18 protein-coding genes and 2 pseudogenes (1 of these 20 running past the window's edge) are annotated in these 57671 nt (G+C 72.3%); 3 read left to right on the top strand and 17 right to left on the bottom strand.

Features of this window, described 5'->3' with window-relative positions:
• From AC07DO_RS37210 to AC07DO_RS37140, 15 genes and pseudogenes are all read right to left on the bottom strand, one after another.
• A protein-coding gene (locus AC07DO_RS37210) for an amino acid adenylation domain-containing protein (RefSeq protein ID WP_479066470.1) crosses the window boundary here: on the bottom strand, nucleotides 1-7821 show its 5' portion. Its footprint begins 3525 nt before the window's first position; only the first 7821 of its 11346 coding nucleotides appear in the window; it begins with the start codon at nucleotides 7819-7821; the stop codon falls past the left edge of the window.
• A gap of 52 nt (nucleotides 7822-7873) precedes the next feature.
• Nucleotides 7874-21898, bottom strand: a complete 14025-nt coding sequence (locus AC07DO_RS37205) for an amino acid adenylation domain-containing protein (protein ID WP_479066468.1) — start codon at nucleotides 21896-21898, stop codon at nucleotides 7874-7876.
• Between the two features lie 82 nt (nucleotides 21899-21980).
• Nucleotides 21981-26639 carry an amino acid adenylation domain-containing protein gene (locus AC07DO_RS37200; protein WP_479066466.1) on the bottom strand — a complete coding sequence of 1553 codons (4659 nt, stop codon included), beginning with the start codon at nucleotides 26637-26639 and terminating at the stop codon, nucleotides 21981-21983.
• The gene (locus tag AC07DO_RS37195; RefSeq protein WP_479066464.1) at nucleotides 26636-37636 is read right to left on the bottom strand and encodes a non-ribosomal peptide synthetase; all 11001 of its coding nucleotides are present in this window, start codon (nucleotides 37634-37636) and stop codon (nucleotides 26636-26638) included. The genes AC07DO_RS37200 and AC07DO_RS37195 overlap by 4 nt, the downstream gene beginning before the upstream one ends.
• Nucleotides 37637-38185: 549 nt before the next feature.
• Entirely contained in the window at nucleotides 38186-39439 is a 1254-nt protein-coding gene (locus AC07DO_RS37190; protein WP_479066462.1) for a sensor histidine kinase, read from the bottom strand.
• Between the two features lie 253 nt (nucleotides 39440-39692).
• Complete coding sequence (locus AC07DO_RS37185) at nucleotides 39693-40346, bottom strand: response regulator transcription factor (RefSeq protein WP_479066460.1); 654 nt, start codon at nucleotides 40344-40346, stop codon at nucleotides 39693-39695.
• A 193-nt stretch (nucleotides 40347-40539) separates the two neighbouring features.
• Complete coding sequence (locus AC07DO_RS37180; RefSeq protein ID WP_479066667.1) at nucleotides 40540-42699, bottom strand: ABC transporter ATP-binding protein; 2160 nt, start codon at nucleotides 42697-42699, stop codon at nucleotides 40540-40542.
• A 47-nt stretch (nucleotides 42700-42746) separates the two neighbouring features.
• Nucleotides 42747-42971: an MbtH family protein gene (locus tag AC07DO_RS37175; RefSeq protein ID WP_479066458.1), complete on the bottom strand. Its 225-nt coding sequence runs from the start codon at nucleotides 42969-42971 to the stop codon at nucleotides 42747-42749.
• 89 nt (nucleotides 42972-43060) lie between these two features.
• A complete protein-coding gene (locus AC07DO_RS37170) occupies nucleotides 43061-43885 on the bottom strand; it encodes an alpha/beta fold hydrolase (protein ID WP_479066456.1) in 825 nt (274 codons plus the stop codon).
• Between the two features lie 13 nt (nucleotides 43886-43898).
• Nucleotides 43899-45308, bottom strand: a complete 1410-nt coding sequence (dpgC, locus tag AC07DO_RS37165) for a (3,5-dihydroxyphenyl)acetyl-CoA 1,2-dioxygenase DpgC (protein WP_479066454.1) — start codon at nucleotides 45306-45308, stop codon at nucleotides 43899-43901.
• Nucleotides 45305-45985: an enoyl-CoA-hydratase DpgB gene (gene dpgB, locus AC07DO_RS37160; protein WP_479066452.1), complete on the bottom strand. Its 681-nt coding sequence runs from the start codon at nucleotides 45983-45985 to the stop codon at nucleotides 45305-45307. Before dpgB ends, dpgC begins: the two co-directional genes overlap by 4 nt.
• A 14-nt stretch (nucleotides 45986-45999) precedes the next feature.
• Nucleotides 46000-47085: a 3,5-dihydroxyphenylacetyl-CoA synthase DpgA gene (gene dpgA / locus AC07DO_RS37155; RefSeq protein WP_479066450.1), complete on the bottom strand. Its 1086-nt coding sequence runs from the start codon at nucleotides 47083-47085 to the stop codon at nucleotides 46000-46002.
• 55 nt (nucleotides 47086-47140) lie between these two features.
• A complete protein-coding gene (locus tag AC07DO_RS37150) occupies nucleotides 47141-49018 on the bottom strand; it encodes an aminotransferase class I/II-fold pyridoxal phosphate-dependent enzyme (protein WP_479066665.1) in 1878 nt (625 codons plus the stop codon).
• 3 nt (nucleotides 49019-49021) lie between these two features.
• Nucleotides 49022-49447, bottom strand: a pseudogene (locus AC07DO_RS37145) (alpha-hydroxy-acid oxidizing protein); the annotation flags it as partial.
• A 167-nt stretch (nucleotides 49448-49614) separates the two neighbouring features.
• A complete protein-coding gene (locus AC07DO_RS37140; RefSeq protein WP_479066448.1) occupies nucleotides 49615-50820 on the bottom strand; it encodes a prephenate dehydrogenase in 1206 nt (401 codons plus the stop codon).
• Nucleotides 50821-51029: 209 nt separating this feature from the next.
• Between AC07DO_RS37140 and hppD the strand changes: the two genes are divergently transcribed.
• The 3 genes from hppD to AC07DO_RS37125 all read left to right on the top strand — a co-directional run bounded on the left by hppD (nucleotide 51030) and on the right by AC07DO_RS37125 (nucleotide 55942).
• Nucleotides 51030-52166: a 4-hydroxyphenylpyruvate dioxygenase gene (gene hppD, locus AC07DO_RS37135; protein ID WP_479066446.1), complete on the top strand. Its 1137-nt coding sequence runs from the start codon at nucleotides 51030-51032 to the stop codon at nucleotides 52164-52166.
• An 85-nt stretch (nucleotides 52167-52251) separates the two neighbouring features.
• On the top strand, nucleotides 52252-53409 hold the full coding sequence (locus AC07DO_RS37130) for an alpha-hydroxy acid oxidase (protein WP_479066663.1): 1158 nt from the start codon (nucleotides 52252-52254) through the stop codon (nucleotides 53407-53409).
• Nucleotides 53410-53593: 184 nt separating this feature from the next.
• Nucleotides 53594-55942, top strand: a complete 2349-nt coding sequence (locus AC07DO_RS37125; protein ID WP_479066444.1) for an ATP-binding cassette domain-containing protein — start codon at nucleotides 53594-53596, stop codon at nucleotides 55940-55942.
• 23 nt (nucleotides 55943-55965) lie between these two features.
• Here AC07DO_RS37125 and AC07DO_RS37120 read toward each other — a convergent pair whose 3' ends face one another.
• Nucleotides 55966-57480 (bottom strand): acyl-CoA synthetase, encoded by a 1515-nt coding sequence (locus AC07DO_RS37120; protein WP_479066442.1) that lies wholly within the window; start codon nucleotides 57478-57480, stop codon nucleotides 55966-55968.
• An 88-nt stretch (nucleotides 57481-57568) separates the two neighbouring features.
• A pseudogene (locus AC07DO_RS37115) lies at nucleotides 57569-57671 on the bottom strand (succinate dehydrogenase/fumarate reductase iron-sulfur subunit); the annotation flags it as partial.

The raw sequence follows: 57671 nt of genomic DNA, 5'->3' as shown, positions 1-57671 counted from the left end.
CTGCCCTGCGGTCAGGGGTATTTCCTCCGGACGGTCGACGGATCGCAGCTCCGGAAGCTCCTTGGACGTGAGCATCCGCGCCACACCGAGCGGGGTGGACTCGCCGAAGAACCGCCGCATGCTCAGCTCGCTGCCGAGCTCCTCACGGATCCGCGCGGCGAGGCGCATGGCCAGGCCCGAGTCGCCACCCAGGTCGAAGAAGTTGTTGTCGACGCCCACCCGTTCCAGGCCGAGGACCTCGGCGAACAGCGCGCACAGGGTCGCTTCGAGCTCGGTCTCCGGCTCGCGGCCCGAGATGCGCCCGGCGAAGTCGGGTCGGGGCAGAGCCGCGCGGTCGACCTTGCCGTTGCTCGTCAGTGGCAGTGTCTCCAGGACCACGACGGAGGCGGGCCGCATGTGGTCGGGCAGCGCCTGCGCCAGGTGGTCGTGCACGGACTGGATCTCCAGGTCCTTGGTCCCGGGCACGATGTAGCCGACGAGGCGTTTGTCGCCGGGCCGGTCCTCGCGGGCGATGACGGCGGCCTGCCGCACCTCGGGGTGTGCCGCAAGGACCGCCTCGACCTCGCCGGGCTCCACCCGGAACCCGCGCACCTTCACCTGCTCGTCCGCACGCCCGACGAACGACAACTGCCCGTCGGCCGCCCAACGCGCCAGGTCACCAGTGCGGTACATGCGTCCGCCGCCGCTGCCCACGGCGAACGGGCACGCCACGAACCGCTCGGCCGTCAGATCCGGCCGCCCCTCATACCCCCGGGCCACACCGGGCCCCGCGATGTACAGCTCCCCCGTCGCCCCGACCGGAACCGGGTGCAGGAAGCCGTCCAGGACGTACGTCCGTACGTTGTCCAGTGGGCGGCCGATCGCCGGGGGCCTGTCCTGCGACCTGATGTTCTCGTCGACGGGCCCCGCGGTGGCCATCACGGTGGCTTCGGTGGGGCCGTAGGTGTTCCAGACGCGCGCCTGAGTCGTCCACCGGCTCGCCAGGGCGGCGGTCATGAGTTCCGCGCCGAGGACCCAGTTGCCGACTCCGGGCACGGAGGCGGGGTCGAGCATGGTGAGCAGGGAGGGCACGACGCTGGCCGTGGTGACACCGGCCGACTCGATCATCGCCGCCAGCGTCGAGGGCTCGGCCCGCTCCTCCGAAGTGGCGATCGCGAGCGTGCCGCCACCGGACAGCGTCACCGCCACATCCAGCACCGCCGCGTCGAAACTGAACGACGCGAACTGCAACACCGTGACACCCGCATCCACACCCAGCACCGGACGCATCGCCACCGCCAGATTCGCCACGCCCCCGTGCGCAACCGCCACACCCTTCGGACGACCCGTCGAACCCGACGTATAGATCACATACGCCAGTTGACCGGGCGACAACCGCACATCAACGGGGCCCTCAAGGCACTCGGCGTCCTCCTCGTCCAGCAGCACCACCCGCGCACCGCCGACCGCCACCCCCGCCAGACTCTCCCCCGCACCCACCACCACACCGGCACCACTGTCGGCCACCACGAACGACAACCGATCGACCGGATACTCCGGATCCAACGGAACGAACGCACCACCCGCCTTCCACACCGCCAATTCCGCCACGACCATGTCCACCCCACGCGGCAGACACAGCCCCACACGGGATTCGGGACCAACCCCAAGCCCCACCAGACGCCGGGCCAGCCGACCCGCCCGCACCTCCAACTCCCCGTACGACAGCGCCTCAACCCCACACCGCACCGCCACCACATCGGGCGAGTTCTGCGCGTGTGCCGCGAACAGCTCGGGGACGAGGGTGTCCGGGTGGGACACGGCGGTGTCGTTCCACTCCTCCAGGACGCGTGTCCGGTCGGAGTCGTCGGAGAGCCGCAGCCTGGCGACGGGCGCCCCGGGGTCCGCGGCGATCTGCCGCAGCGCCCGCAGGAGCCGGTCCAGCAGTGCGTGGGCCGTCGGTTCGTCGAAGGCGTCCGGACGGTAGGTCAGGCGCATCCGCAGACCGTTGAGCGGGTCCACCACCAGACCGAGCGGGTAGTTGATCGACTCGCGCATGCCCGCCTCGGTGAGTTCCACGCCGACGGGTCCCGGTTCGCGGGTGCTCCCGTCGTCCTGTGCGGATGGGTCGGCCCCGGTGGGGAAGCTCTCGAACGCCATGAGCGTGTCGAACGTCGCTCCGCGGCCCGCCACGCGCTGGATGTCGCCGAGGCTCAGGTACTGGTGGTCCATCAGGGCGGACTGCCGGCTCTGGACGTCCGCGAGGACCTCGGCGACGGACCGCGCCGGGTCGAACCTCACCCGCACCGGGACGGTGTTGATGAACAGGCCGAGCATGTTCTCCATGCCGGGCAGGTCGGCCGGGCGGCCGGCCACGGAGGCGCCGAACACGACGTCCTGGCGGCCCGCGAGCTGCCCGACGACCAGGGCCCAGGCGGTCTGGACGACGGTGTTCAGCGTGACGCCCCGGGCGCGGGCCAGTTCGCCGAGCCTGCGGTCGAGTGCAGGCCCCGCCACGGCGAAGACCTCGCCGGACGCGGCGTCCGGGTCCGGCGCGGCGACCGCGCCCGGCGCCATCGGCACGACCTGCGTCGGCTCGTCCGCACCGGCCAGCTCCGCGCGCCACGCCTCCTGCGCCGCTTCCTTGTCCTGCTGCCCCAGCCAGGTCAGGTAGTCGCGGTACGGCGTCACCGGGGGCAGTCCCGCCGCGGTGCCACCGGCTTCGTAGCACGCCCACAGTTCGCGGCGCAGCACCGGCAACGACCAGCCGTCCAGCACGATGTGATGGAGCGTCACCATCATGCGGTAGCGGTCCGCGCCCGTCCTGGCCAGGAGCACCTTCACGAGCGGCGGCTTCGCCAGGTCGAAGCCCTTGGCGCGGTCCTCCCTGCCGAGCCGTTCGGACTCCTCCCACGCCGCGTCCTCGTCGAGCTCCGCGAGGTCCTCCTCGCGCCACGGCAGCGTCGCCCGGTCCGCGACGACCTGCACGGACTGCCCGGAGCCGGCCACCTGGCGGAATCCCACCCGCAGGCTGGCGTGCCGGTCGAGGAGTGCCTGCCAGGACGCGCGCAGGCGTGCCGCGTCGAGCGGTCCTTCCAGGCCCACGATCATCTGCTCGACGTACACGTCGGTGCTCTGCCGGTCGAACAGGGCGTGGAAGAGGAGGCCTTCCTGCAGCGGTGAGAGCGGCCAGATGTCGACCAGGTCCGGTGCGGCCGTCTCCAGCTTGTCGATCTGCGGCTGGTCGAGCGTGACGAGCGGGAAGTCGGAGGGGGTGTGGCCGCCCGCGGTGGGCTCGTCGACGTGTGCGGCCAGGCCGGTCAGCATGGCGGCCCAGGCCTCGACCAGGGTCCGGGCGGCCGTCTCGTCGAGCAGGCGGTGCGGCGCGTCGAGGCTGAGGGTGAGGCGGGGTCCGTCGGGGCCGTCGTGGACGACGCCCGCGAGCTCCAGCGGGTGCGCCACGGGGAACCGGCCGTCCGCGGGGCCTTCGTCGGCGCTCACCGGTATGTCGGCGGTGCCGTTCGCCGGTCCCGACGGGATGCGGCCGAGGTAGGTGAAGCCGATCCGGGCGGTGGGCAGGGCCGCGAGTGCGGCGGCGGTCTCCGGGTTGAGGTGGCGCAGCAGGCCGTGGCCGAGGCCGTCGCCTGGCACCGCGCGCACCTGTTCCTTGACGCGCTTCACGGCGATGCCCGCGTCGGGGCCGCCTTCCCGCAGGTCCTCGAAGTCGGGCTTTCCCACGTCGAGCCGCACAGGATGGGTGCCGGTGAACCAGCCGACCGTGCGCGAGAGGTCCATGTTCTCGGAGAGGTCGATCCGCCCGTGTCCTTCCACGTCCACGAGGAAGCCGCCCTCGGGCACGCCGCCGTCGACCCACTCCGCGACGGCCGCGGCGAGCCCGGTCAGGAGCACGTCGTCGACGCCCGCGTGAAACGCTTCCGGTACGCCGGTCAGGAGCGCGGACGTGACGGGGGCGGGGACGGTGACCGACACGCGCCGTACGGTGTCGGCGAGGTCGAGCGCCGGGTCCGGGGGAAGGGCGGTGAACTGCGGGTCGGGGCCCTGGAGCAGCCCCGTCCACGCGTCGAGCTCCGCCGTGCGTGCCGCGCTGGTCGCCTGGTCGGCGAGGGCGCGGGCCCAGTGCCTGAACGACGTGGGCACGGGTTCCGGTTCGGGTGTGCGGCCCGCCGCGGTCGCGGCGCACGCCTGCTCCAGGTCAGGCAGCAGGATCCGCCACGAGACGGCGTCCATGACGAGGTGGTCGACGACCAGGACGAGCCGCCCGGGACTGTCCGCACCCAGGTCGAGCCAGACCACCTGGAGCATCACACCGGTCCGCGGGTCGAGCCGCGCCACCGCGGCGCGGGTCTCCTCGGCGATGATCCGGGGCAGCTCGTCGGGGGCCGTGCCGGTCGCGTCGTAGCGGCGTACGAACGTCCCGGCGGGTACGGTGCCCGGCCCCGTCACCACGAGGCGCCGTTCCGGTTCCGTCTCGAGTCGCGCGCGCAGCACGTCGTGGTGGTCGACGACCGCCCGCACCGCGTCGGCCAGGCTCTCGGTGCCCAGGCCCGTCGGTGCCTCGACGACGGCGGTCTGGACGACCCGGCCCGCCGCCTCCGCGCCGACGCGGTCGAGCAGTTCGTGCATGACGGGGGTGAGCGGGACCTCTCCGGTGCCGGAGTCGCCGCCGTCCGTGGGCGTGGCCCGCGTGGGGACGGCGACCAGGGCGAGGGCTGCCGGGGTGCGGTGCTCGAAGACCTGGCGGGCGGTGACGGTGAGGCCCGCGCGGCGGGCGCCGGACACCAGCATCATCGACGAGATGGAGTCACCGCCGAGCGCGAAGAACGAGTCGTCGGCACAGGCCCGTTCGATGCCGAGCACTTCGGCGAACAGGTCGCACAGGGCGGTCTCGACAGGTGTGCGCGGGGCACGGCCGCCGCGCACGGCCAGCTCGGGGGCGGGCAGCGCGGAACGGTCGAGCTTCCCGTTGACGGTGAGGGGCAGGGCGTCGAGGACGACCGTCGTCGCCGGGACCATGTAGGAGGGGAGGCGGCCGGCGGCGAAGGCGCGCAGAGCCTCGGTGTCGAGGTCGCGCGGGGTTTCGGAGCCGGGTTCCGCGTCCCTGCTCGGCACCACGTACGCGACGAGGCGCTTGTCGCCGGGCAGGTCCTCGCGGGCGATCACCGCCGCCTCGCGCACGGACGCGTGCGCGGCGAGGACGGCCTCGACCTCGCCGGGTTCGACGCGGAAGCCACGCAGTTTCACCTGCTCGTCCGCGCGGCCCGCGAACGTCAGCCGGCCCTCCGCGGTCCAGCGGGCCAGGTCACCGGTGCGATACATGCGTCCGCCCGCGCCGAACGGGCACGCCACGAACCGTTCCGCCGTCAGATCGGACCGCCCCACGTAGCCGCGCGCCACGCCGGGCCCCGCGACGTACAGTTCGCCGCTGACGCCCGGCGGCACCGGGCGCAGGAAGCCGTCGAGGACGTAGGTCCGCATGTTGCCGAGCGGCCGCCCGATGGGCGGCGGGGCGTCCACGGGCTTGATGCCCTCGTCGACGAGGCCCACGGTCGCCATCACGGTGGCCTCGGTGGGTCCGTAGGTGTTCCACAGGCGGGCCCGGCCGGCCCAGCGGCTCGCGAGGTCGGCGGTCAGCCACTCGCCGCCGAGGACCCAGTTGCGTACGCCCGCGACCGTCTCCGGGTCCAGGGTGCGCAGCACGGACGGCACGACGCTGGCCGCTTCGACGCCGGTCGCGCGGATCATGCCCGCGAGCGCGTCGGGGTCCGTGCGCTCCTCGGCGGACGCGATGGCCAGGGTGCCGCCCGCCGCCAGGGTGACGGCCACGTCCAGGACCGCTCCGTCGAAGCTGAAGGAGGCGAACTGCAGCATCACGACGCCGTCGCGCAGGGCGAGCGCGGGCCGCATCGCCTCGGCCAGGTTCATGACGCCCCGGTGGGCGAGGGCGACGCCTTTGGGGCGACCCGTGGAGCCCGATGTGTAGATGACGTACGCGAGTTGCTCGGTGCCGACGGACAGACCCAGCGGCTCGCCGGGCTCCGCGGCGATCGTCCGCGCGGTCCGCGCCTCGTCAAGGACCACCACGCGGGCGGTGCTTCCGGGTACTTCGGCGCGGGTGGTCCCGGTGGCCAGGACGATGTCGGCGCCGCTGTCGGTGATCATGTAGTGCAGCCGGTCGGCCGGGTGGTCGGGGTCCAGCGGGACGAAGGCGCCGCCCGCCTTCCACACCGCGAGCTCCGCCACGATCATGTCGGTGCCGCGCGGCAGGCAGAGGCCCACGCGGCGTTCCGGGCCGACACCGAGTGCGGCCAGGTGGCGGGCGACCCGGTTCGCGCGCTCCTCCAGTTCGCCGTACGTCAGGGTGTCGTCGCCGCAGCGCACGGCGGGTGCGTCCGGTGCCCTGCGGGCCTGCGCCTCGAACGCCTCGACCACCGACCCGGTCGTCGGTGGACGCCGGGTCGCGTTCCACAGCTCGGTCACCGCGGACCGCTCCGCCGGTTCCAGTACGTCGATGTCGCCCACGCGCGCCGACGGGTCGGCCGTGACCTGTTCGATGACCCGCACGAACCGCTGGACGACGGCCACCGCGGCGGCACGGTCGAACAGGTCGGGCCGGTGGTCCAGTTTGAAGCGCATGCGGTCGCCGCCCGGGACGGCCACCAGGGTGAGCGGATAGTGCGAGGCGTCGCGGGACGCCTCCGCGGGCCTGATCGTCACGGCGTCGGGGCCGGGGGCGGGGCCGGCGGGCGGCAGCGGGTAGTTCTCGTACAGGACGAGGGTGTCGAAGACCGCGGCGGGCCCGGCGAGCTTCTGGACCTCGGCGAGCCCGACGTGCTGGTGGGCGATCAGGCCGGACTGGGCTTCCTGCAGCCGCGCGAGGAGCCCGGCGACGGGCTGCGCGCCGTCGAGGCGCACGCGCACCGGCAGCGTGTTGATGAACAGACCGATCATCGACTCGACGCCCGGCAGTTCGGCGGGACGGCCCGCGACGGTCGCGCCGAAGACGACGTCCGTGCGTCCGGCGAGGCGGGCGAGCACGAGAGCCCACGCGCCCTGCACCACGGTGTTGACCGTCAGCCCGTTGGAACGCGCCAACTCGCTCACGGAGCGTGTGAGTTCGGCCGGGAGCTCCATGTGCACCTGGTCGGGCAGCACCGGGGCACGGCCCGGGTCCTGCGGCGCGACGAGCGTCGGCCCGTCGGCCCCGGCCAGCTCGGCCCGCCAGGCGTCGCGCGCGGCTTCCTTGTCCTGGCGGCCGAGCCACGCCACGTACTCGCCGTACGGCGCCGCGCGTCCCAGCACGGAGGCGTCGCCGCCCGCCGCGTACACCTGGGACAGCTCGTTCAGGAGGACCGGCATCGACCAGCCGTCCATGAGGATGTGATGGAACGTCACGACGAGCCGGTGCCGCCGCTCGCCGAGACGCACGAGCAGGAGCCGCAGCAGCGGCGGCACGGCGAGGTCGAAGCGTTGCGCGCGTTCCCGCGCGGCGAGCCGGCCGATCTCGGCGAGCGCCTCGGGCTCCACGAGCGTGCTGACGTCCGCCTCGTGCCAGGGGAGCGTGATCTCGCGCGGGATCACCTGGACCATCCGGGCGCCGGTCACCGGGCGGAAGCAGGCGCGGAGCGCCGCGTGCCGGGCAAGCAGCGCCTCCCACGAGGTCCGCAGCCGAGCCGTGTGCACGGGCCCTTCGACGTCGAGGGTCGACTGCACGGTGTAGACGTCCGGGCCCTGGTCGTCGTAGGAGGCGTGGAAGAGCATCCCCTCCTGCAGCGGCGAGAGGGGCCACACGTCCTCGACGAGGGATCGGGGTCGGGTCGTCATCGCTCTGTCTCCTCACAGCGCCTGGGCCTGTCGGCCACGGCTTCTATGGCATCTATGGCTTCTCGCCTGCGAATCCGGCTTCAAGCTCCTCGATCTGCTGCTGTGCGAGGTCGAGGAGGCGGAAGTCGGACGGGGTGTGTCCGCCTGCCGTGGGGTCGGCGGTGTGGTCCGCGAGTCCGGCCATCATGTCCAGCCAGGCCCTGCCGAGCCGTTCCGCTTCGGCTTCCTCCAGTAGCCGGCTCGCCCAGCTCAGAGTGATCGTCAGTACGGGTCCTTCGGCGGTGTCCCGGACCACGGCGCCGGCGTCCAGTGCGTGGGTGGCGGGCATGTCCGGGTCGACCGAGCCGCCGATCGCCGTGTCGCCGGCCATCTCCCACGGGCCGGGCGGGCCCGCGGCGCGGCCTCCGCCTGCGGCGAACCGGCCCAGGTAGTTGAAGCCGATCTGTGCCGTCGGCGCGGCCTCGAACTCTGCGCGTGTCGCGGAGTTGAGGTGGCGCAGCAGTTCGTGGCCGAGTCCGTCGCCGGGCACCGCCCGCGCCTGCTCCTTGACGGCCTTCACCAACGTACCGGCAGCCCTGCCACCGGCCCTAGCGCCGTCCAGGTCGACGCCGGTCACGTCGAGGCGGACCGGCCGCACGCTGGTGAACCATCCCACCGTCCGCAACAGGTCGACGCCGTCGAGCGGTTGGCGTCCGTGGCCCTCGATGTCGACCAGGAGTCCGGACGCGGTGCCGGGCAGTGAGCGCGCGACCGCCCCGGCGAGGGCGGCGAGCAGCACGTCGTCGACACCGCAGTGGAAGGCGGCGGGCGTGCGGCCCACGAGCGTGGCGGCATGCTCGGGCGGCACGGTCCAGGAGCGGTGGCGCAGGGTGCGTACGGTGTCGGTGCCGGGGTCCACCTCGCGCGCGGCCAGCCGCTGTTGCTGCTTGCCGAGGAGAGCCAGCCACTCCTCGGCCTCGGCGACGCGTTGCGCGTCGACGGCTTGTGCGGCCAGCAGCTCCGCCCAGCGCCGGAACGAGGTTCCGACGGCTTCGAGGTGGGGCGTCCGTCCCACGGCAGCGGCTTCGCACGCCGCCCGCAGGTCGGGTACGAGGACGCGCCACGACACGCCGTCGACGACGAGGTGGTGCACCACGAGGACGAGGCGTCCGGTGCGCTCGGGCCCTGCGTCGACCCATACGGCGCGGGCCAGGATCCCGGCGGCGGGGTCGAGTTGCCGTGCCGCCTCCTGGGCCGCTTGGGCGGCGGTGTCGTCGAGTGAGGAGGGGGCGGGGGTCGTGGGGTCGCCGTGCGAGGTGGAGTCCGTCGCGTCGACGCGTGGGACGAGGGTCGTCGCGTCGACGCGTGAGACGAGGGCCGTCGCGTCGACCGAGCCCCGCTCGCCGACGATGAGCCTGGGCTGACCGGGCACCGTGCGTGCGCGCAGCATGTCGTGGGTGTCGAGGACGGCGGCGAGGCCCGTGGCCAGGGTGTCGAGGCCCAGGTCGGCCGGGGCGCCGACGACCACCCATTGCGCGAAGCCGGGGCTCGTGGCCCGTTCGCCCAGCGCGTGCATCACGGGGGTCCAGGGCACCTCGCCGACGCCGATGTCGTCGGGTGCCGTCTCCGGTTCGGCGGTCTCCGCGACCTGCGCGAGACGTTCCGGGGTCTTCTCCTCGAACACCTGCCGCGAGGTCAGCAGCAGCCCGGCCGTGCGCGCCCGCGAGGCGAGCTGCATCGACATGATCGAGTCGCCGCCCAGCTCGAAGAAGCTGTCGCCTACACCGACCCGGTCCAGACCGAGCACCTCGGCGAACAGGTCGCACAGGGCCCGCTCGGTCGCCGTGCGCGGGGCGCGTTCCGTGACCCGTTCGGCGAAGTCGGGCGCCGGCAGGGCGGCCCGGTCCACCTTCCCGTTGGGGGTCAGCGGCAGCCGCTCCAGCGGGACGAACGCCGCCGGGACCATGTACTCCGGCAGCCGGTCGCGTACGTACGCGGTGAGACCCGGGGGTTCCGGGGCGCCGGGTGACGCGTCGCCGGCGGCGGCTTCGGTGACGCCCGTTGAGCTGGTGGTGCCGACGGCGCTAGTGCTGCCGGTGGCGCTAGTGACGACGACGTAGGCAATCAGACGGTGCGCGTCCTCCGCACGGTCGCGGCGCGCCACGACCACCGCCTGCGCCACGTCCGGGTGCGCGGCGAGCACGGTCTCGATCTCACCCGGCTCGATGCGATGTCCCCGGATCTTGATCTGGTCGTCGGCGCGTCCGGCGAAGACCAGTTCGCCGTCGTCGGTCCACCGGGCCACGTCGCCGGTGCGGTACATGCGCTCCCCCGCCCCGAACGGGCAGGCCACGAAGCGGTGGGCGGACAGTCCTGGGCGTGCCAGGTACCCGCGGGCGAGCCCCGCCCCGGCCACGTACAGCTCACCGGTGACACCGGGTGGCACGGGCAGCAGGAAGTCGTCCAGGACAAAGACCTGCGTGTTCGCCATCGGACGACCCAGCGGGACGATGTCGCGTCCCGGGGTGAGCGGCTCGCTCATCGCGGCGCAGACCGTCGTCTCGGTCGGCCCGTACGCGTTGATCATGCGCCGCCCGGCCGACCACCGGTCGGCCAGGCCCGGCGGGCAGGCCTCGCCGGCCACCACGAGGGTTTCGAGGGTGTCCGGCAGCGTGTCCTCGGCCGCCAGGACGCTCGGCGGCACGGTCACGTGGGTCGTGCGCGACGCGCGCAGGGCGGCGTCCAGCGACACCCTGGGCGGGAGTTCGTCCTCCGGGGCGAGGGCCAGCGTGCCGCCCGAGAGCAGCGCCATGCACAGCTCGGAGACGGCCGCGTCGAAGCTGAGGGACGCGAACTGCAGGACGCGCGAGTCGGCCCGCACGCCGAAGCGGTCGATCTGGGCCCGCGCGAGGTTCTGCAGCCCCGCGTGGGTGACGACGACGCCCTTCGGGGTGCCGGTGGAACCGGAGGTGTAGATGACGTACGCCGCATGCGCAGCCGACAACACACCACGCCGCTCCCCCGCCCCCAAAGGCCCCGGCGCACACCTGCCGATCTCCCCCGCCACCACCGGGTCATCCACCACCACAACCCGACCCGCAAACCCCTCAGGCACCACACCCCGCGACCCCACCGAGCACACCACCACCGACGCACCCACATCACCCAGCACAAACCCCACCCGCTCCGCCGGATAACCCGCATCCACCGGAACGAACACACCCCCCGCCAACGACACCCCCAACAACGCCACCACCCACGACACGGACCGCTCACCCACCACAGCCACCCGCACCTCAGGCCCCACACCCAACCCCACCAAAAACCGAGCCAAACAACCCGCCTCAGCCCCCAACACCCCATACGTCACCCGCCGCTCACCGGACACCAACGCCACCGCACCCGGCGACACCCCCACCTGCCGACCGAACAACTCGGGAAGCGGTGCCCCAGCGGCCGTGGCCCCCGTGGCGTTCCACTCGCGCACGACCGTCTCGCGCACGGCGGCGTCGGCCACGTCCACCTGCCCGACGGGAGCCTGCGGGTCGGCGACCAGTTGCTCGAGGATCCGTATGAGTGACGCGATCATCCGCTCGGCGCGGGCGCGGTCGCATACGTCCGGGCGGTGGACGAAGTCACCCTGCATGGGCGTGCCCGGCGACACGACGAAGGTGAGCGGGTAGTGGCCCATGTCCTGTGGCGCACCCGCGGGACGGATGGTGAGGGAGGTGGGCGCGGCGTCTCCGGCGGGCGGGTGAGGGTAGTTCTCGTAGACCACGAGCGTGTCGAACTCCGCTCCGGGCCCGGCGAGTCGGCGGATCTCCGACAGCCCCATGTGCTGATGGGCCATCAGTGCCACCTGTCGCTCCTGGAGTTCCGCCAGCATCTCGGCCACGGGCTGTCGCGCGTCGAGTCGTACGCGCACCGGCAACGTGTTGATGAAGAGGCCTATCGCCGACTCCGCGCCCGGCAGATCGGTGGGCCGCCCCGCCACGGTCGCGCCGAACACCACGTCGGCGCGGTCGGCTAGGCGGGCGAGCAGCAGGGCCCAGGCGCCCTGCACCAGCGTGTTCACCGTCAGGCCGCGGTCGCGGGCCAGCTCTGCGACATCCCGCGACAGGTCCTCGGGGAACGCGAACCGGACCCGCTCGGGTACGACCGGCACGCGCACCGAGTCCGCCGGGACGACGAGCGTCGGCTCGTCCAGCCCGTCGAGCTCCGCGCGCCATGCCTGCCGTGCCAGGTCGCCGTCCTGCCGGCCGAGCCAGGCGAGGTACTCGCGGTAGGACGTCGCTGCCGGGAGGTCCCGTTCGTCGCCGCCCGTGGCCAGCGCCTCGTACACGGCGGTCAGGTCACCGATGAGGACGGGCAGGGACCAGCCGTCCATGATGAGGTGGTGGCTGGTGATGATCAGGTGGTGCCGGTCCTCGGCGAGCCCGATCAGGAGCAGCCGCATCAGCGGCGGCTTGGTGACGTCGATCCGCCGCTCCCGCTCGCGTTCGGCGAGACGCTCGGTCTCGGTGCGCGCGTCGGCGGGATCCAGGTGGGACAAGTCCACGTGGCACCACGGGAGTTCGACGTCGCTGCCCACGATCTGTACCGCCTCGCCCGAGGTGAGGCGGTGGAAGCTCGCGCGGAGGGTCGGGTGCCGGCGCAGCAGCGCCTGCCAGGCCGCGCGCAGCCGGGTGGCGTCCAGCGGGCCTTCCAACTCCAGGGCACGCTGGCCTTCGTAGACGTCGGGGCCGCTCTCGTCGTACGTGGCGTGGAAGAGCATTCCTTCCTGGAGCGGTGACAGGGGCCATACGTCGGCCGGGGCCGGCACCGCGATCTCCAGTTCCTCCACCGCGGCCTGCGTCAGGGCGGTGCCGAGGAGAGGGAAGTCGGCCGGGGTGTGGCCGCCCGCGGTGGCGTCGGCGACGGTGTGCCCGGCGAGGCCGCCCAGCATGGCCGCCCAGGTGCTGCCGAGCCGCTCGGCGTCGGCTGCCCGCACCAGTTCGCCCGCCCAGCTCAGGGTGAGGGTCAGCTCCGGTCCGTGGGGGGTGTCGTGGACGGTGGCGTTCGCTTCGAGGGTGTGGTGGAGGGGCATGTCCGGGGGGACGGTGCCGCCGATGGCGGTGTCGCCCGTCGGCTGCCAGGCGAGGGCGGGATCGGAGCTGCGCGCGGCTGTCGCGAACCGGCCCATGTAGTTGAAGCCGATCTCGGGCACGGGCCGGGCACGCAGGACGTGCGCGGATTGCGGGTTGAGGTGGCGCAGCAGCTCGTAGCCGAGCCCGTCACCGCCCGGGACCGCGCGCAGCTGCTCCTTGACCGCCTTCAGGAGTGTGCCCGCCGCCCGGCCGCCTTCCAGGACTTGCGCGAGGTCGACCCCGGACGTATTCGTCCGCACCGGGTGCGCGCTGGTGAACCAGCCCACCGTGCGCGACAGATCCACACCGCCGTCACCGAGCGGCTCACGCCCATGCCCCTCCACATCGAGCAGGAGCCCCGAGGCCGCCTCCGGCCGCCAGTGCGCAACCGCCCCGGTCAGAGCGGCCAGTAGGACGTCGTCGACACCGCAGTGGAAAGCAGCAGGCGTCTTACCGAGCAGCACCTCAGCCCGCTCCGGTGGAACCACCCAGGAACTGCGGCGCAGGGTACGGGCGGTGTCGACGGCCGGGTCCAACGCTCGTTGCGTCAACGGCTGTACGTCGTCGCCGAGCAGGGCAAGCCAGTCCTTGAGCTCCGCGACCCGGTGCTCGCCGGTGGCCTCCGCGGTCAGCAGGTCGGCCCAGCGGCGGAACGACGTGCCCACCGGATCCAGCTCCGGTACACGCCCCTCGGCCGCCGCCTCGCAAGCGGCCCGCAGATCCGGGACCAGGACACGCCACGACACCCCGTCGACCACCAAGTGGTGGACGACGAGGACGAGTTGGCCGGGGCTTTCGGGTCCGGCGTCCGCCCACACGGCCCGCACCATCTCACCGCGCGCCGGATCGAGCCGACCGGCGGCCTCGCGAGCCACCTCACCCACATCGACGGAACCCCCCGACACGTCCACGCGCTCGATCAGACTCCCGGCGTCCACCGACCCCGGCTCCTCGACCATCAGCGTCCGCTCGCCCGGAACGGTACGGGCCCGCAGCATGTCGTGCCCGTCGAGCACCGCGCCCAGGCCGGCCGCCAGAACGTCCTGCCGCAGCCCCGTCGGCGTACCCAGCACCACCCACTGCGCGAATTGCGCGCTCGTGACGCGTTCGCCCAACGTCCGCATGACCGGTGTCCACGGCACCCGTCCGGTACCGACATCGGCGACCGGCGCGGCCTCGGGCCCTGCCGTCTCCGCGACCAGCGCCAGCCGTTCCGCGGTCTTCTCCTCGAACACCTGGCGCGGTGTGAGGATCACGCCCGCCTGACGTGCACGGGAAGCCAGCTGCATGGAGCTGATGGAGTCTCCGCCCAGCGTAAAGAACCCGTCGTCGACGCCGACCCGCTCCAGCCCCAGCACCTCGGCAAACAGCGCGCACAGAACACGCTCCGTCTCCGTACGCGGCTCACGGCCCCCGGCACGCGCGGCGAAGTCCGGAGCCGGCAGCGCAGCCCGGTCCACCTTCCCGTTCACCGTCAACGGAAGCTCATCCAGGACGACGATGGCTGTCGGCACCATGTAGTCCGGCAGCGCTCCGGCCGCATACGCCCGCAGCGATTCGGCGTCCATCTCGCGCCCGTCGCCGTCCGGCACGACATAGCCGATGAGGCGCTTCTCGCCGCCCGGCACGTCCTGCCGGGCCACCACCACCGCCTGACCGACCCCCTCGCGCCCGGCAAGCACCGACTCCACCTCGCCCAGCTCCACCCGGAACCCACGGACCTTCACCTGCTCGTCCGCCCGCCCCACGAACAGCAACTCACCGCCGGACGTCCACCGCACCAGGTCACCCGTGCGATACATCCGCCGCCCGACACCACCACCGAACGGACACGCCACAAATCGCCCGGCCGACAACCCCGGCCGCCGCAGGTACCCGCGCGCCAGACCGGGCCCCATGACGTACAGCTCGCCCACGGTTTCCGGCCCGACCGGTTTCAGGAAGTCGTCGAGCACGTACGTGCGGGTGTTGATCAGCGGGCGGCCGACCGGCACGGGGCCGTCCTCCTGCGCCTGCTCCTGCCCTTGGCCCACTCCCTGTCCCTGTCGCTGTCCGGGGCGCAGCGGCTCGCTCATGGCCGCGCAGACGGTCACCTCCGTGGGGCCGTAGGCGTTGACGAGGCGACGGTCCGACCATCGCCGCGCCAGGCTCGGCGGGCACTCCTCGCCCGCAACCACCAGCGTCTTCACGGTGTCCGGCAGTGCGTCCACGGTTCCCAGGACGGACGGCGGCACCGTCATGTGCGTGATGCCGAACTCGGCGGTGAGCTCTGTCAGCGAGCCGTGCGGCGGCAGCCGGTCCTCGTCGGCCACGACGAGGGCCGCGCCGGAGAGCAGGGCCATGCACATTTCGGAGATGGCGGCGTCGAAGCTCCAGGAGGCCAGTTGCAGGACGCGTGAGTCCGGGCGTACGGCGAAGCGTTCGATCTGGCCGGTGGCGAGGTTGCCGATGCCGCCGTGCGTGACGACGACACCCTTGGGCGTGCCCGTCGATCCTGACGTATAGATGACGTAGGCGGGGTCCGACACGTGGCAGACGGCGGGCGTGGAGCCGAGCCCGGCCGACCGGGGCGGACGCACGTGGAGCGAGGAAACCCCGGTGGGGGCCGGCTCGGGGGCGTCGTAGACCCAGCGCCCCGCCCCCGCGGGAGTCTCCGGGACCACCGGCTCCGTCGCGGTCGTGCACACCACGAGCGCGGGGTCCGCGTCGGCGAGAACGTGCGCGATCCGCTCGGCCGGGTAGGCCGGGTCGACCGGCACGAACGCCGCTCCGGCCCGCACCACGCCCAGCAGCACCGCGACCACGTCCACGGATCGTTCCATGACCACGCCGACCAGGTCGCCCCTGCCCACCCCGCGTGCCGACAGGCCGTGTGCCACGCGGTCGGCGGCCCGGCCGAGTTCCGCGTACGTCCACCGCCGGTCCGCCCCGATCACGGCCGGCGCGTCGGGGGTGCGGCGCGCCTGCGCGTCGAACAGGTCCCCCAGCGTCCCGGCCGCGACGGGCCGGTCCGTGTCGTTCCACCGCTCCACGACCGCGGTGCGCTCCGCCGTTCCCAGTACGTCGATGTCGCCGACCGGCAGCATCGGCTCGGCCGCGATCTGTTCGAGGACGCGCGTCAGCTGCCGTCCCACCTGGAGGGCGCGCTGTCCGTCGAAGGCGTCGGGCCGGTACGTCACGCGGACCTCGATGCGGTCGTCGGGGACGACACCGATGGCCAGGGGGTAGTGGGTGCCCGCCCGGCTGCTGAGCTGGGTGAGCGTGACCGGGGCGACGGCACCGGAGAGGCGGGCGGTGTTCCGCGGGTAGTTCTCGACCATCAGCATCGTGTCGAAGACGGCGCCGGGTCCGCCGAGCGCCTGGATCTCGGCGAGTCCCGTGTGCTGATGGGTCATCAAGGCCGTCTGGCGGGCTTGTAGTTGCGTGAGGAGGGTCAGGACGGTTTCTCGCGCGTCGAGCCGTACGCGCACCGGCAAGGTGTTGATGAACAGCCCGATCATCGACTCGACGCCGGGAATCTCGGGGGGCCGCCCCGCCACGGTCGTGCCGAACACGACGTCCGTGCGCCGGGCGAGCCGGGCGAGGACCAGCGCCCAGGCTCCCTGGACGAAGGTGTTGACGGTCAGCCCGTGCGAGCGGGCCAGCGCGGTGAGGGCGCGCGTGGCCCTGCCGGACAGGCGCACGGAGCGTTCCTCGGACAGGACGAGGCCACCGGGCAGGTCGGCCGGCGCCACGAGGGTCGGCTCGTCGGTCCCGGCCAGCTCCGCCCGCCAGGCGTCCCGCGCGGCCTCCTTGCCCTGCCGGTGCAGCCATGCGAGGTAGTCCCCGTACGAGGCAGGCCCGGCCGGTGCGGGGGCGGCGCCGTCCGCCGCGTAGATCGCCGAGACCTCGTTGAGCATGAGGGGCGTCGACCAGCCGTCGGCCACGATGTGGTGGCTTGTGACGACGAGCCGGTGCTGTTCCGTGCCGATGCGGATGAGAACGAGCCGCAGGAGCGGGGCGGTCGTCAGGTCGAGGCGTTCCGCCGCCTCGTTCTCGGCGAGGCGGTCGGCCGCGGTGAGCGCCTCGTCCCCATCGAGGTGCGTCAAGTCGACCTCGGTCCACGGCAGTTGTACTCCCCTGGCCACGACCTGCACGGCTTCACCGGAGATCAGGCGGTGGAACCCGGCACGCAGCGCGTCGTGCCTCGCGACCAGCGTCTCCCAGGCCGCCCGTAGCCGCCGGGCGTCCAGCGGGCCGTCCACGGCGAGCACGCGTTGGCTCTGATAGGCGTCCGGCCCCTGCGCGTCGTAGGTGGCGTGGAAGAGCATTCCTTCCTGGAGCGGTGACAGCGGCCATATGTCGGCCGGCTCCCGCACCGCCGCCTCCACCCTGTCGACGTCGCCCTGCGTGAGTGCGGCGGCGCCGAGCAGCGGGAAGTCGGAGGGGGTGTGCCCGCCCGCGTCGGGGTCGTCCGTCGTATGGGCGGCCAGACCGCCCAGCATGGCGGACCAGATGCCGCCTAGCCGCTCGGCCTCGTCCTGCGCCACTACGCCGTCGGGCCAGCTCAACCGCAGCTCCAGCTCCGGTCCGTGGGGGGTGTCGTGGACGGTGGCGTTCGCTTCGAGGGCATGGTGGAGGGGCATGTCCGGGGGGACGGTGCCGCCGATGGCGGTGCCGCCGGTCAGCTGCCAGGCGAGGGCGGGGCCGGAGCTGCGTGCGGCTGTCGCGAACCGGCCCATGTAGTTGAAGCCGATCTCGGGCGCGGGCCGGGCACGCAGGACGTGCGCGGATTGCGGGTTGAGGTGGCGCAGCAGCTCGTAGCCGAGCCCGTCACCGCCCGGGATCGCACGCAGCTGCTCCTTGACCGCCTTCAGGAGTGTGCCCGCCGCCCGGCCGCCTTCCAGGACTTGCGCGAGGTCGACCCCGGACGTACTCGTCCGCACCGGATGCGCGCTGGTGAACCAGCCCACCGTGCGCGACAGATCCACACCACCGTCACCGACCGGCTCACGCCCATGCCCCTCCACATCGAGCAGGAGCCCCGAGGCCGCCTCCGGCCGCCAGTGCGCAACCGCCCCGGTCAGAGCGGCCAGAAGGACGTCGTCGACACCGCAGTGGAAAGCAGCAGGCGTCTTGCCGAGCAGCACCTCAGCCCGCTCCGGCGGAACCACCCAGGACTGCTGCCGCAAGGTGGCCACTGTGTCGATGTTCGGGTCCAACTTGCGCTCAGCGAGGGGATGTTGTGCTGTTCCGAGCAGGCCAAGCCAGCCGTCGAGTTCCGCGACCCGCTCCTCCCCGACGGCCTCCGTGGCCAGCAACTCGGCCCAGCGGCGGAACGACGTATCCACCGGATCCAGCTCCGGTACACGCCCCTCGGCCACCGCCTCGCACGCCGCCCGCAGATCCGGCACCAGCACCCGCCACGACACCCCGTCGACCACCAAGTGATGCACGATGAGCGCGAGTTGTCCGGTCCGGTCCGGCCCGGCGTCCGCCCACACTGCCCGCACCATCTCACCGCGCGCCGGATCGAGCCGACCGGCGGCCTCGCGGGCCACCTCACCCACATCGACGGAACCCCCCGACACGTCCACGCGCTCGATCAGACTCCCGGCGTCCACCGACCCCGGCTCCTCGACGATCAGCTGCGACTCGCCCGGCACCGCCCGCGCCCGCAACATGTCGTGCCGGTCCAGCAGCGCACCCAAACCGGCCGCCAGGACCTCCGGACGCAGCCCCGTCGGCGTACCCAGCACCACCCACTGCGCGAACCCCGGCCGCGCGGCCCGCTCCCCCGACGCCCGCATGACCGGCGTCCACGGCACCACTCCGGTACCGACATCGGCGACCGGCGCGACCTCACTCCCCACCGCCTCCGCGACCAGCGCCAGCCGCTCCACGGTCTTCTCCTCGAACACCTGCCGGGGCGTGACCACGAGCCCGGCGCGGCGCGCACGGGAAGCCAGCTGCATGGAGCTGATGGAGTCACCGCCCAGTGCGAAGAACCCGTCCTCGACACCGACCCGCTCCAGCCCCAGCACCTCGGCGAACACCGCGCACAGCACCCGCTCGACGTCGGTACGCGGTTCACGGCCGGTAACCCGCCCGGCGAAGTCCGGAGCCGGCAGCGCAGCCCGGTCCACCTTCCCGTTCACCGTCAACGGCAACGCGTCCACCACCACGATCGCCGCCGGGACCATGTACTCCGGCAACCGTCCCGCCACGTACGCCCGCAGCGCCTCGGCTTCCACCTCACACTCGTCGCTGTCCGGCACGACGTAACCGATCAGCCGCTTCTCGCCGCCCGGCACGTCCTGCCGGGCCACCACCACCGCCTGACCGACCCCCTCGCGCCCGGCAAGCACCGACTCCACCTCGCCCAGCTCCACCCGGTAACCGCGCACCTTCACCTGCTCGTCCGCCCGCCCCACGAACACCAGCTCACCGCCGGACGTCCACCGCACCAGGTCACCCGTGCGATACATCCGCCGCCCCACCCCGCCACCGAACGGACACGCCACAAATCGCCCGGCCGACAACCCCGGCCGCCCCGAATAGCCGCGTGCCAGACCGGATCCGGCGAGGTAAAGCTCGCCCGTCGTTCCGGGCGGGACGGGGCGGAGGAAGGCGTCCAGGACGTAGGCGTGGCGGTTGGGCAGCGGACGGCCTATCGGCAGGGTGTCGCCCATCGGCGCACCCGGTGCCAGGAGGTGTGTGGTCGCGCAGAGGGTGACCTCCGTCGGCCCGTACAAATGCCGCACCGCCACCCCAGGACAGGCCGCACGCACCCGCGCCACCGCACCCGCCGGCACCACATCCCCACCCGTCAACACCTCACACAAACCCGCAAAACACTCCGGCGCCTCCTCCGCCAGCACCCGGAACATCCCCGCCGTCACATGCACCACCGACACACCACCACCAACAGCCGCCCGGACACCCCCCGCATCCACCACACCCCGGCCCGCGACCACCACCCGGCCACCCACCACCAACGGCACCCACACCTCGAACAACGACACATCAAACGCATGCGGCGCATGCATCAGCACCGCATCGCCCACACCCACCGACCAACCCGAACCCCCCACCAACCCCGCCACCGCACCGTGCGGCACCACCACACCCTTCGGCACCCCCGACGAACCCGACGTATACATCACATACGCCACGTCCTCCCCACCCACCCACACCCCAGACCCATCGGCACGACACGCGGCGATGACCGAGGCGGTCTCCGGGACGTCGATCACCACGCGTCGGCCACCCCCCGCCCGCTCCGGGACGAACCCGCTCGTGCGCCGAGTGCACACCACCGCCGTGGGCGCCGAGTCGGCCAGCAGGAAAGCCACCCGCTCCACCGGATACTCCACATCCACCGGAACGAACGCCGCCCCCGCCCGCCACACCCCGAGCAACGCCACAACCAGATCGGCCGAACGTTCCATCGCCACCGCGACGCGGTCTCCGCGCTTCACTCCGACACGCGTCAGGTGCTGGGCCAGACGGGCGGATGCGGCACTCACCTCTGCGTAGGTCAGGGTCTGTTCGCCGTCCGTCACGGCCACCGCGTCAGGTGTGCGCCGCTCCTGTCGGGATATCAGCTCGGGCACCGTTGCGGCCGTCACCGGCCGCCGGGTCGCGTTCCACTCCTCGACGACCAGTGACCGTTCTGCCTCTCCGGCCACGTCGACACGGCCCACCGGCACCGACGGATCCGCCACGACCTGTTCGAGGACCCGCGTCAGCCGGTCGACGACCGACCGGGCGTCCGCGCGGTCGTAGAGGTCGGGGCGGTGGTCGAGCTTGAAGCCCATGCGGTCGCCCTCGGGGGCGACGACCAGCGTCAGCGGATAGTGCGCCGCTTCCTCGCCGCCCAGGAAGCGGATGGCGAAGGTGTCGGGCGCGGGCTCCCGCTCCGGGGGCCGCGGGTAGTTCTCGTACACGATGATCGTGTCGAAGACCGATCCGGGACCGGCGAGCCGCTGGATGTCGGGCAGTCCGAGGTGCTGGTGGGCCATGAGTCCGGCCTGGCGCCGCTGAAGGGCGGTGAGCATCTCCGACACGGGTTGCGCGCCGTCGAGACGTACACGGACCGGGAGCGTGTTGATGAACAGGCCGATCATCGACTCCACGCCCGGAAGTTCGGCCGGGCGACCCGCCGCCGTCGCGCCGAACACGACGTCCGTGCGTCCGGCGAGGCGGGCCAGGACCAGCGCCCACGCGCCCTGGATCACGGTGTTGACCGTGACCCCGAGTTTGCGGGCCACCTGCGCGAGGCCGGCGGTCAGCTCCTCGGAGACGTAGGTGATCAGACTCTCCGGGGTCACGGGGGTCCGGCCCGGGTCGGCCGGTGCCACGAGCGTCGGCTCGTCGGCCCCGGCGAGCTCCGCCCGCCAGGCTGCCCGCGCGGCCTCCTTGTCCTGGCGGTTCAGCCAGGCCAGGTACTCCCGGTAGGACGTCACGCGGGGCAGGCCGCGAGTACGGCCGCCCTCCGCGTACACGGGCGGCAGTTCGTTGAAGAGCACCGCCATGGACCAGCCGTCCATGACGACGTGGTGACTGGTGACGACGAGGCGGTGCCGTTCGTCGCCGAGCCGGACGAGGAGCAGCCGCAGCAGGGGGGCGACCGCCGGGTCGAAACGCCGGGAACGTTCACCCGCGGCCAGCCGGTCGGTCTCGGCGAGAGCGTCGTGCTCCGCGAGACCGGAGAGGTCCACCAGCCGCCAGGGCAGTTCCGCCTCGCGCGCGATGACCTGCACGGCCTCGCCGGACTTGCGGCCACGGAAGCTCGCCCGCAGCGCGCCGTGCCTGGCCAGCAGCGCTTCCCATGTCCTGCGCAGCCGGTCCACGTCCACGGGGCCGACCAGCTCCAGCGTCCGCTGCCCCTGGTAGACGTCCGGTCCCCGGTCGTCGAAGGCGGCGTGGAACAGGAGCCCTTCCTGCAACGGCGACAGCGGCCAGACGTCCTCGACTACGGAGCGGGTCATCGTCTCTGTCTCCTCACAGCGGCAACGGCGAGATGTGCGCGAGCGGGATGGGAAGGAAGGGTGACGGGCGGGTCAGGAAGGGTCAGGGGCCCTCGGCGGGGCCCGGCGTCCCTTCGAATTCGTCGACTTCGTCCTGCGCCAGATCGAGGAGAGGGAAATCGGAGGGCGTGTGACCGCCTGCGGCGGGTGCGTCGGTGTGGGCGGCCAGGCCGCCCAGCAGCTCCACCCAGGTTCGGCCGAGCTCTGCGGCCTCGGCGTCCGCCACGAGGTGCCCGGGCCTGCCGAGGGTGAGCGTGAGTTGCGGCCGTCCTCCTCCCGGGGCGTCCTGGACCATCGCGCCCGCGTCCAGAAGGTGCCGCAGGGGCGTGTCGGGGTCGGACGAGCCGCCGATGGCGGTCTCGCCCCGCATCTGCCACGCGCCGCCTGCGGAGGCTTCACGTACGTCGGCCGCGGACATGCCCCTGTCGTTGACGAACCGGCCCATGTAGTTGAAGCCGATCTCGGGGGCGGGCCGGGTACGGAGGACGGGTGCGGTCTTCGGGTTCAGGTGGCGCAGCAGCTCGTAACCGAGCCCGTCACCGCCGGGGAGCGCGCGCAGCTGTTCCTTGACCGATTTCAGGAGCGCGCCCGCCGCGGGGCCGCCCGCACGGGCCTCGGCGAGGTCGATCCCTGATGTGTCCAGGCGGACCGGGTGGGTGGCGGCGAACCAGCCGACCGTGCGGGACAGATCCACGTCGTGGCCGCCGAGCGGCTCACGGCCGTGCCCCTCCACGTCGACCAGGAGTCCCGCGGCCGCCGCCGGTTTCCAGTGTGCGACCGCGCCGGCCAGAGCGGCCAGCAGGATGGCGTCGACACCGCAGTGGAACGCGGTCGGCGTCCTGCTCAGCAGCGCCTCCGTCTGCTCCGGCGGCACCACCCAGGACTCTCGCCGCAGGGTGCCCACCGTGTCGACGGACGAGTCCAACTCCCGCCGTGCGAGCGGTAACCGGGCCTCCGGCTCACCGAGCAGGTCCAGCCAGCCGTCGAGTTCCGCGATCCGCTTCTCCCCCACGGCCTCCGCGGCCAGCAGCCCGGCCCAGCGGCGGAACGACGTACCCACCGGATCCAGCTCCGGCACACGCCCCTCGGCCACCGCCTCGCACGCCGCCCGCAGATCCGGGACCAGCACCCGCCACGACACACCGTCCACCACCAAGTGGTGGACGACGAGGACGAGTTGACCGAGCCTTTCGGGCCCCGCGTCCACCCACACCGCCCGCACCATCACCCCGGACTCCGGATCCAGCCGCCCCGCCGCGTCCCGTGCGGCACCGGCCGCCAGCTCCCGCACCGCTTCGCACCCGGCCCCCGGCGCAGCCACGCGCGACACCAGCGAAGCCGTGTCGACCGATCCCCGCTCCCCCACCACGAACCGCGCCTCGCCGGGAACGGTGCGGGCCCGCAACATGTCGTGCGCGTCCAGCACGGCCGACAGACCCGCCACCAGAACATCAAGCCCGAGTCCGCCCGGAACCTCCAGGACCACCCACTGCGCGAACCCCGGCCGCGCCGCCCGCTCCCCCGACGCCCGCATGACCGGCGTCCACGGCACCTCTCCCACGCCGACGTCGACCGCCGTGTGCGACGCGTCGGGCACCTGCGCCACGGCCGCCAGACCTTCCGGTGTCTTCTCCTCGAACACCTGCCGGGGCGTGACCACGAGCCCGGCGCGGCGCGCCCGCGAAGCCAGCTGCATGGAGCTGATGGAGTCACCGCCCAGCTCGAAGAACCCGTCCTCGACACCGACCCGCTCCAGCCCCAGCACCTCGGCGAACACCGCGCACAGAACACGCTCCGTCTCCGTACGCGGCTCACGGCCCCCGGCACGCGCGGCGAAGTCCGGCGCGGGGAGCGCAGCCCGGTCCACCTTCCCGTTCACCGTCAACGGCAACGCGTCCAGCACCACGACCGCCGCCGGCACCATGTACTCCGGCAACCGCCCCGCCACGTATGCCCGTAACGCCGCGGCATCCACCTCACGCCCGCCAACGTCCGGCACGACGTATCCGATCAGCCGCTTCTCGCCGGGCCGGTCCTCGCGGGCGATGACGACGCTCTGCCGCACCTCGGGGTGCGCCGCAAGCACCGCCTCGACCTCGCCGGGCTCCACCCGGAATCCGCGCACCTTCACCTGCTCGTCGGCACGCCCGACGAACGACAACTGCCCATCGGCCGTCCAACGCGCCAGGTCACCAGTGCGGTACATGCGTCCGCCCGCGCCGAACGGGCACGCCACGAACCGCTCGGCCGTCAGATCCGGCCGCCCCACATACCCCCGGGCCACACCGGGCCCAGCCACGTACAACTCCCCCGTCGCCCCCACCGGAACCGGGTGCAGGAAGCCGTCCAGGACGTACGTCCGTACGTTGTCCAGTGGGCGGCCGATGGGCGGCGGATCGTCGGTCGGTCCGGTCGTGGCGTCCACCGGTCCCGCCGTGGCCATCACAGTGGCTTCCGTCGGCCCGTAGGTGTTCCACACCCGCGCCTGGGGCGTCCACCGGCTCGCCAGCTCTGCCGTCAACAGCTCGGCGCCGAGCACCCAGTTGCGTACGCCCGGCACCGAGGCCGGGTCCAGGACGCTGAGCAGGGAGGGCACCACGCTGGCCGTCGTCACCTGCGCCGACTCGATCATCGCCCCCAGCGCCGACGGCTCGGCCCGCTCGTCGGCGGTGGCGATCGCGAGCGTGCCGCCACCGGACAGCGTCACCGCCACATCCAGCACCGCCGCGTCGAAACTGAACGACGCGAACTGCAACACCGTGACACCCGCGCCCACACCCAGCACCGGACGCATCGCCGCCACCAGATTCGCCACGCCCCCGTGCGCAACCGCCACACCCTTGGGACGACCCGTCGAACCCGACGTATAGATCACATACGCCAGTTGACCGGGCGACAACCGCACATCAACGGGGCCCTCAGGGCACTCGGCGTCCTCCTCGTCCAGCAGCACCACCCGCGCACCGCCGACCACCACCCCCGCCAGACTCTCCCCCACACCCACCACAACACCGGCACCACTGTCGGCCACCATGAACGACAACCGGTCGACCGGATACTCCGGATCCAACGGAACGAACGCACCGCCCGCCTTCCACACCGCCAGTTCCGCCACGACCATGTCCACCCCACGCGGCAGACACAGCCCCACACGGGATTCGGGACCAACCCCAAGCCCCACCAGACGCCGGGCCAGCCGACCCGCCCGCGCCTCCAACTCCCCGTACGACAGCACCTCAACCCCACACCGCACCGCCACCGCATCCGGTGAAAGGGATGCCCAGCGCTCGAAGTCGTGCAGGGCGGTCCCGGTCGGCATCGGGTGTTCCGTGTCGTTCCGTTCCCGGACGACGTGTTCGCGTTCCGCTGCGTCCAGGATGTCGATGCGGGCCGTCGGGGTCGTCGGGTCGGTCGCGATCTGCTGGAGGACGCGGATGAGCCGTCGGCCCAGCTCGGCGGCCTTCTCCTGGGGGATGAGGTCCGGCCGGGACGTGACGTGGACGTGCAGGTGGCGGTCGGTGGCGAGGACGCCGAGGGTCACCGGGTAGTTGGTCGCCTGGTGGCCCGCCGAGGCGGTGAAGGCGGGCAGGTCCGCGTGGGCCGGGCGGGCGGGAGGCGTGGGGTAGTTCTCGTAGACCACGAGGGTGTCGAAGACCGCTCCGGGACCCGCGAGCTTCTGGATCTCTGCCAGGCCCAGGTGCTGGTGGGCGATGAGGGCGGACTGGCGTTCCTGGAGGCCGGTCAGCAGCTCGGTCACGGGCTGCGCGCCGTCCAGGCGTACGCGGACCGGGAGCGTGTTGATCAGCAGGCCGATCATCGACTCCGCGCCCGGCAGTTCGGCGGGGCGGCCCGCGACGGTGGCGCCGAAGACGACGTCCGTGCGTCCGGTGAGGCGGGCGAGCACCAGGGCCCACGCGCCCTGCACCAGCGTGTTCAGGGTGAGTCCGTGGGCGCGGCCCGTCTCCGTCAGGGCCCGCGTGTCCTCCTCGGACAGGCGCAGGGGCGTCTCGTCCGGCAGGACGTGCGCGCCGCTCGGGTCCGCCGGTGCCAGGAGCGTCGGCTCGTCCGCTCCGGCCAGTTCCGCGCGCCATGCCGCGCGCGCGGCCTCCTTGTCCTGGCGTCCCAGCCACGCCAGGTATGCGCCGTAGGAGGCCGCGCGCTTCAGTACGGACGGGCCGCCGCCCGCCTCGTACACCTGTGAGAGCTCGTTCAGGAGGACCGGCATCGACCAGCCGTCCATCAGGAGGTGGTGGGACGTCACGACGAGCCGGTGCCGGTTCGTGCCGAGTCGGAGCAGGAGGAGGCGGAGCAGTGGGGGGACGGTCAGGTCCAGGCGTTGGGCGCGTTCCTGTGCGGCCAGTTTGTCGGCCCGGTCGGTCATGTCCTGCGGCTCGGTGAGGTCCGTGAGGTCGGCCTCGCGCCAGGGCAGTGTCACGTTGCGGGTGATGAGCTGCACCGCCTCGCCGGACTTCCTGCGGTGGAAGCTGGCCCGCAGCGCCGCGTGCCGGTCGAGCAGCGTCTCCCAGGAGGCGCGGAGCCGGGCCGGGTCCAGGGGCCCTGTGATGTCCAGGAGGAACTGGACGGCGTAGACGTCGGGGCCCCGGTCGTCGAAGTCCGCGTGGAACAGCAGCCCTTCCTGCAGTGGCGAAAGGGGCCACACCTCGGCCAGGGCCGAGCCGTGGGCGGCGGTTGAAGACTTCACCGGGACAGGCCTCCCTCGAGCTTCGCTGCTATCGCTTGGAACTGGTCGACCTCGTCCTGCTCCAGGTCGAGGAGGTGGAAGTCGGACGGGGTGTGACCGCCCGCTGCCGGGTCGTCGGTGTGGGCGGCGAGACCGGCGAGCAGCCGCAGCCAGGTCCGGCCGATCCGTTCCACGTCGGTCTCGGTCAGGAGCCGTCGCGGCCAGCCGAGCGTCACGGTGAGTTCGGGGCCTTCCGGGGTGTCCCGGACGACCGCGATCCCCTCCAGTACGTGGGGAGCCGGTGTGTCCGAGCCGTCCGTGCCGCCGGTCCCGGAGGGTCCCGCCAGCTGCCAGGCCCCGACCGTTCCGTCGGCCGCCCCGGGCTCCACGACCGCTGTTCCCGCCTCGGCCGCCGCCGGTCGCGCCGCCGCGGTGAACCGGCCGAGGTAGTTGAAGCCGATCTCCGCCGCCGGGGCGGCCCGCAGGGCCGGGGCCGTCCGGGGGTTCAGACGGCGCAACATGCCGTAGCCGAGTCCGTCGCCGGGGGCCGCCCTCACCTGCTCCTTGACGCCCTTCACCAACGTACCGGCAGCCCTGCCGCCGGCCATAGCGTCGTCCAGGTCCGCACCTGTCACCTCGAGGCGCACCGGGTGGGCGCTCGTGAACCAGCCCACGGTCCGCAGCAGATCGGTCCCGTCCATCGGCACGCGTCCGTGCCCCTCGATGTCGAGCAGCAGCCCGGAGGCGGTGTCGGGGCGCCAGTGCGTCACCGCGCCCGCGAGGGCGGCGAGGAGCACCTCGTGCACACCGCAGTGGAAGGCGGCCGGTGTCCTGCCGACCAGCGTCTCGACCTGTTCCGGTGGAACGGTCCAGGAGCGGCGGCGCAGGGTGCGGGACGTGTCGACGGCCGGGTCCAACGGCTGCCCTGCCAGGGGCGGTTGGTGTTCGCCCAGCAAGGCGAGCCAGTCCGGCAGTTCGGCGAGCCGGGACTCGTCGGACGCTTGCGCGGTCAGCAGTTCGGACCAGCGGCGGAAAGACGTTGCGACCGGGTCGAGCCGCGGTGTCCGGCCCGCGGCCGCCGCCTCGCACGCGGCCCGCAGGTCCGGGACGAGGACCCGCCAGGACACGCCGTCCACCACCAGGTGGTGGGCGATCAGGACCACCCGGCCGACGCGGTCCGGGCCCGCGTCGACCCATACCGCCCGCAGCATCGTTCCTGCCGCCGGGTCGAGCCCGCGGGCCGCTTCCCCTGCCGCCCGGCCCGCGATCTCGTCCAGGACCCCGGTGTCGGCGACGGTCGCGTCGACGCGGGACACGGCCGCCGCCGCTTCGACCGATCCGGGTTCGCCGACGATCAGCTTCGGTTCGCCGGGCACCGTGCGGGCGCGCAGCATGTCGTGGGTGTCGAGGAGGGCGGCGAGGCCCGCCGTGAGGACGTCGAGGCCCAGCCCGGCCGGTACGCCCAGCGTCATCCACTGGGTGAAGTCCGGTCCCGTGACCTTCTCCCCGAAGGCCCGCATCACCGGCGTCCACGGCACCTCGCCGACCCCGACGTCGTCCGCCGCGGTCTCGTGCCCGGCGTGCTCCGCCACTTCCGCGAGACGTTCCGGGGTCTTCTCCTCGAAGACCTGCCGGGGCGTCACGACCAGGCCCGCGCGGCGGGCCCGGGACACCAGCTGCATCGAGCTGATCGAGTCGCCGCCGAGCTCGAAGAAGCTGTCCTCGGCGCCGACCCGGTCGAGCCCCAGCATGTCGGCGTACAGGGAGCAGAGGATTTCCTCGGTGGCGGTCCGCGGCTCCCGGCCCGTGACGCGTCCCGCGAAGTCGGGGGCGGGCAGCGCGGCCCGGTCGACCTTGCCGTTGGCGGTGCGGGGCAGGGCGTCGAGGACCAGCACGGCCGTCGGCACCATGTACTCCGGGAGTACGCCGGTGACGTACTCCCGGACCGTCCGGCTGTCGACCGTCCCGCCGTCCGCGGCGACGTAGCCGATGATGCGCGGCTCGCCGGGCCGGTCCTCCCTGGTCGTCACGGCGGCGTGGCGTACGCCGGGGCAGCTCGCGAGGGCGGCCTCGATCTCGCCGGGTTCGATGCGGTGACCCCGGATCTTGATCTGGTCGTCGGCGCGGCCCGCGAAGACGAGCTCGCCGTCGTTGGTCCAGCGGACGACGTCGCCGGTGCGGTACATCCGGCGGCCGGGGCCGAACGGGTTCGCCACGAACCGCTGGGCGGAGAGACCAGCGCGGCCCACGTAGCCGCGCGCGAGCCCGGCACCGGCGACGTAGAGCTCCCCCGCCACGCCCGCGGGCACGGGGCGCAGGGACGCGTCCAGTACGTACGCCTGGGTGTTGGACACCGGCCGCCCGATCGGGGGCGGCCCTTCGCTGTCGTGGATCAGGGCGGTCGTCGAGATGATCGTCGACTCGGTGACCCCGTACTGGTTGTACATGGCGCGCCCGGCCGACCAGCGCCTGCGCACCTCCGCCGGCATGGCCTCGCCTCCCGTGATGAGCAGGCGCAGGTCGGGCAGCTCTTCCGGGGGCATCTGCGCGAGGAAGGTCGGCGGGATCGCCGCGTGGGTGACGCGGCGGGCGCGCAGGAGGCGGGACAGTTCGTCGCCGGAGATGTCCAGGCGGGTGGGGGCGAGCACGAGGCGGCCGCCCGCGCACAGGGTGGGCCAGATGTCCGCGAGGGAGACGTCGAAGCTCGGCGAGACGAGTTGCAGGACCCGGCTGTCGGGGTCGATGGCGTAGCGCCGCACGTTCTCGGCGACGAGGTTGCGCAGGCCTTCGTGCGAGACGGTGACGCCTTTGGGGGTGCCGGTGGAACCGGAGGTGTAGATGACGTACGCCGCATGCCCAGCCGACAACACACCACCCCGCTCCCCCACCCCCAAAGCCCCCGGCGCACACCTGCCGATCTCCCCCGCCACCACCGGGTCATCCACCACCACAACCCGACCCGCGAACCCCTCAGGCACCACACCCCGCGACCCCACCGAGCACACCACCACCGACGCACCCACATCACCCAGCACAAACCCCACCCGCTCCGCCGGATAACCCGCATCCACCGGAACGAACACACCCCCCGCCAACGACACCCCCAACAACGCCACCACCCACGACACGGACCGCTCACCCACCACAGCCACCCGCACCTCAGGCCCCACACCCAACCCCACCAAAAACCGCGCCAAACGACCCGCCTCAGCCCCCAACACCCCATACGTCACCCGCCGCTCACCGGACACCAACGCCACCGCACCCGGCGACACCCCCACCCGCCGACCGAACAACTCGGGGGCCAGGGCGTCCGGGACGGGTGCCGTCGTGTCGTTCCAGCGCCGCACGATCTGTGTGTGTTCGGCGGGTGCGAGGAGGTCGATCTCGCTGAGGCGTAGGTGCGGGTCGGCGGCGACCTGTTCGAGGACGCGGGCGAACCGGTCCGCCAGGGACAGGGCCGTGTCGGGGTCGAAGAGGTCGGTGGCGTAGAGGATCTCGCCGTCGAGACCCGCCGGTGCGCCGCGCTCGTCGCGGCGCTCGACGACGGACACGGCCAGGTCGAAGCGGGCGGCGAGCTCGGGCGGCAGGAGCGCGGGGCGTACGTCGACGCCCGGCAGGTCCCAGGTGATCTCGGGGATGTTCTGGAGGGCAAGCATCACCTGGAACAAGGGGTTGCGCGCGAGGGAGCGGGTCGGGTTCAGCTCTTCGACGAGGCGTTCGAAGGGGACGTCCTGGTGCGCGTACGCGGCCAGGTCCGCGGCCCGCACCCGCTCCAGGAGCTCGGCGAAGGTCGGATCCCCACCCACGTCCGCGCGCAGCACCAGCGTGTTCACGAAAAAGCCGGCGAGTTCCTCCAGTGCTGCGTCCTCGCGGCCCGCGGTCGGCGTACCGACCGTGATGTCATCACCCGCCCCGAGGCGGGACAACAGCAGGGCAAGGGCGGCGTGCACGACCATGAACATCGTCGCCCGACCCTGCCCGGCGACACCCACCAGCCGGGCATGGGTTCGCGCGTCCGCCGCCACCGGCACCAGCCGCCCCCGGAACGACGGCACCGCAGGACGCACCCGATCCACCGGCAGCACCAACTCCTGAGGCAGCGCCTCCAACGCATCGCGCCAGTACGCGAGTTGGCCGCTCAGGACGCTCGCCGGGTCGTCCAGCTCCCCCAGCACCTCCCGCTGCCACAACGCGTAATCCGCGTACTGCACCCGCAACCCGGCCCAGCCAGGCGCCCGCCCCTCACACCGCGCCGCATACGCCACCTCCAGATCCCTGGCCAACACCCCCATGGACCAGCCGTCCACCGCCACGTGATGCGCCACCACCGACAACACCCACTCACCCGCGCCGGCACCCACCAGGCAGACCCGCCACGGCAAATCGGTGCGCAAGTCGAAACCGGTCGCCAGCTGCGCGGCGAGCGTGCGGTCGATGTCGATCTCGTCCGCCTCGTCCGTGCCGTCGGCCCGCAGCACGATCAGGGGCGGGCGTCCCGCGTCGCCGTGCCTCACCTGCTGGTAGGGGACGCCGTCGATGTCGGGGAACACGGTCCGCAGGCTTTCGTGGCGGTCCGCCACGTCCCCCAACGCCGCCTCCAACGCGGCCACATCCAGCACGCCCGACATCCGCAACACCAACGGCAAGTTGTACGCGGACGCCGCCCCCGGAACCGTCTCCTCCAACCGGTTCAAGAACCACATCCGCTGCTGAGCGAACGACAACGGCACCACATCCGGCCGCACCCGCGCCCCCAACACCGGCCGACCAGCCACCGACCCCGCACGCTCACCCACCCAACGCGCCAACCCCACCACCGTCGGCGCCCCGAACAACTCCCCGACCCCCACCTCCACATCAAGAACCGCACGCACCCTCGCCACCAACCGCATCCCCGACAGCGAATCCCCACCCAGATCGAAGAACCCGTCCTCGATCCCCACCCACTCGAGGCCGAGGACCTCCGCGAAGAGGCCGCACAGGATCCCCTCGGTCTGCGTCCGTGGTTCGCGCCGGGAGACGCGGGCGGCGAAGTCGGGTGCCGGGAGGGACGCCCGGTCGAGCTTGCCGTTGACGGTGAGCGGCAGGGCGTCCAGGACCAGCACGGCCGCCGGGACCATGTACTCGGGCAGGATCCCGGCCGCGTACGCGCGGAGCTCCTGGGGGTCGATGTCGTCGCGCCGCGACTGCTGGTGCTGAGGATGTCGTTCGTCGGGGACCACGTAGGCGACCAGGCGTTTGTCGCTGCCCGGTCCGCCGTCCTGGCGGGCGACGACGACCGCCTGGCCGACCGCGTCGTGTCGGGTCAGCACCGCCTCGACCTCGCCCGGCTCCACGCGGAACCCGCGCACCTTCACCTGCTCGTCCGCGCGGCCGGCGAACGACAGCTGTCCGTCGGGCGTCCAGCGGACCAGGTCCCCGGTGCGGTACATGCGCTCCCCGCCGCCGTTTTCGGCGAACGGGCAGGCCACGAAGCGTTCAGCCGTCAGGTCCGGCCGTCCCACGTATCCCCGGGCGAGGCCAGGGCCCGCGATGTACAGCTCACCCACGACTTTCGGCGGGACGGGGTGCAGGAACTCGTCCAGTACGTAGAGCCGTACGTTCCCGAGCGGGCGCCCGATGGGCGGCGCCTCGTCGCCGGGCTCGATGCCGGCGCGCACGGGTCCTGCGGTGGCCATCACCGTGGCTTCGGTGGGGCCGTAGGTGTTCCAGACGCGCGCCTGGGGCGTCCACCGGCTCGCGAGGTCGGCGGTGAGCAGCTCGGCGCCGAGGACCCAGTTGCGTACGCCTGGGACCGTGGCCGGGTCGAGGACGCTCAGCAGGGAGGGCACGACGCTGGCCGTCGTCACGTGCGCCGACTCGATCATCGCCGCCAGCGCCGACGGCTCCGCCCGTTCCTCCGACGTGGCGATCGCGAGCGTGCCGCCACCGGACAGCGTCACCGCCACATCCAGCACCGCCGCGTCGAAACTGAACGACGCGAACTGCAACACCGTGACACCCGCGCCCACACCCAGCACCGGACGCATCGCCGCCGCCAGATTCGCCACGCCACCGTGCGCGACGGCCACACCCTTGGGACGGCCCGTCGAACCCGACGTATAGATCACATACGCCAGCTGGTTCGGGGTCGGCCGGCCTCCGAGGGAGGCAGAGGACTCCGCCTCCAGCGCCCGCCCGACGTCCGCGTCGTCCAGGAGAAGCACTCGCGCCGCGCCCACCGGCACCGCTCCGAGGGTGTCCGCGACGCCCAGCACGACGGCCGCTCCGCTGTCGGCGAGCACGTGGCCGAGGCGGTCCGGCGGGTACTCCGGGTCCAGCGGGACGAACGCGCCGCCCGCCTTCCACACCGCCAGTTCCGCGACGACCATGTCGACGCCACGCGGCAGGCACAGTCCCACCCGCGCCTCGAGGCCGATCCCGAGCCCCGCCAGGTGCCGGGCCAGCCGGTTCGCCCGCGACTCCAGCTCCCCGTAGGGCAGGGCTCGGCCGCTGCACTTCACCGCGACCGTCCCCGGGGAACGGGACGCGCACCGCTCGAAGAGCTCGGGTATCGACGCATCCGAAACGTCGGCCGCCGTGTCGTTCCAGCGCCGCACGATCTGTGTGCGTTCGGCGGGTGCGAGGAGGTCGATCTCGCTGAGGCGGAGATGCGGGTCGGCGGCGACCTGTTCGAGGGCGCGGGCGAGCCGGTCCGCCAGGGACAGGGCCGTGTCGTGGTCGAAGAGGTCGGCCGCGTAGAGGATCTCGCCGTCGAGGCCCGCCGGTGCTCCGCGTTCGTCGCGCCGCTCCGTCAGGGTCACCGCGAGGTCGAACCGGGCGGCCGGCGCCTTCATCGACGCGGATCGCACCTCAACGCCCCTGAGACGCCAACGCGGTTCGGGCACGTGGTCCAGAGCCAGCATCACCTGGAAGAGAGGGTTGCGGGACACCGACCGCGTCGGGTTGACCTCCTCGACGAGGCGTTCGAAAGGGACGTCCTGGTGCGCGTACGCGGCCAGGTCCGCGGCCCGCACCCGCTCCAAGAGCTCGGCGAAGGTCGGATCCCCACCCACGTCCGCGCGCAGCACCAGCGTGTTCACGAAAAAGCCCGCCAGCTCCTCCAACGCCGCGTCCTCACGGCCCGCGGTCGGCGTACCGACCGTGATGTCATCACCCGCCCCAAGGCGGGACAACAGCAGGGCAAGGGCGGCGTGCACGACCATGAACATCGTCGCCCGACCCTGCCCGGCGACACCCACCAGCCGGGCATGGGTTCGCGCGTCCGCCGCCACCGGCACCAACCGCCCCCGGAACGACGGCACCGCAGGACGCACCCGATCCACCGGCAGCACCAACTCCTGAGGCAACGCCTCCAACGCATAACGCCAGTACGCCAGTTGGCCGCTCAACACGCTCGCCGGGTCGTCCAGCTCCCCCAGCACCTCCCGCTGCCACAACGCGTAATCCGCGTACTGCACCCGCAACCCGGCCCAGCCAGGCGCCCGCCCCTCACACCGCGCCGCATACGCCACCTCCAAGTCCCTGGCCAACACCCCCATGGACCAGCCGTCCACCGCCACGTGATGCGCCACCACCGACAACACCCACTCACCCGCACCGGCACCCACCAGGCAGACCCGCCACGGCAAATCGGTGCGCAGGTCGAAGCCGTATCCCGCTTCTTCCGCCAGCGCTTCTTCGATCCGGGACGCGGCGCACTCGACGGTCATCAGGGGCGGTCGTCCCGCTTCACCGTTCAGAACCTGCTGCCGGGGAACGCCGTTGGCTTCGGGGAACACGGTCCGCAGGCTTTCGTGGCGGTCCGCCACGTCCCCCAACGCCGCCTCTAACGCGGCCACATCCAGCGCGCCCGAAATCCGCAGTACCAACGGCAAGTTATACGCGGACGCCGCTCCCGGAACCGTGTCCTCCAACCGGTTCAAGAACCACATCCGCTGCTGAGCGAACGACAACGGCACCACATCCGGCCGCGCCTGCGCCTGCAACACAGGCCGCCCAGCCGATGACCCCGCACGGTCATCCACCCGACGCGCCAACCCCGCCACCGTCGGCGCCCCGAACAACTCCCCTATCCCCACCTCCACATCAAGAACCGCACGCACCCTCGCCACCAACCGCATCCCCGACAGCGAATCCCCACCCAGATCGAAGAACGACACGTCGGTGCCGACCCGCCCCAGGCCGAGGATCTCGCCGAAGAGTCCGCTGAGGACGTCCTCCACGGGTGTCGCAGGGCCGCGTACCGTCCCCGTGCCCTCGAAGTCGGGAGACGGCAGGGCGGCGCGGTCCAACTTGCCGTTGGCGGTGAGCGGCAAGGCGTCCAGGACCAGCACAGCAGCCGGGACCATGTACTCCGGCAACCGCCCCGCCACATAAGCCCGCAGCGACTCGGCGTCCATCTCGCACTCGTCGCTGTCCGGCACGACGTAACCGATCAGCCGCTTCTCGCCGCCCGGCACGTCCTGCCGGGCCACCACCACCGCCTGACCGACCCCCTCGCGCCCGGCCAGCACCGACTCCACCTCGCCCAGCTCCACCCGGAAACCGCGCACCTTCACCTGCTCGTCCGCCCGACCCACGAACAGCAACTCACCGCCGGACGTCCACCGCACCAGGTCACCCGTGCGATACATCCGCCGCCCGACACCGCCACCGAACGGACACGCCACAAATCGCCCGGCCGACAACCCCGGCCGCCCCAAATAGCCGCGGGCGAGGCCCGTCCCCGCGACGTACAGCTCCCCGACCACTCCGGCAGGGACCGGTTGCAGCGCCGCGTCCAAGACGTACACCTGCCGGTTGGCGAGCGGACGGCCGATGGGCAGCGTCCGCCCCGCCCTCGTGTCCGGGCCCAGGAGGTGTGTGGTCGCGCAGAGGGTGATCTCCGTCGGCCCGTACAAATGCCGCACCGCCACCCCAGGACAGGCCGCACGCACCCGCGCCACCGCACCCGCGGGCACCACATCCCCACCGGTCAACACCTCACACAAACCCGCAAAGCACTCCGGCGCCTCCTCCGCCAGCACCCGGAACATCCCCGCCGTCACATGCACCGCCGACACACCACCACCAACAGCCGCCCGGACACCCCCCGCATCCACCACACCCCGGCCCGCGACCACCACCCGGCCACCCACCACCAACGGCACCCACACCTCGAACAACGACACATCAAACGCATGCGGCGCATGCATCAGCACCGCATCCCCCACACCCACCGACCAACCCGAACCCCCCACCAACCCCGCCACCGCACCGTGCGGCACCACCACACCCTTCGGCACCCCCGACGAACCCGACGTATACATCACATACGCCACGTCCTCCCCACCCACCCACACCCCAGGCCCATCGGCACGACACCCGGCGACGGCCGCCCGGACGCGTGGGTCGTCCAGCACCACCCGCCGCGCCTCGTGGTCCGCGGGGATCACGTCGCGGTACGCCTCGGTGCACACCACCGCCGTGGGCGCCGAGTCGGCCAGCAGGAAAGCCACCCGCTCCACCGGATACTCCACATCCACCGGAACGAACGCCGCCCCCGCCCGCCACACCGCAAGCAACGCCACAACCAGATCGGCCGAACGTTCCATCACGACCGCGACCCGGTCGCCCCGCGCCACTCCTTCGTGCGCGAGATGCGACGCCAGGCGACCGGACTCCCTGTCCAACTCGGCGTAAGAGAGGCGCTGTTCGCCGTCGTCCACCGCCACCGCGTCCGACGACCAGGCGAGGTGCCGGGCCAGCAGCTTCGGCACGGTGTCCGCGACGGGGGCAGCCGGATCTTCGGTGGCGTTCCAGTGATCCAGTACCTGGGTGCGCTCAGCCGCGTCCAGCAGAGGCACTGCCCCGACCGGCAGCGACGGGTCGGCCGTCGACCGTTCCAGGAAGTGCAGGAAGGAACGGAGGGCCGCCTGGACCCAAGCTCGGTCGTACAGCGCGGAGTTGGCCTCGAGAGTGATCTCCATGTCCTGGCCCTCCGACGCCCCGCTCACCAGCACGCCGAACTCCTCGACGCGGCGGCTCGACAGGTCGCGCACGACGGACCGGTGGCCGCCGAACGACAGGGTTTCGCCGGCCCTGGGCATGACGTTCACGTACGGCCCGAAGTGCCAGCGGTCGCCCGACGGCCAGTTGAGTTCGCGGCGCAGCCGTTCTCCTCGCAGGCCCTGGTGGTCGAGGAGGGCGTCGATCTCGGTGTCCGTCGCCCGGGCGAGGTCCAGGAGGCTCGTGGACGCGGTCACGGGGACGCGGAGCGGCAGGATGTTGGCCATCGTGCAGGGCGTGCGTCGGGCCCGGTCGCCGGTGCGGCCCGCGACGGGGAGGCTCAGGATCGCCTCGTCCGTTCCGCCGAGACGGCCGACGAAGGCGGCGACCGCCGCCACGACGAGGCGTGGCCAGCTCGCCTCGGCGCGGGCGGCCGCCGCGCGCAGCGCCGCGACGGCGTGGGACGGCAGGTGGCCGGTCTCGCGCAGGACGTCGCCGGAGTCGGCCTCAGGCCCGGAGTGGCCCGGGATGCCGGTCAGGTCGGGGCGGTCCGCGAAGTGCTCCTGCCAGTACCGCAGGTCGGCCTCGTGGCGTTCCGAGGCGCGGTGGACCGACTCCTCGTCCATCAGTGCGCGGAGCGGCGCGTGTTCCGCCGGGGCGTAGGGCTGCCCGGTGAGGAGTGCCGTGTAGACGTCCGCGGCGCGGCGGACGAGCAGGGAGCAGCCGTGGGCGTCCATCAGAAGGTGGTCGTAGCGCTGGTACCAGATGTGGTGATCGGGGGCGAGGCGGAAGAGGGCGTGGGCGAAAAGCTGGTCGGCGTGAGAGGTGATCTCCTGGTCGAGTTCCGCCCGCATCCACGCCTCGGCGGTCTTCCTCGGTTCTTCCCGCTCGGTGAGGTCGTGAAATTCGAGGAGGCGGCGTGGAGGGGTCCGGTCCTGGGATTCCGAGGGATCTGGGGATTCCGAGGGATCTGGGGATTCCGTGCGATCCGAGGGTTCCGGGGATTCCGAGGGTGGGAATGTCATGCGCGCTCCGCCCGCGCCGTCGTCCTCGAATCGTGCGTGGAAGATTTCCGTCTCGTCCGTCAACTGCCGTAGCGCGCGCTCGAACAGGTGTGGCTCGACGGGTCCGTGTATGTCGACGTACTGCCCGACGCTGTAGAGCCGGCGCGAGCCCGAGACGCGTTGCGCCAGCCAGATTCCCTCCTGGGCGTCGAGGAGGGGCAGAGCACGAGCAGCCTTGCCGTTCATCATTCCCCCTGGCCGAGCAATTTCCCTCGGCTGTTCCGTATGTCCGGGCCGTTCGTGCGGGCCGTTCGTGCGGGCCGTCTTTCCGGGTCGCTCCTGCCGATTGATTTGGCCGTACGAGGGCGAGAACCGTCCAACCGCTCAGCTTCCGCACTTGGACGGAGAGTCGGCCACGCGCTCGGGCATGTCGGAAGACATACGCAGGATTAAGCGCGCGGCCTCGCACGGAGAATTAGATGCTATGGCCGCGGAAGGAATGGGCGCGACCGTCCGGGGTTGGCATTCCCCGGGCACCTAGGGCACCTCGGGCGCCGCGGGATCCCCTGGCTATTCCTGTTCCGAGGCGGCGCTCAACGAGCGGGGCCCGGCGTCATACGGCTCGCCGGCCGGTGCCGGCGGCTGGTTCTGCGCCTGCGGCGGGTTCGGCGACGGCGGTGCCGTCGTCCGCAGCGGGAAGCCCACCTCCACGACGAGGCCGCCCTGCGGGCGTGCGTGCGCGTTCAGGGTCGCGTCGTGGGCCGCGGCGATGGAGCGCACGATCGACAGGCCGAGCCCGTGATGTCCGTTGTCGGCTTTCCTGCCGATGCGCTGGAAGGGCTCGAAGAGGCGGCTCACGCCGGCGGGCGGGATCCGCGGGCCGGTGTTGGAGACACGGACGAAGGCGCAGCCGCCGCGCACGCCGGTCACGACCGTCACCCAGCCGTCGGGCACGTTGTATCCCATGGCGTTGTCCACGAGGTTGGCGACGAGGCGTTCGACGAGGGCGTCGTCGCCCCAGAGTCCGGCGGTGTGGACGTGCGCCTCGACGCGCAGGTTCCGGTGTTCGGCCTCCTTGCGGGCGCCGACCAGCACATTGCCGGTCAGCTCGGCCAGGTCCAGCGGCTCCCTGCGGTCGAGGCCGCGTTCGCTGCCGGAGAGGGTCAGGAGCGACTCCAGGAGGCGGGCCTGCTGTTCGCTGAGGGTGAGGAGGCGCTCGAAGTTCGAACGGAACGAATCCACCGTGGCGTCACGGTCGATGAGGGACTCCTCCAGGAGCGCGTGTTCCACGGTCAGGGGGGTGCGCAGTTCGTGTGCCGCGTTGGCGACGAACCGCTTGTGGGAGTCCAGGGCCGCTTCGAGGCGGCCGAGGAGGCCGTCGACGGTGTCGGCCAGGTCCTTCAGTTCGTCGCCGGGCCCCTCGACGGCGAGGCGTTCGTGCACGTTGTGCGCGGAGATGCGCTGGACGGTGGTGGTGATGGTGCGCAGGGGGCGCAGGACCCGGCCCGCCACGACCCAGCCGAGGCCGATGGCGATCACCGACATGATCGCCAGCGCGATGCCGGACTGGGTCAGCAGGTGCTGCATCTCGGCGGCGTGCTGGCGCATCGCCTGCTGTTGCTGGGCGTGCGCGAAGCTGTCGACCGCTCCGGGGACCTCGTCGCGCGTGTACATGTGGACGCCCGCGTCACCGGGTGGGCCGGCTCCTCCGCGGCGGCTGACGAGGACCGTGCTGGTGGGGCGGTTGACCAGCAGGTAGGTGATCGTGAGCAGAACGGCGCCGGAGATGACGAAGAGCAGGCCGTACAGGAGGGTGAGGCGCATGCGGACCCGCCGGGGCACGAGGCGCGAGACGAGCCCGGCGCGGAACGGTACGTCTCGGGGCGGGGCGCCGTGCAACCGGGCCGCACGGGACGGGCCTGTGCCTGACCCGCCCGTACCTGCCCCGCCCGCACCTGACCGGGCCGTACCTGCCCGGCTCGTACCTGACCGAGCCATACCTGACCGAGCCATACCTGACAGGGCTGCCCGGGCCGCGCTTCGCAGACGCTTCGTCATCTCGTCTCGCTTCACATCGTCAGATCCGGTATCCGCCGCGGGGCACGGTTTCGATCACCGGCGGGGAACCGAGCTTCGGCCGCAGCCTGTTGATGGTCGCCTTGACCGTCGTGGTGAACGGATCGGTCGCCTCGTCCCACACCCGCTCCAGGAGCTCCTCCGCCGATACGACGCGGCCGCGGGCGGCCAGCAGGTATTCGAGGACGCCGAACTCCTTGGGCGTGAGGGCCAGTCGGTGCCCGGCCCGGGTCGCGAGCCGCTGGGCGGGGTCGAGCCGCAGGTCGCCGTGGACGAGGATCGGTGGGACGGCCGGCTGGGCGCGGCGGGCCACCGCCCGGATGCGGGCGACGAGTTCGGCGTACGCGAAGGGCTTGGGGAGGTAGTCGTCGGCGCCGAGGCTGAGCCCTTCGACGCGGTCCGCGATCGTGCCGGACGCGGTGAGCATGAGGACCCGTGTGCGGGCGGGCTCCGCCATCAGGACACCGCACACCTCGTCGCCGTGCACGGTGGGGAGGTCGCGGTCGAGCACCACCACGTCGTAGTCGACGACCGAGGCGCGTTCCAGCGCGTCCTCTCCGTCGTAGACGACGTCGACGGCCATGCCTTCTCTGCGCAGCACTCTGGCCACGGAGTCCGCCAGTTCGGTCTGGTCCTCGGCCACCAGCACCCGCACAGCCCCACCCCCCCCCCGATGGATCATGGCTGACCAGGGTCTCCGAGCGGGGGTCACACACTGGTCACAGGCCGTCGCCCCCGCACAGAGCCCCAGCCTACCGGCGGGGCGCCCGCGCGGGACCGGGACGACGGAACGGCATCCGCGACGCGGGGTGCCGCGCCACGGATGCCGTGGGAGGGGAGGGCTGGTCTCATCCGTGGCCGGGGGGCGGAGGGCCGCCGGGGCCGGGGCCGTGGTGGTGCGGGCCCGGCCCTCCAGGCCCACCGGGGCCGCCCGGTCCGCCCGGTCCACCGGGGCCGGCCAGGAAGACGCCCGGTCCGCCGGGGAAGGCGCCGTGCGGGCCGCCCGGCATCGGTCCGCCGGGGCCACCGGGCCCGCCGGTGAGCACCGGTCCAGGGCCGGGCGGGCCGCCGACCGGCTCCGGCACGGGGGCGTCGCCGTTGTCGGAGGGCTGGCGGGAGAACTGCGTGCGGTACAACTCCGCGTACAGGCCTTCCTGTTGCATGAGCTCCTCGTGCGTGCCGCGCTCCTGGACCCGGCCCTTGTGGACGACCAGGATCTGGTCGGCGTCCCTGATGGTGGAGAGGCGGTGCGCGATCACCAGGGAGGTGCGGCCCTTCAGCGCGGTCTCCAGGGCGCGTTGGAGTGCCGCCTCGGACTCCGAGTCGAGGTGCGCGGTGGCTTCGTCGAGTACGACGATGGGCGGGGCCTTGAGCAGGAGTCGCGCCATCGCGACGCGCTGCTTCTCACCGCCGGAGAAGCGGTAGCCGCGGTCGCCGACGACGGTGTCGAAGCCGTCGGGCAGCGAGGAGATCAGATCCCAGATCTGCGCCGCCCTGCACGCGTCGATCAGTTCCTGCTCGGTGGCGTCGGGCCGTGCGTAGGTGAGGTTGTCGCGGATGGTCGCGTGGAAGAGGTGCGCGTCCTGCGTGACCATGCCGACGGTGTCGTTCAGCGACTTCAGGGTGACGTCACGGATGTCGTGGCCGCCGATCCGGATGACGCCCTCGACGGGGTCGTAGAGCCGCGGCACCAGGTGGGTGATGGTGGTCTTGCCCGCGCCCGACGGGCCGACCAGGGCGGTGAGTTTGCCCGCGGGGACGGTGAAGGTCAGGTCGCGCAGCGTCCAGGTGTTCTGCGTGCGCTCCTGCGTGGGCAGGGCGATGGACTCCAGTGAGGCGAGCGAGACGTCCGCCGCCTTCGGGTAACGGAACGAGACGTTCTCGAAGGTGACCTCCGGCGCCGTGCGGCTGCCGTCTGCGGCTGCCGTGGCCGAGGCGGTCGGCAGCGGCACCGCGTTCTCCTTCTCGGAGATGAGCGGCTTGAGGTCGAGGATCTCGAAGAGCCGGTCGAAGCTGACGAGGGCCGTCAGGACGCTCGTCTGGGCGCTGGACAGCTGGTTGATGGGACCCATCAACCGGGTGAGCAGCGTCGCGAGGGCCACCAGGGTGCCGATCTGGAACGTGCCCTCGATGACGAGGGCGCCGCCGATGCCGTACACGAGGGCGGTGGCTATCGCGCCGACGAGCGTCATCGTCAGGAAGAGCATCTTGCCGTAGACGGAGGTCAGGACCCCCAGGTCGCGTCCCTTGCGGGCGAGCTTGGAGAACATGCCCGTCTCACTCGCGGGGCGGCCGTAGAGCTTGGCGAGCAGCGCGCCGGTGACGTTGAAGCGCTCGTTCATGAACGAGCCGACCTCGGCGTTGACCTGCATGTGCTCGCGCATGATCCGCTGCAGCCTGCGGCCGACGACCCGGCCCGGCAGGATGAAGAGCGGGATCACCACGAGGGAGACCAGGGTGACCACCCAGGAGAGGTAGAACATCGCGCCGAGGACGAGGATCAGGGTCAGCCCGGCGGAGACCACCGTGGACAGCAGGGCGGTGACCGCCTGTTGGGCGCCGACGACGTCGGTGTTGAGGCGGCTGACGAGGGACCCGGTCTGGGCGCGGGTGAAGAACGCCAGCGGCTGGCGCTGCACGTGGTCGAAGATCTTGGTGCGCAGGTCGTAGATGAGCCCTTCGCTGACGCGGCCCGAGTACCAGGCCTCTGCGAAGCCGAATGCGGTGCTGAACAGGGCGAGTACGGCGACCGCCACGGCGATCCACACGACCACCGAGGTGTCCCTGCCGACGATGCCGTCGTCGATGAGGTACTTGAAGAGAATGGGAGTGGCCACCACATTGCATGCGTTGAGCACGGTGACGACCAGGAGAACGCCTATGTTGAAGCGATACGGTTTCGTATAGGGGAGGATTCGCTTGGCCGTGCCACGCTTGATTTTCTGCTTGGTCACCGCCTCGTCGGGTCCCATCCCCCGCATCAGTACCGGCCCCGGGCCGCCGATCATGGCCACGAAAACCTCCTGTTTTCGTTGTCGTTCCGGTCGGGGAGCGCCTAGCCGGCGGCTTCGAACTTATCCATCTCGTCGATGAGACTCTGCGGACGCATGTCCGTCCAGTTCTCCTCGATGTAGTCCAGGCAGGCCTTCCGCGTGTCTTCTCCGAACACGGTCCGCCAGCCGGCCGGGACTTCGGCGAAGGCGGGCCAGAGCGAATGCTGGTTCTCGTCGTTGACGAGAACCAGGAACGTTCCGTTTTCGTCGTCGAACGGGTTCGGCATGACCACTCCGATCAATTTCCGTCGGCAGGACGTGTTTCACGCTAGCCGGGCGGTTCTGGGCCGACAAGGCCGTCCAGAATGCGCGCCGTTCACTGAGGAATTCGCGGGTGCCGACCGGCGAAGAAGCCGGTGATCACAGAATTCACTTCGGCGGGTCGCTCCAGATATCCGTAGTGGCCGCAGCCTGGGATCTCCGTATAGACGCTGCCGGGAATGGACCGCGCGACCTCGCGGGAGAGGTGCGGGCGGATGACGAGGTCGTCCTGGAACCCGATGACCAGACAGCGACTGGTGATGTTCCGGTACGCGCTCAGTCGGTCGGGGACGAGTTGCAGGCCGAACTGCCCGCGCAGGCCCGTCACGTCCACGGCGGACATCTCGAAGACGGCCAGCCAGTCCCGCAGGCGCTCCTCGTCGTTGAGCGTGCGCGGGGAGAGGTTCTGCAGGGCCTGTACGTAGGCGGCGAAGCGGGGCGGGAGTTTGCCGCCGGCGTCGCTGAGTTCCGTGTCGGCCGCGGTCATCGCGGCGGTCAGGGCGTCCGTGCGGCCGCTCGTCGCCATCAGGACGGCCTGGTGGACCAGGTCGGGGCGGGCGAGCAGGAGTTCCTGGACCGCCGTCGCGCCGAGCGAGTAGCCCACGACCCTGCACGCCCCCTCCTCCCCCAGGTGCTCGATGAGGCCCGCGACGTCCGCCGCCATGTCGGCGAGCGTGAACCCCTCGGGGCACGGGTCGCTCGGCGGGATGCCCCGGTTGTCGAGGGTGATCACCCGGTAGCCGGCGACGGTGAGGGCCGGCACCTGGTGCGTCCGCCACATGCGGCCGGGCGCGCCGGTGCCGGTGACCATGACCACCGGCTCCCCGGTGCCGTACTCGTCGTAGCCGAGGCGGGTCCCGTTGATCCGGGCGATCGGCATCGCGGTGTCCCCCTCACCCGGCGCTCGGCGAGGCCGCGGCGAACCGGCCGACCTTGTCGATGACGTCCTGTCCGTAGATGCGCAGGGCCTGTTGGAGTGCGAACTCCGCCATGTACGCGCGGAACGCGTCGGGGGGCTCCTCGGCGAGGTTCAGCATCCGCCGGTTGGTGAGCACGGCGTCGCCGTCAAGCCGCGCGAGGCTCGCCTCGACGGCGGCGTCCATGTCCTCGGGCTCCGCGACCTCGTCGACGAGGAGCCGCGCGTCGGGTTCGGCCGCCCTGATGCGGCGGCCTTCGAGGATGACCTGCCGGGACAGGCGCGGCCCCGCGTACCGGCCGAGCCGGAAGTTGGCGACGCCGGGGATGATCCCCTCCTTCGCCGCGGGAAGGCTGAGGTAGGCGTCGGACGCGGCGAGCACGTGGTCGCAGACCAGCAGGATCTGAGTGCCGCCGCCGATGGCGAACCCGTCGACGGCGGCGACCCACGGCTTCTCCGTATAGGGCGAGTGCCACTGCCCCGGGTGGTCGGTCCGGATGCCGCGGACGAGCTTGTGGAGGTAGCCGAGTTCGCGGCGCAGCAGGAAGCCGGCCAGCGGGATGTCGCCGCAGCTGAGGCTCTTGAGGTTGATGCCGGCGCTGAACACGCGCCTGCCGCGGTAGTGGGGGTGGCGCATCTCGCCGCCCCGCACCAGGCCGACCCGGACGGCCGGGTCGAGCAACGCGAGGTCGACGGCGGTCTCCATGTCGTCGACCTGCCGCACGTCCTCGGCGTTCAGGCAGTCGTCCCTGCACATGGTCAGCCGTGCCACGCCGTCCGTGCCACGCTCGACGCGCACCGACTCCATCTCGACGGCGCCGGTACGCGTGAACTCGTCCAGGAGCGCCAGGGCGCGGGGTGTCGGCCGGAGCATCGCGTCGAGCAGGTGCGGTCCCGCGTACGCCGAGCGGAGCACGGCCCGCAGGAAGATGCCCTGGTCGATCTCGTGCCCCTCCTTGGCCGCCTGCGGCTTGCTGCGTTCGGCGGTGAGCAGCTTCTCGTCGGGCACCAGGGCCGGGAACGCCGCGGCTGCCGCGTCGAGGAGTGCGTCGATACGCGGGGACTCGGCGCGGTCCGCTGTCAGCAGGTCGTACACGGCGTCCGCGTGGGCGTCGAGGAAGGCGGACCGCAGGGTGCGTGCCGCGTCCTTCGCCGTCGCGATCCGGGCACGTTGCTCGGGGCTGCGTCCGGGCGGTTCCGGCAAGGCTGCCGCCAGCTCGTCGACGCGGGCCGGGGCTCCGGACGACGCGGCGAGGCCGGACCAGACGTCCTGTACGGAGTCGCTCCCGGACCCGTGCGCCCACGCCTGTCCATCGGCCCGGCGCGCGGGCCGCTGTCCGCCTGACCCGTGCACGGACCGCTGTCCGGACGGCCGGACCGTGGTCATAAGGTCTCCACCTCCGGTGCCGCGCCCTGGCGCAGTGCCCGGTCGCAGGCGGCGAGGTGCGCGCCGAGCGCGTCCTCGAAGCCGGTGGTCGCGGCGTCGAACATCAGCTGCCGTCGGATCGCGATCTCCTTGCCCGACAGTTCGCCGGCGGGCCCGGCCACGGCGGCCACGGCCGCCGCGGGGTCGTCGGTCAGCTCGTCCACGAGGCCGAGGGCGAGTGCCTCGGTGGCCCCGACCGGACGCCCGAACAGGAGCGCCCTTCGGGTGCGGGCGACCCCGGCGAGCCGGACGAGGCGGTAGCCGGCCATCCCGGGCCAGGTCGCCGTCGCGTCGCGCGGGAGCAGCAGCCGGGTGTCCGGGGCCGCGACGCGGACGTCGGCGGCGAGGAACGCTTCGAGCGCGGTGCCTCCGCAGTCGCCGTGCGCCACGGCGACCGTGGCCACGGGCAGCCGCTCCAGGCGCCGCAGCGCACGCTCCCACTTGGTGACCAGCATGACGTCGAGGCCCCCGGTCCAGCCGTCGTCCGGCACGCCCGTGACGTGGAGGGTCACGACAGGGCCGTGGGCACCTGTGCCTTCCCCGTCCTCGGCCCGGTCGCAGAGGGCGGTGACCGCCTTGACGGTGGTGGCCGACATCGGCTCGGAGCCGTCCAACTCCAGTGCGTGCAGAGGGTGCATGGCTTCTTCCGTCCTCACCATCGGATCAGCGCCGTCTCGATCGTGGAGCCCGGGCCCATCGTCATGAGCACTCCGTACTCGCCGGGCCGTGTGACGTCCTCTTCGAGGAGGCGTTCGTACGAGAACAGGAACGATCCGCTGGACACGTTCCCGTGGTCGCGCAGCACACCGACCGTGTGGCGCACGTCGTGGCGGGTCAGGCCGAGGTTGACCACGACCGCGTCGATGACCTTCTTGCCCCCGGAGTGGACCAGCCAGTGCCGGATGTCGCTCCTGCGCAGACCCGTGCCGGCCAGCAGCCGGTCGACGACCGATTCGGCGTGCGCGCCGACCACGTACGGGATCTGCGGGTCGAGGAAGAAGCTGAACCTGCTCTGGACGCGGTCCCAGTCGTAGCGCATGGCGTCGACCGCTTCGGGGATGACGCAGCTCGCGAACTTCAGGACGGCAGGGGGCTCGGCTCCCGCCGGGGAGAGCGCGGGGTCCTCGCCCGCCAGCAGCGCGACAGCCGCCGCGCCGTCGCCGAACAGGCTGTTCACGACGGCGGTCCGCATCGTCGAGTCGACCGTGTAGGCCGCGGAGCACGCCTCCACGCAGAGCACGACGGCGAGTTCGCCGGGGTGGGCCGTGGCCCAACCGGCCACCACGCCGAGGGCGTTGAGGCCCGCGTTGCAGCCCATGCCGACGATGTCGGTCCTCGAACAGTGGCGGTCGATGGCCAGCTCGCGGATCAGCAGAGCGCTGATGCCGGGCGTGAGCAGGCCCGTTGAGGTCACGCAGCACAGATGGCGGAGGTCCGACAGTTCGGCGCCCGCCTCCTTCAGGCAGGCGCGCAGGGCCTCGCCGCCCATCTCCAGAGCAAGGGCCTTGTGCTTGTCGAGCAGGTCGCCCTGGGACTCGGGGGCGCGGACGCCGTCCGCGTCCTGTGCGGGGAGGGTGAGGTTGCGGCGCTCGATGGCGCTGTTGAGGAAGACGGAGCGCACTTTGGGGTCGGTGATCCCGAAGGCGTCGAGCACTTCCTGCTGCGAATAGGAGGCGGTGGTGACGGCGGTGCCCACTCCGGTGATGCGAGGACGGGTGGCAAGGCTCGTGACGGTCATCGGAAGGTCCACCCCCACATACGTGGTTTGCTGCGCAGATGCCGCGTGCTGCCGGTCACGGTCGGGTCCCTTCTCGTGCGGAGGAGGCTCGCGCGCTCTCGGACTCGATGAACCGCACGAGCCGTGCGACGCCCTCGCTGATCTGAGCGGGCGTCAGATAGCTGGTCGACAGGCGGATGCCGTGCAGGCCACCGCCGCCGGGATGGAAGTACGTCATCGGCGTCCAGATGACGCCGAAGTCCTGCGCCGAGCGGATCAGCGCGGCGTTGTCGGCACGGAACGGCACCCGCACGGTGAGGAAGAAGCCGCCGGTGGGCTCGTTCCACCGCACGCCCAGGGCCTCGCGGCGCTCCGGGGGCAGGTGTGCGTCGAGCTCCCTGAGCGTGGCCCGCATGGCGTCGCCGTAGTATGCGGCCGCCGCGGTGTTGAGCTCCGAGAGCTTGCCGCCCGCCGCGAGGAGCGTGCCCGCCACGGCCGCCTGGCTGAGCGAGGAGGTGTTGACCGTCACCATGCTCTTGATCTTGGCGAGGTCGTCCGCGAGCAGGCCGGTGCGTCCGGACGCGTCGACGACGGGCTGGTCGGCGACGACGAAACCGACGCGGGCGCCGGGGAACACCGTCTTGGAGTAGGAGCCGAGATGGACGACCGTGTGCGCGCGGTCCTGGGACTTGAGGGTCGGCAGCGGCGGGCCCGGGCTGACGAAACGGTACGGGCTGTCCTCGAGGATCAGGATGCCGTGCCGGGCGGCGAGTTCGAGGAGTTCGGCGCGGGCCCGCGGACCCATGGTGGTCCCCGTCGGGTTCGAGTGGTCGGGGACGACGTAGAAAGCGCGGGGCCTGCGTCCGCGGGCCCGTTCGTTCCTGATCGCCGCCTCCAGGTCGGCGCAGGACACGCCGTCCTCCCGCTCCTCCACGGGGGTCACCGCGATGTCGAGGAGGCGGGCCGCGCCGGTGATGCCGACGTAGCAGGGGCTGGAGACGAGGAGCACGTCGTCGGGTCCCGTGATCAGGGCGCGCAGCACGAGGAGCATGGCTTCCTGCGCGCCGACCGTCACCACGATGGACTCGGCCGGTACGTCGATGTTCTCGTCGGCGCGCAGCGAGTCGGCGATGATCTCGCGGATGAGGCCCGCCGTGGGCCCGTACTGGTACATGGCGGTCCGCACCTGCTGCGGTGAACACCCCTGCTCCTCCAGGTGGTTCAGGTACCGGCGCAGGTGGGTGAAGATCTGCTCGCTGTCGAAGAATCCGTCGTAGGGGCGTCCCGGCGCGAAGGAGATCGCTTCCGGGTAGCGGGTGGTGATCTCGTTGAGGAAGGTCATCGTGTCCAGGACCGGGTCGGACACGCTGGCGTGCAGTTCGGCCCTCCGCAACGGACGCGTGGCCGGGGGCGGCGCCGGATCGGCCGGGCGGGGTCCGGTGCGGACCAGGCCGGGGCCGATGTCCGCGACCGTGGCGGTGCCGGTGAACGTCATCGCGTCGGCCAGCTCCCGGACGAGGACGTCGAGGACCTCCGCCACGCCCGCGCGTCCGCCGGCCCGCAGCCCGTGCAGGACGGGGCGTCCCGCGAACACCGCGTCGGCCCCGGCGGCGACCGCCGTCAGCACGTCGGCGCCGCGCCGCACCCCGCCGCTCAGCAGGACGGGGCAGCGTCCCCCGACGGTCTCCGCGATCCCGGGGAGCGCGTCGAGGGAGGTGACGACGACACCGTCGGCGCCGCTGTCCAGGGCGCGCAGCGCGTCGCTCGTGGTGCGCACGTCGGCGACGAGCAGTGGCAGGGTGGTGGCGGCGCGGAGACGGTCCACGTCGGCCCAGTCGGCGCGGGCGTCGAGCAGGGAGCGTACGTCGCTCAGTGGTCCCTGCCGCGTCAGGTTGGCCGGGGCCGCGGCCCTCTTGAGGCGAAGGTCGTCGAGGCCGCCCGGGGCGATGAGCACGGCGCCAAATCCGGCGTCCTCTGCGCGTTCGGTGAGCTGCCGCTCAGCAGCACGGTCCCGGAAGGCGTAGGTGCGCAGCCAGGGCGGGACCTCGGTGGCGGAGCCGAGTTCGGCGAAGGTCCGCTCGGCGAAGGCGCCGACGACGCACGGCAGTTGGGCTGCTCCGGCCGCCGCGACCACGGCGAGTTCGCCGCCGGGCCTCGCGGGGGTGGAGAGCGGCCCGACGATCAGGGGCGCCGACCATGCGCGGCCGAGGACCTTCACGGTGGTGTCGGGCGGCCCGGGGGTTCCCGGCCCGCCCTGGCGCAGTCCCGTGCGCCCGAACGCCTCGCGGTTCGCGGCCGATGCGCCTCCGACGCCCGCGTCTCTGCCTTCTCCTCCACCCGAGCCCGCACGGTGTTCGGGGCTGTCGGCCGTCTGTTCCGGCATGAATGTCTCCCAGGCGTCCGGAAGTTATCGGGAAAGGGTCATCCGTCGCTCAGAGTCACACGGTTCTCGACGGACCAACAACGCGTCCAACCGGCTTATTCGCACACTTGGACAGGCAGGGACAGGCGCGGACACACACGGACACGCGTCAACATGCTCGCCGATGGTCACTGTGGGCGACGGCCGGATCGGGCCGTGTCCGCGAGCAACACTCCATCGAGGTCGCGACCGAGCGCGTCGTCGGGGTCGCGGTCCCCTTCTCGTACGACATCTTCTCGTACGGCATCCCAGCCCCCGGCGTCGAGCACGGCCACGAGCCGGTCGGCGGTGCGCGGCGGAACGGTGAAGCGTACGGCGAAGCCCGACACGGCCGGGTCGCCCGCGGGGCTCACGCTCTCGACACAGGCGTCGTCCGCGGCCGCCCCCGCCTCCGCCGCCGCGGCGAGCAGCCGCGCCAGCTCTCCGGGGCGGTCCGCGACGGCGACCCGCACCCGAGGGCCGCCGGGCGCGGCGCCGGGCCGGGTGTCCGGGATCTCCGCGAGACCGGAGATCCCCCGGTCGAGGAGGTCCACGAGCGTGCGCATGCCGTGGTCGCGCCCGCTGCCGCCGGGCCCGGCGAGCGCGTCGAGCGCCGGTACGAGGCGGGACAGGTCCGTGTGGAGGTCCTTCAGGACGCCTGCGATCGCCGGGGCGTTGGCCTGCAGGATGTCGCCCCAGAGCCGCGAGTCGCCGCCCGCGATCCGGGTGGCGTCGCGCAGGCCCTGTCCGGCGAGGCTCGGCAGGTCGGCCGGGCCCTCGCGCAGCCTCGCGGCCATCAGACTGGCCATCAGATGGGGCACGTGAGAGGTCACGGCCACGGCCGCGTCGTGGTCCTGGCTGCGCATCACCACCGGGACGGCCCCGCACAGGGCGACCAGCTCCAGCGCCCGGTCGAAGGCGTCGTCCGAGGTCAGCCGGGACGGGGTCAGCACCCAGTTGCGCCCGTGGAAGAGGCCGGCGCGGGCGGCGAGCGGGCCCGAGCGCTCCCGGCCCGCGAGTGGGTGCCCGCCGATGTAGCGGTGGGGGCCGGGGGCGCGGCTCAGAGCTGCCCGCTCGGGACCCGCCTTCACCGACGCCACGTCCGTGTAGGTCTCGGCGAGCCCGCGCTCCTGTGCCCCGGCGAGCACGGCGCCCACCTGACTGGGCGGGACGGCGATCACGGCCAGGTCCACCGGTTCCGCGGGGACGTCCGTGACTCCGGCGCCGAGGGCGGCGGCGGTGCGGGCCGCGGCGGGGTCGCGGTCGGCGAGGAACACCGTCACGCCGTGCCCGCTCACCGCCAGGGCGACGGAGGTGCCGATCAGGCCCGTACCGATGACGGCCATGGTGCGCATCACTAGTCATCACCCGTTCGAAAGGCCACCGACCATAAACGGAAAGGCCCGCCGATTTTACGACCGGGATCCCACCCCGTATTCACGCTCCGACCTATTGGACGGCACGCGTCTTGGACACCGGTCGGCCGTCCATTGCGCGCGTGGCCAAATTCGAAAACGGATCGTAGAGTCCAGAAGCTCATTTCTCTCCGGATCTGGAGACACTCATGAGGGATTTACCGGAAGCAGCAGAATCAGCGGAATCACCAGAAGCAGCGGATCCGCTCGCGGATCTCTCCATCGACTACGTGGAGATGTACGTCGAGGACCTGGACGCGGCTGTCGCCCAGTGGACCGACCGGTACGCCTTCACGGTCGTCGGCACCGGCACTTCCGCGGAGCACCGCGGCGTCACCGTGCGGCACGGGCGGATCACGCTCGTCCTGACCCAGGCGACGTCCGAGCTGCATCCCGCCTCCGCCTACGTCATGAGCCACGGGGACGGTGTCGCGGACATCGCGCTGCGCACCGCCGACCCCGATGCCGCCTTCCACGCCGGGCTCGCGCGCGGCGCGACAGCCCACCGTTTCCCGCGGCAGCGCACGGAGGGCGGCCGCGCCGAGCCCGCCGCGTTCCGCGGTTTCGGCGACCTGGTCCACACACTCGTCCGGCGCGGGCCCGACGAGGGCCCGGGACTGCCCGCCGGCCATGTGCCGGTACGGAGCACGGAGCCGGGCGCCGAACCGGCCTCCGCAGTCGGCCTGTTGGAGCTCGACCACGTCGCGGTGTGTCTGCCGGCGGGCGACCTCGACGCGATGGTCGCGTACTACCGCGACGCCCTGGGCTTCCGGTTCGTCTTCGAGGAGCACATCGTCGTGGGCGCGCAGGCCATGGAGTCGAAGGTCGTGCAGAGCCGGTCCGGCACGGTGACCCTGACCCTCATCGAGCCCGACACCTCGGCCGCCACCGGCCAGATCGACGAGTTCCTCAAGGGCCACCAGGGCGCGGGCGTCCAGCACCTGGCGTTCTCCTCGCGGAACGCGGTCGATTCGGTGCGGGCGCTGTCCGGGCGTGGCGTGTCGTTCCTGCGCACTCCGGCGTCGTACTACGACCTCCTCGGGCGGCGCGTGGCGCTCGGCGAGGAGCGGCTGGCCGATCTGCGGTCGACGCACGTGCTCGCGGACGAGGACCACGACGGGCGGCTCTTCCAGATCTTCACCGCCTCGACCCATCCGCGGAAGACACTGTTCTTCGAGGTCATCGAGCGCCAGGGGGCGGCGACCTTCGGCAGCGCGAACATCAAGGCGCTGTACGAGGCCGTGGAGCTGGAGCGGACCAAGCAGCGTGGATTCGACCAGCGGTGACCCGGACGCGACCAGGGGTGCCCCGGACGCGACCGGCGCCGACGCGGACGTGAGCCGCGCAGGCGGGGACGCCGCCGACGCGGATGTGAGCCGCGGTGGCGCGGACGCTGCCGACGCGCCCCGTCCGGACGGCGCCGTGCGGCTCGAAGACCTGCACTGCCTCGCCGACGCCGAACGCGCCGCCGCCACCGTACTGCCCGCCGCCGTCCGCGACTTCGTGGCCGGGGGCAGCGGCGCCGAGGTGACGCTCGACGCGAACCGTGCCGCGCTGGACCGGGTCTTCGTGGTCCCGCGGGTGCTCAGGGACGTGTCGGGGTGCACGACGGGGACCAAGCTGCTCGGGCGCCCGGCCCGGCTGCCCCTCGCACTCGCGCCGGTCGCCTACCAGCGGCTCGTGCACCCCGAGGGGGAGCCGGCCGCCGCCCGGGCCGCCCGGGCCGCGCGGGCGGCCGGGGTGCCGTTCACCGTGAGCACCCTCAGCAGCGTCCCCGTCGAGCGGCTCACGGCGCTCGGCGGGACCGTCTGGTTCCAGCTCTACTGGCTGCGCGAGGCCGAACGCTCCCTCGACCTGGTCCGGCGGGCGGAGGACGCCGGCGCGGAGGCCATCATGCTCACCGTCGACGTGCCGTGGATGGGGCGGCGCCTGCGCGACGTGCGCAACCGGTTCGCGCTTCCGGACCATGTGCGCGCCGCCCACCTGGCGGAAGGACCGTCCGCGGCGCACCTACCGCCGTCCGGTGCCGGTGGCGCGTCCGCGCTGGCCGCGCACACCGAGGCCGTGTTCTCGCCCGCCCTGACGTGGTCGGCGGTGGAAGCGCTGCGGGCCCGCACCCGGCTGCCGCTGGTCCTGAAGGGGATCCTGGCGGCCGAGGACGGGGTGCGCGCCGCCGAGTGCGGGGTGGACGCCGTGGTGGTGTCCAACCACGGCGGCCGACAGCTGGACGGCGCCCTGCCGAGCGTCGACGCGCTGCCGGAGGTGGTGGCCCAGGTGGCCGGAGGCTGCGAGGTCCTGCTGGACAGCGGCATCCGCGGCGGTACGGACGTGCTGCGGGCGCTGGCGCTCGGCGCGTCCGGTGTCCTGGTGGGCAGGCCCCTGCTCTGGGGTCTGGCCGTGGGCGGCGAGGGTGGGGTGCGGCGGATCCTCGACCTGCTGACGGACGAGTTCCGGGACGCTCTGGGGATCTCGGGGTGCGCGGACGCGGCCGCGGCCCGGGAGCTGCGGACGGTACGGCGCGAGGCCTGAAGGGAATTCACGCGTCCACCGCCCATTCGCTTCCGGAGTCGACCGGATCGGGGAATACGGAAATGCCCCCTCCGAAATAGCCGATCGGCGGAAGCGCGACGAGCGGCGGCACGATTGGCAGCGGGCCGAGCGCGCGGCCTAGAATCGTGGGGTTTGCCCCCGAGCCGCGTACGGAGCCCCGCCCATGCACAGCCCTCACGATCCGTTCGTACGTGTCCGGGGTGCCAGGGAGCACAATCTCCAGGGCGTCGACGTGGACATTCCACGCGATGTCCTGGCCGTCTTCACGGGCGTGTCCGGTTCCGGAAAGTCCTCGCTCGCGTTCGGTACGATCTACGCGGAGGCGCAGCGGCGGTACTTCGAGTCCGTCGCCCCGTACGCCCGGCGTCTGATCCACCAGGTGGGTGCGCCGAAGGTCGGCGAGATCACCGGTCTGCCACCCGCGGTCTCGCTCCAGCAGCGCCGCTCGGCGCCGACGTCCCGCTCCTCCGTCGGCACGGTCACCACCCTCTCCAACTCCCTGCGGATGCTCTTCTCGCGCGCGGGCCGCTACCCGGAGGGTGCCGAGCGTCTCGATTCGGACGCCTTCTCGCCCAATACGGCGGCCGGCGCCTGCCCGGAGTGCCACGGTCTGGGCCGCGTGCACCGCACCACCGAGGAGCTGCTCGTCCCCGACGCCTCGCTGTCCATCCGCGACGGCGCCATCGCGGCCTGGCCCGGCGCGTGGCAGGGCAAGAACCTCCGCGACGTGCTCGACGCGCTCGGGTACGACGTGGACCGGCCGTGGCGCGACCTCCCGCAGTCGGAGCGCGACTGGATCCTGTTCACGGACGAGCAGCCGGTCGTGACCGTGCACCCGGTGCGCGAGGCGGGCCGGATCCACCGCCCCTACCAAGGCACGTACATGAGCGCCCGGCGTTATGTCATGAAGACCTTCTCGGACTCCAAGAGCCAGACGCTGCGCGCCAAGGCCGAGCGGTTCCTTGCGAGCGCGCCGTGTCCCGCGTGCGGCGGGAGCAGGCTGCGTCCGGAGGCGATGGCGGTGACGTTCGCGGGCCGCACGATCGCCGAGCTCGCCGCGCTGCCGCTGTCGGAGCTCGCCGACGCCCTGGCCGGGGCGGCGGACGTGTCCGAGACGGCGCGTGTCCTGACCGAGGATCTGCTCGCCCGCATCGCGACCGTCACCGAGCTCGGTCTCGGCTACCTCAGCCCGGACCGCGCCACGCCCACCCTGTCGGCGGGCGAACTGCAGCGCCTGCGCCTGGCGACACAGCTGCGCTCGGGGCTCTTCGGCGTCGTGTACGTCCTGGACGAGCCGTCTGCCGGACTCCATCCGGCCGACACGGAGGCCCTGTTGACGGTCCTCGACCGGCTCAAGGCCGCAGGCAACTCCGTCTTCGTCGTGGAGCACCACCTCGATGTCGTACGGCACGCGGACTGGCTCGTCGACGTCGGGCCGCACGCGGGCGAGCACGGCGGCCGGGTCCTGCACAGCGGCCCGGTCGCGGAGCTCGAAGGCGTCGGCGAGTCCGCGACGGGCCGCTTCCTCTTCGACCGTGCGACTCCGCCCGTCCGTGAGGTACGCACCCCCCAGGGCTGGTTGAAGGTCGGGCCGGTCACCCGCCACAACCTGCGCGGAGTGACGGCGGAGATCCCGCTCGGCGCCTTCACGGCCGTCACGGGCGTGTCGGGTTCGGGCAAGTCCACGCTCGTCGGCGAGATCACCGAGGACCTGCCGGGGGTCGGTCGGCTGGTCTGTGTCGACCAGAAGCCGATCGGGCGCACTCCGCGCTCCAACCTCGCCACCTATACCGGGCTCTTCGACGTCGTGCGGAAGGTGTTCGCCGGCACGGAGACGGCGAAGGAACGTGGTTATGGGGTCGGCCGCTTCTCCTTCAACGTGGCGGGTGGCCGCTGCGAGACCTGCCAGGGCGAGGGTTTCGTCAGCGTCGAGCTGCTCTTCCTGCCCAGCACGTACGCGCCCTGCCCCGACTGCGCGGGCGCCCGCTACAACCCCGAGACGCTCGACGTGACGTACCGGGGAAGGAACATCGCGGAGGTGCTCGACCTGACCGTCGAGGCCGCCGCGGAGTTCTTCGCCGACACCCCGGCCGTCGTACGCAGCCTGCGCACGCTCCTCGACGTCGGCCTCGGCTATCTGCGCCTCGGCCAGCCCGCCACGGAACTCTCGGGCGGCGAAGCCCAACGCATCAAACTGGCAAGCGAGTTGCAGCGAGTCCGGCGCGGCCACACCCTCTACCTCCTGGACGAGCCGACGACCGGCCTGCACCCCGCCGACGTGGAAGTCCTCACCCGCCGTCTGCACGAGCTGGTCGACGGCGGCAACTCCGTGGTCGTCGTCGAGCACGACATGGCGGTGGTCGCGGGCGCGGACTGGGTCATCGACCTCGGTCCGGACGGCGGGGACCGCGGGGGACTCGTGGTGGCGGCGGGCCCACCCGCGGACGTGGCGCGCGTGGAGAGCAGCCGCACCGCGCCGTACCTGGCACGGGCGCTCGCACGGCGCGGCTGATCACGCCCCGCGCGTCCCGCGGGTCACTCGCTCCGGTAGGCGTCCCGCAGCCGTGCCTTGGCCAGCTTGCCGGTGGGGGTGCGCGGCAGGCTGTCGGTGAAATCGACGGAGCGCGGGGCCTTGTAGTGGGCGAGCCGCTCACGGGCGAAGTCGATGAGTTCGCGCTCGAGTTGCGGCCCTGTCTCGACACCCTGCTCGACCTGGACGACCGCCTTGACCACCTCCCCCATCTCGGCGTCGGGCACGCCGACGACCGCGACGTCCGCGACGGCCGGATGCAGCACGAGGACGTCCTCCGCCTCCTGCGGGTACACGTTCACACCACCCGAGATGATCATGAAGGCTTTGCGGTCGGTGAGGAAGAGATAACCGTCGTCGTCGACGTGGCCGATGTCGCCGGTGGTCGTCCAGTTCGCGTGCTCGGGGTGGCGCGCCGCACGGGTTCGGGCCTCGTCGCCGTGGTAGCGGAAGGAGGGTTCTTCGCGCTCGAAGTAGACCGTGCCGGTCTCCCCGGGCGGCAGAACGCGCCCCTCCTCGTCGCAGATCCGCAGCGTCCCGAGGTACCCGTCGCGCCCGACGGAGCCGGGCTTGCGCAGCCACTCCTCGGGCGAGATGAAGGTGATGCCATTGCCCTCGGTCGACGAGTAGTACTCGTACAGGACGGGCCCCCACCACTCCATCATCCGCCGTTTGACCTCGACGGGGCAGGGCGCGGCGGCGTGAATGGCGGTCCTCATCGACGACAGGTCGTAGCGTTCGCGCACTGCGGCGGGCAGCTTCAGGAGGCGGACGAACATCGTGGGCACCCACTGACTGCGCGTCACCCGGTGGCGTTGGACGGCCGCGAGGGCCGCCTCGGCGTCGAAGGACTCCATGAGGACGACGGTGCCGCCGAGCGCGGTCACCACACCGCAGAACCGCAGCGGTGCCGCGTGGTAGATCGGTGCGGGCGAGAGGTAGACGGTGTCCTCGCCGAAGCCGTACATCGTCCGGAAGACGACCGTGTACGTCGTGGGCTGATCTCGCACATCCCCTTCGGGGAGCTTCGGTTCGATGCCTTTGGGGCGGCCGGTGGTCCCGGAGGAGTAGAGCATGTCGGTGCCGAGCGGCTGCTGTTCGGGCGGTACGGCGGAGGCGGCGTCCAGGGCCTTCTCGTACGTTCCGTCGTCGAGTCCGAGCACAAGGGGCGGCCCGCCCGCCAACTCCCGCACCCTCCGTCCCAGTTCGTCGAGTGAACCGGAGACGATGAGAGCGCCGGCACCGCAGTCGCGCACGATGTACGCGGCCTCGTCCGCTCTCAAGTGGTGGTTGACGGCGGTGAGGTAGAGCCCGGACCGCATGGCCGCCCAGTAGACCTCCAGGGCGCGCGGGTCGTTGTCGCAGAGCAGGGCGAGGTGATCGCCCCGGCGCAGACCTGCGGCCCGCAGATGATCCGCGAGCCGCAGGGAGCGATCTTCGAGTTGTCCGTAGCTGAGGGCCCGTGTGCCGTCGGCGGTGACGACGGCCGGCCTGGCGGGGTCGTACGCTCCCGGATACATGGCCTGAAGCTACGCGTCCTGAAGGGGCGCGGGGAACCGCGCGACAAGCCACATCGGGCCCTCGCGTCCCCGCCGGCACAGGCGGCCGCTACCGGCTCTCCTTGCGGGTGGCGCGGAGCCATTCCTTGTTCATGCCGGTGATGGAGAAGAGGGGGATGCCCTTGGGGCAGGCGGTGGCGCATTCGCCGGTG

It is taken from the genome of Streptomyces sp. NPDC045678 (assembly GCF_056432085.1).
This window is presented reverse-complemented; position numbering and strand designations above follow the sequence as displayed.

Excerpts from the sequence above, each read along its gene's own strand:
- AC07DO_RS37190 (WP_479066462.1), bottom strand. The coding sequence starts at position 39,439 with ATGCGCCTCACCCTCCTGTACGGCCTGCTCTTCGTCATCTCCGGCGCC.
- AC07DO_RS37175 (WP_479066458.1), bottom strand. The coding sequence starts at position 42,971 with ATGCCGAACCCGTTCGACGACGAAAACGGAACGTTCCTGGTTCTCGTC.
- AC07DO_RS37120 (WP_479066442.1), bottom strand. The coding sequence starts at position 57,480 with ATGTATCCGGGAGCGTACGACCCCGCCAGGCCGGCCGTCGTCACCGCC.
- AC07DO_RS37125 (WP_479066444.1), top strand. The coding sequence starts at position 53,594 with ATGCACAGCCCTCACGATCCGTTCGTACGTGTCCGGGGTGCCAGGGAG.
- AC07DO_RS37205 (WP_479066468.1), bottom strand. The coding sequence starts at position 21,898 with ATGACCCGCTCCGTAGTCGAGGACGTCTGGCCGCTGTCGCCGTTGCAG.
- dpgC (WP_479066454.1), bottom strand. The coding sequence starts at position 45,308 with ATGACCACGGTCCGGCCGTCCGGACAGCGGTCCGTGCACGGGTCAGGC.
- AC07DO_RS37170 (WP_479066456.1), bottom strand. The coding sequence starts at position 43,885 with ATGCCGATCGCCCGGATCAACGGGACCCGCCTCGGCTACGACGAGTAC.
- hppD (WP_479066446.1), top strand. The coding sequence starts at position 51,030 with ATGAGGGATTTACCGGAAGCAGCAGAATCAGCGGAATCACCAGAAGCA.
- dpgB (WP_479066452.1), bottom strand. The coding sequence starts at position 45,985 with ATGCACCCTCTGCACGCACTGGAGTTGGACGGCTCCGAGCCGATGTCG.
- AC07DO_RS37195 (WP_479066464.1), bottom strand. The coding sequence starts at position 37,636 with ATGACATTCCCACCCTCGGAATCCCCGGAACCCTCGGATCGCACGGAA.
- AC07DO_RS37140 (WP_479066448.1), bottom strand. The coding sequence starts at position 50,820 with ATGCGCACCATGGCCGTCATCGGTACGGGCCTGATCGGCACCTCCGTC.
- dpgA (WP_479066450.1), bottom strand. The coding sequence starts at position 47,085 with ATGACCGTCACGAGCCTTGCCACCCGTCCTCGCATCACCGGAGTGGGC.
- AC07DO_RS37180 (WP_479066667.1), bottom strand. The coding sequence starts at position 42,699 with ATGATCGGCGGCCCGGGGCCGGTACTGATGCGGGGGATGGGACCCGAC.